63 protein-coding genes, 4 pseudogenes, 1 CRISPR repeat array and 1 riboswitch (1 of these 69 running past the window's edge) are annotated in these 53924 nt (G+C 60.0%); of the genes and pseudogenes, 43 read left to right on the top strand and 24 right to left on the bottom strand.

Going from position 1 to position 53924, the window contains the following annotated elements; genetic code table 11:
• From rplD to NW846_RS03505, 22 genes and pseudogenes are all read left to right on the top strand, one after another.
• A pseudogene (gene rplD / locus NW846_RS03610) lies at nt 1–451 on the top strand (50S ribosomal protein L4); its annotated part reaches 179 nt to the left of the window's first position; the annotation flags it as partial.
• A 343-nt stretch (nt 452–794) separates the two neighbouring features.
• A complete protein-coding gene (locus NW846_RS03605) occupies nt 795–1094 on the top strand; it encodes a 50S ribosomal protein L23 (RefSeq protein ID WP_414347794.1) in 300 nt (99 codons plus the stop codon).
• A 60-nt stretch (nt 1095–1154) separates the two neighbouring features.
• A complete protein-coding gene (rplB, locus tag NW846_RS03600) occupies nt 1155–2039 on the top strand; it encodes a 50S ribosomal protein L2 (RefSeq protein ID WP_011430044.1) in 885 nt (294 codons plus the stop codon).
• Nucleotides 2040–2117: 78 nt separating this feature from the next.
• Nucleotides 2118–2399, top strand: a complete 282-nt coding sequence (rpsS, locus tag NW846_RS03595) for a 30S ribosomal protein S19 (RefSeq protein ID WP_011430043.1) — start codon at nt 2118–2120, stop codon at nt 2397–2399.
• 42 nt (nt 2400–2441) lie between these two features.
• Entirely contained in the window at nt 2442–2813 is a 372-nt protein-coding gene (gene rplV, locus NW846_RS03590) for a 50S ribosomal protein L22 (protein ID WP_011430042.1), read from the top strand.
• Nucleotides 2814–2854: 41 nt separating this feature from the next.
• Nucleotides 2855–3601 (top strand): 30S ribosomal protein S3, encoded by a 747-nt coding sequence (gene rpsC / locus NW846_RS03585; RefSeq protein ID WP_011430041.1) that lies wholly within the window; start codon nt 2855–2857, stop codon nt 3599–3601.
• A 55-nt stretch (nt 3602–3656) separates the two neighbouring features.
• Nucleotides 3657–4133 (top strand): 50S ribosomal protein L16, encoded by a 477-nt coding sequence (gene rplP / locus NW846_RS03580; protein WP_011430040.1) that lies wholly within the window; start codon nt 3657–3659, stop codon nt 4131–4133.
• A 17-nt stretch (nt 4134–4150) separates the two neighbouring features.
• Complete coding sequence (gene rpmC / locus NW846_RS03575; RefSeq protein WP_011430039.1) at nt 4151–4387, top strand: 50S ribosomal protein L29; 237 nt, start codon at nt 4151–4153, stop codon at nt 4385–4387.
• Entirely contained in the window at nt 4387–4638 is a 252-nt protein-coding gene (gene rpsQ, locus NW846_RS03570) for a 30S ribosomal protein S17 (protein WP_011430038.1), read from the top strand. Before rpmC ends, rpsQ begins: the two co-directional genes overlap by 1 nt.
• Complete coding sequence (rplN, locus tag NW846_RS03565) at nt 4635–5003, top strand: 50S ribosomal protein L14 (RefSeq protein ID WP_011430037.1); 369 nt, start codon at nt 4635–4637, stop codon at nt 5001–5003. The genes rpsQ and rplN overlap by 4 nt, the downstream gene beginning before the upstream one ends.
• Nucleotides 5003–5401, top strand: a complete 399-nt coding sequence (gene rplX / locus NW846_RS03560; protein ID WP_011430036.1) for a 50S ribosomal protein L24 — start codon at nt 5003–5005, stop codon at nt 5399–5401. The genes rplN and rplX overlap by 1 nt, the downstream gene beginning before the upstream one ends.
• A 56-nt stretch (nt 5402–5457) precedes the next feature.
• Nucleotides 5458–6000 (top strand): 50S ribosomal protein L5, encoded by a 543-nt coding sequence (rplE, locus tag NW846_RS03555; RefSeq protein WP_011430035.1) that lies wholly within the window; start codon nt 5458–5460, stop codon nt 5998–6000.
• A gap of 60 nt (nt 6001–6060) precedes the next feature.
• Nucleotides 6061–6465: a 30S ribosomal protein S8 gene (gene rpsH / locus NW846_RS03550; protein ID WP_011430034.1), complete on the top strand. Its 405-nt coding sequence runs from the start codon at nt 6061–6063 to the stop codon at nt 6463–6465.
• Between the two features lie 26 nt (nt 6466–6491).
• On the top strand, nt 6492–7037 hold the full coding sequence (gene rplF / locus NW846_RS03545; protein ID WP_011430033.1) for a 50S ribosomal protein L6: 546 nt from the start codon (nt 6492–6494) through the stop codon (nt 7035–7037).
• Between the two features lie 2 nt (nt 7038–7039).
• A complete protein-coding gene (rplR, locus tag NW846_RS03540) occupies nt 7040–7408 on the top strand; it encodes a 50S ribosomal protein L18 (protein WP_011430032.1) in 369 nt (122 codons plus the stop codon).
• 18 nt (nt 7409–7426) lie between these two features.
• Complete coding sequence (gene rpsE / locus NW846_RS03535) at nt 7427–7963, top strand: 30S ribosomal protein S5 (protein ID WP_011430031.1); 537 nt, start codon at nt 7427–7429, stop codon at nt 7961–7963.
• A gap of 23 nt (nt 7964–7986) precedes the next feature.
• Nucleotides 7987–8460, top strand: coding sequence for a 50S ribosomal protein L15 (rplO, locus tag NW846_RS03530; RefSeq protein ID WP_414346897.1), 474 nt, complete (start codon nt 7987–7989; stop codon nt 8458–8460).
• A gap of 108 nt (nt 8461–8568) precedes the next feature.
• Nucleotides 8569–9867, top strand: coding sequence for a preprotein translocase subunit SecY (gene secY, locus NW846_RS03525; RefSeq protein ID WP_099812200.1), 1299 nt, complete (start codon nt 8569–8571; stop codon nt 9865–9867).
• Nucleotides 9867–10448 carry an adenylate kinase gene (locus tag NW846_RS03520; RefSeq protein WP_011430028.1) on the top strand — a complete coding sequence of 194 codons (582 nt, stop codon included), beginning with the start codon at nt 9867–9869 and terminating at the stop codon, nt 10446–10448. Before secY ends, NW846_RS03520 begins: the two co-directional genes overlap by 1 nt.
• Before the next feature lie 38 nt (nt 10449–10486).
• Nucleotides 10487–11260: a type I methionyl aminopeptidase gene (gene map / locus NW846_RS03515; protein WP_414346909.1), complete on the top strand. Its 774-nt coding sequence runs from the start codon at nt 10487–10489 to the stop codon at nt 11258–11260.
• A 130-nt stretch (nt 11261–11390) separates the two neighbouring features.
• On the top strand, nt 11391–11615 hold the full coding sequence (gene infA / locus NW846_RS03510) for a translation initiation factor IF-1 (protein ID WP_011430026.1): 225 nt from the start codon (nt 11391–11393) through the stop codon (nt 11613–11615).
• 29 nt (nt 11616–11644) lie between these two features.
• Entirely contained in the window at nt 11645–12625 is a 981-nt protein-coding gene (locus tag NW846_RS03505) for an alpha/beta fold hydrolase (RefSeq protein WP_414346898.1), read from the top strand.
• A 172-nt stretch (nt 12626–12797) separates the two neighbouring features.
• Here NW846_RS03505 and NW846_RS03500 read toward each other — a convergent pair whose 3' ends face one another.
• The 4 genes from NW846_RS03500 to NW846_RS03485 all read right to left on the bottom strand — a co-directional run bounded on the left by NW846_RS03500 (nt 12798) and on the right by NW846_RS03485 (nt 16332).
• On the bottom strand, nt 12798–13691 hold the full coding sequence (locus NW846_RS03500) for a PRC-barrel domain-containing protein (protein WP_414346899.1): 894 nt from the start codon (nt 13689–13691) through the stop codon (nt 12798–12800).
• Nucleotides 13692–13788: 97 nt separating this feature from the next.
• Nucleotides 13789–14910: a glycosyltransferase family 4 protein gene (locus NW846_RS03495; RefSeq protein ID WP_414346900.1), complete on the bottom strand. Its 1122-nt coding sequence runs from the start codon at nt 14908–14910 to the stop codon at nt 13789–13791.
• Between the two features lie 53 nt (nt 14911–14963).
• On the bottom strand, nt 14964–15419 hold the full coding sequence (locus NW846_RS03490; RefSeq protein ID WP_414346901.1) for a ubiquinol-cytochrome c reductase iron-sulfur subunit: 456 nt from the start codon (nt 15417–15419) through the stop codon (nt 14964–14966).
• Between the two features lie 481 nt (nt 15420–15900).
• Nucleotides 15901–16332, bottom strand: a complete 432-nt coding sequence (locus tag NW846_RS03485) for an SHOCT domain-containing protein (protein ID WP_414346902.1) — start codon at nt 16330–16332, stop codon at nt 15901–15903.
• A 124-nt stretch (nt 16333–16456) separates the two neighbouring features.
• Between NW846_RS03485 and glmU the strand changes: the two are divergent.
• The 6 genes and pseudogenes from glmU to NW846_RS03455 all read left to right on the top strand — a co-directional run.
• Nucleotides 16457–17806, top strand: a pseudogene (glmU, locus tag NW846_RS03480) (bifunctional UDP-N-acetylglucosamine diphosphorylase/glucosamine-1-phosphate N-acetyltransferase GlmU); the annotation flags it as partial.
• Nucleotides 17789–18286, top strand: coding sequence for a PPC domain-containing DNA-binding protein (locus NW846_RS03475; protein WP_414346910.1), 498 nt, complete (start codon nt 17789–17791; stop codon nt 18284–18286). The pseudogene glmU and the gene NW846_RS03475, both read left to right, overlap by 18 nt.
• A 94-nt stretch (nt 18287–18380) precedes the next feature.
• Entirely contained in the window at nt 18381–18857 is a 477-nt protein-coding gene (locus NW846_RS03470; protein WP_414346903.1) for a pentapeptide repeat-containing protein, read from the top strand.
• A gap of 22 nt (nt 18858–18879) precedes the next feature.
• Nucleotides 18880–19155 (top strand): lipopolysaccharide assembly protein LapA domain-containing protein, encoded by a 276-nt coding sequence (locus NW846_RS03465; RefSeq protein ID WP_414346904.1) that lies wholly within the window; start codon nt 18880–18882, stop codon nt 19153–19155.
• A gap of 147 nt (nt 19156–19302) precedes the next feature.
• Nucleotides 19303–20583 (top strand): 4-hydroxy-3-methylbut-2-enyl diphosphate reductase, encoded by a 1281-nt coding sequence (locus tag NW846_RS03460; RefSeq protein WP_414346905.1) that lies wholly within the window; start codon nt 19303–19305, stop codon nt 20581–20583.
• A gap of 5 nt (nt 20584–20588) precedes the next feature.
• Nucleotides 20589–21551 carry an AEC family transporter gene (locus NW846_RS03455; protein WP_414346906.1) on the top strand — a complete coding sequence of 321 codons (963 nt, stop codon included), beginning with the start codon at nt 20589–20591 and terminating at the stop codon, nt 21549–21551.
• Here NW846_RS03455 and NW846_RS03450 read toward each other — a convergent pair.
• On the bottom strand, nt 21548–21742 hold the full coding sequence (locus tag NW846_RS03450) for a hypothetical protein (RefSeq protein WP_099812204.1): 195 nt from the start codon (nt 21740–21742) through the stop codon (nt 21548–21550). The genes NW846_RS03455 and NW846_RS03450 overlap by 4 nt on opposite strands.
• A 130-nt stretch (nt 21743–21872) precedes the next feature.
• Complete coding sequence (locus NW846_RS03445) at nt 21873–23411, bottom strand: hypothetical protein (RefSeq protein ID WP_414346907.1); 1539 nt, start codon at nt 23409–23411, stop codon at nt 21873–21875.
• A gap of 93 nt (nt 23412–23504) precedes the next feature.
• Between NW846_RS03445 and NW846_RS03440 the strand changes: the two genes are divergently transcribed.
• Nucleotides 23505–24506, top strand: a complete 1002-nt coding sequence (locus NW846_RS03440; RefSeq protein WP_414515321.1) for a YgfZ/GcvT domain-containing protein — start codon at nt 23505–23507, stop codon at nt 24504–24506.
• Between the two features lie 64 nt (nt 24507–24570).
• Here NW846_RS03440 and NW846_RS03435 read toward each other — a convergent pair whose 3' ends face one another.
• The 7 genes from NW846_RS03435 to NW846_RS03405 all read right to left on the bottom strand — a co-directional run bounded on the left by NW846_RS03435 (nt 24571) and on the right by NW846_RS03405 (nt 30631).
• Complete coding sequence (locus tag NW846_RS03435; RefSeq protein ID WP_240530472.1) at nt 24571–24780, bottom strand: HNH endonuclease; 210 nt, start codon at nt 24778–24780, stop codon at nt 24571–24573.
• Between the two features lie 47 nt (nt 24781–24827).
• A complete protein-coding gene (locus NW846_RS03430; RefSeq protein ID WP_414515319.1) occupies nt 24828–25244 on the bottom strand; it encodes a KGK domain-containing protein in 417 nt (138 codons plus the stop codon).
• A 323-nt stretch (nt 25245–25567) separates the two neighbouring features.
• On the bottom strand, nt 25568–25978 hold the full coding sequence (locus NW846_RS03425) for a KGK domain-containing protein (protein ID WP_011430011.1): 411 nt from the start codon (nt 25976–25978) through the stop codon (nt 25568–25570).
• Between the two features lie 47 nt (nt 25979–26025).
• On the bottom strand, nt 26026–28560 hold the full coding sequence (locus NW846_RS03420; RefSeq protein ID WP_414515315.1) for a dynamin family protein: 2535 nt from the start codon (nt 28558–28560) through the stop codon (nt 26026–26028).
• Between the two features lie 114 nt (nt 28561–28674).
• Nucleotides 28675–29334: an SDR family oxidoreductase gene (locus tag NW846_RS03415; RefSeq protein ID WP_099812211.1), complete on the bottom strand. Its 660-nt coding sequence runs from the start codon at nt 29332–29334 to the stop codon at nt 28675–28677.
• 244 nt (nt 29335–29578) lie between these two features.
• Nucleotides 29579–30397 (bottom strand): CsgG/HfaB family protein, encoded by an 819-nt coding sequence (locus tag NW846_RS03410; RefSeq protein ID WP_414348049.1) that lies wholly within the window; start codon nt 30395–30397, stop codon nt 29579–29581.
• Nucleotides 30398–30400: 3 nt separating this feature from the next.
• Entirely contained in the window at nt 30401–30631 is a 231-nt protein-coding gene (locus NW846_RS03405; RefSeq protein ID WP_240527684.1) for a hypothetical protein, read from the bottom strand.
• A gap of 329 nt (nt 30632–30960) precedes the next feature.
• Here NW846_RS03405 and NW846_RS03400 point away from each other — a divergent pair, with 329 nt between their 5' ends.
• From NW846_RS03400 to NW846_RS03380, 5 genes are all read left to right on the top strand, one after another.
• On the top strand, nt 30961–31143 hold the full coding sequence (locus NW846_RS03400; protein WP_011430004.1) for a 50S ribosomal protein L32: 183 nt from the start codon (nt 30961–30963) through the stop codon (nt 31141–31143).
• A gap of 94 nt (nt 31144–31237) precedes the next feature.
• Nucleotides 31238–31636, top strand: coding sequence for a J domain-containing protein (locus tag NW846_RS03395; RefSeq protein ID WP_011430003.1), 399 nt, complete (start codon nt 31238–31240; stop codon nt 31634–31636).
• 127 nt (nt 31637–31763) lie between these two features.
• On the top strand, nt 31764–32027 hold the full coding sequence (locus NW846_RS03390) for a DUF3143 domain-containing protein (RefSeq protein ID WP_041438969.1): 264 nt from the start codon (nt 31764–31766) through the stop codon (nt 32025–32027).
• 6 nt (nt 32028–32033) lie between these two features.
• A complete protein-coding gene (gloB, locus tag NW846_RS03385) occupies nt 32034–32792 on the top strand; it encodes a hydroxyacylglutathione hydrolase (RefSeq protein ID WP_011430001.1) in 759 nt (252 codons plus the stop codon).
• Nucleotides 32793–32962: 170 nt separating this feature from the next.
• Nucleotides 32963–34033, top strand: coding sequence for an EAL domain-containing protein (locus tag NW846_RS03380; RefSeq protein ID WP_414348037.1), 1071 nt, complete (start codon nt 32963–32965; stop codon nt 34031–34033).
• Here NW846_RS03380 and NW846_RS03375 read toward each other — a convergent pair.
• Both NW846_RS03375 and NW846_RS03370 read right to left on the bottom strand, forming a co-directional pair.
• Nucleotides 33984–35174: an MFS transporter gene (locus tag NW846_RS03375; protein WP_011429999.1), complete on the bottom strand. Its 1191-nt coding sequence runs from the start codon at nt 35172–35174 to the stop codon at nt 33984–33986. The two genes, NW846_RS03380 and NW846_RS03375, sit on opposite strands and share 50 nt — an antisense overlap.
• Before the next feature lie 41 nt (nt 35175–35215).
• A pseudogene (locus tag NW846_RS03370) lies at nt 35216–35482 on the bottom strand (DUF190 domain-containing protein); the annotation flags it as partial.
• A gap of 97 nt (nt 35483–35579) precedes the next feature.
• On the opposite strand from NW846_RS03370, the pseudogene NW846_RS03365 reads away from it, so the two are divergent.
• A pseudogene (locus NW846_RS03365) lies at nt 35580–36519 on the top strand (IS630-like element ISSoc15 family transposase).
• 694 nt (nt 36520–37213) lie between these two features.
• On the opposite strand, the gene NW846_RS03360 reads toward NW846_RS03365, so the two are convergent.
• The 4 genes from NW846_RS03360 to NW846_RS03345 form a co-directional block, all read right to left on the bottom strand.
• Nucleotides 37214–37558, bottom strand: a complete 345-nt coding sequence (locus tag NW846_RS03360) for an ArsR/SmtB family transcription factor (RefSeq protein ID WP_414348376.1) — start codon at nt 37556–37558, stop codon at nt 37214–37216.
• A 131-nt stretch (nt 37559–37689) separates the two neighbouring features.
• Nucleotides 37690–38001 (bottom strand): antibiotic biosynthesis monooxygenase family protein, encoded by a 312-nt coding sequence (locus tag NW846_RS03355; protein WP_099812213.1) that lies wholly within the window; start codon nt 37999–38001, stop codon nt 37690–37692.
• Nucleotides 38002–38004: 3 nt separating this feature from the next.
• The gene (locus NW846_RS03350; protein ID WP_011429995.1) at nt 38005–38751 is read right to left on the bottom strand and encodes a phosphoadenylyl-sulfate reductase; all 747 of its coding nucleotides are present in this window, start codon (nt 38749–38751) and stop codon (nt 38005–38007) included.
• 75 nt (nt 38752–38826) lie between these two features.
• Complete coding sequence (locus NW846_RS03345) at nt 38827–39750, bottom strand: metallophosphoesterase family protein (RefSeq protein ID WP_011429994.1); 924 nt, start codon at nt 39748–39750, stop codon at nt 38827–38829.
• A gap of 263 nt (nt 39751–40013) precedes the next feature.
• On the opposite strand from NW846_RS03345, the gene NW846_RS03340 reads away from it, so the two are divergent.
• Both NW846_RS03340 and recJ read left to right on the top strand, forming a co-directional pair.
• Nucleotides 40014–40181 carry a hypothetical protein gene (locus tag NW846_RS03340; RefSeq protein WP_083759159.1) on the top strand — a complete coding sequence of 56 codons (168 nt, stop codon included), beginning with the start codon at nt 40014–40016 and terminating at the stop codon, nt 40179–40181.
• Nucleotides 40182–40294: 113 nt separating this feature from the next.
• Nucleotides 40295–42523, top strand: coding sequence for a single-stranded-DNA-specific exonuclease RecJ (gene recJ / locus NW846_RS03335; protein ID WP_414390358.1), 2229 nt, complete (start codon nt 40295–40297; stop codon nt 42521–42523).
• Between the two features lie 22 nt (nt 42524–42545).
• Here recJ and NW846_RS03330 read toward each other — a convergent pair whose 3' ends face one another.
• The gene (locus NW846_RS03330; RefSeq protein ID WP_041438224.1) at nt 42546–42860 is read right to left on the bottom strand and encodes a hypothetical protein; all 315 of its coding nucleotides are present in this window, start codon (nt 42858–42860) and stop codon (nt 42546–42548) included.
• A gap of 512 nt (nt 42861–43372) precedes the next feature.
• Here NW846_RS03330 and NW846_RS03325 point away from each other — a divergent pair.
• Nucleotides 43373–43864, top strand: coding sequence for a cytochrome c oxidase assembly factor Coa1 family protein (locus tag NW846_RS03325; protein ID WP_011429990.1), 492 nt, complete (start codon nt 43373–43375; stop codon nt 43862–43864).
• An 80-nt stretch (nt 43865–43944) separates the two neighbouring features.
• Nucleotides 43945–45465 carry a YcjF family protein gene (locus NW846_RS03320; protein ID WP_414347245.1) on the top strand — a complete coding sequence of 507 codons (1521 nt, stop codon included), beginning with the start codon at nt 43945–43947 and terminating at the stop codon, nt 45463–45465.
• On the opposite strand, the gene NW846_RS03315 is transcribed toward NW846_RS03320, so the two are convergent.
• The gene (locus NW846_RS03315) at nt 45462–45785 is read right to left on the bottom strand and encodes a hypothetical protein (RefSeq protein WP_011429988.1); all 324 of its coding nucleotides are present in this window, start codon (nt 45783–45785) and stop codon (nt 45462–45464) included. The genes NW846_RS03320 and NW846_RS03315 overlap by 4 nt on opposite strands.
• A 144-nt stretch (nt 45786–45929) precedes the next feature.
• Here NW846_RS03315 and rpsN point away from each other — a divergent pair, with 144 nt between their 5' ends.
• Complete coding sequence (rpsN, locus tag NW846_RS03310) at nt 45930–46235, top strand: 30S ribosomal protein S14 (RefSeq protein WP_011429986.1); 306 nt, start codon at nt 45930–45932, stop codon at nt 46233–46235.
• 239 nt (nt 46236–46474) lie between these two features.
• The gene (locus NW846_RS03305; RefSeq protein WP_011429985.1) at nt 46475–47107 is read left to right on the top strand and encodes a ribonuclease D; all 633 of its coding nucleotides are present in this window, start codon (nt 46475–46477) and stop codon (nt 47105–47107) included.
• Between the two features lie 9 nt (nt 47108–47116).
• On the opposite strand, the gene ald is transcribed toward NW846_RS03305, so the two are convergent.
• The 3 genes from ald to NW846_RS03290 form a co-directional block, all read right to left on the bottom strand.
• Nucleotides 47117–48208, bottom strand: a complete 1092-nt coding sequence (ald, locus tag NW846_RS03300) for an alanine dehydrogenase (protein ID WP_414347254.1) — start codon at nt 48206–48208, stop codon at nt 47117–47119.
• A 335-nt stretch (nt 48209–48543) separates the two neighbouring features.
• Nucleotides 48544–49044: direct repeats of the CRISPR family, unit length 37 nt; unit sequence GTTGATCCCTACCTTTTCCCCGCAAGGGGACGGAAAC.
• 58 nt (nt 49045–49102) lie between these two features.
• Entirely contained in the window at nt 49103–50233 is a 1131-nt protein-coding gene (locus NW846_RS03295; RefSeq protein ID WP_414347250.1) for an LptF/LptG family permease, read from the bottom strand.
• A gap of 188 nt (nt 50234–50421) precedes the next feature.
• Nucleotides 50422–51639, bottom strand: coding sequence for a pentapeptide repeat-containing protein (locus NW846_RS03290; RefSeq protein WP_011429982.1), 1218 nt, complete (start codon nt 51637–51639; stop codon nt 50422–50424).
• Nucleotides 51640–51802: 163 nt separating this feature from the next.
• Between NW846_RS03290 and NW846_RS03285 the strand changes: the two genes are divergently transcribed.
• Complete coding sequence (locus NW846_RS03285; protein ID WP_414515311.1) at nt 51803–53221, top strand: DUF1565 domain-containing protein; 1419 nt, start codon at nt 51803–51805, stop codon at nt 53219–53221.
• Nucleotides 53127–53594 carry a hypothetical protein gene (locus NW846_RS03280; RefSeq protein ID WP_414515348.1) on the top strand — a complete coding sequence of 156 codons (468 nt, stop codon included), beginning with the start codon at nt 53127–53129 and terminating at the stop codon, nt 53592–53594. Before NW846_RS03285 ends, NW846_RS03280 begins: the two co-directional genes overlap by 95 nt.
• Before the next feature lie 91 nt (nt 53595–53685).
• Nucleotides 53686–53827, top strand: a riboswitch (cobalamin riboswitch).
• Nucleotides 53828–53924: the final 97 nt, after the last annotated feature.

The following is a 53924-nucleotide window of genomic DNA, read 5'->3' as shown; positions in this document are numbered from 1 at the left end:
CGGCCGCAAGCCCTGGAGGCAAAAAGGCACCGGCCGGGCCCGCGCCGGCTCCATTCGCTCCCCCCTTTGGCGCAAGGGTGGAGTGATCTTCGGCCCCCGCAAGCGGGAGTACAACCTGGCCATGAACCGCAAAGAGCGGCAACTGGCTCTGCGCACTGCCCTGCAAAGCCGGGTGGAAGACCTGATCGTGGTGGAAGATTTCCAGGATCAGCTCAACCCGCCCAAGACTCGCGCCGTGGCCCAAGCTCTGCTGCGCTGGGGGGTGATGGAGGATCAGTCGGCACTGCTTATCGTCGCCGAGCGCTCGGAAGCCGTCGAGCGAGCCGTACGCAACATCGCCCGCGTCAAGCTGATCGGCCTGGATCAGCTCAATGTCTTTGATCTGCTCAACGTCGATTGGGTGCTGATTACCACCTCTGCCCTGGAGAAGCTCAAGGCCCGCTGGGGATCCGGCGCGGCAGCAGCAGCTCCAACCCAAGCCGATCGCCTTGAAGATCAGGCTCAGGCGGCAGAGCGAGAAGCTCGGCCAGTCGAACAAGCAGAAGGTCAAAGCCAGGAGCAGGAAGAGCAAGCAGAAGCTCAAGCCCAGCCAGAGGCTCCCCCGGCGCAGGCTGATCAGGCTAATCAAGTAGCTCTAGCAAACCCACAAGTTCAGGAAACCCAGGAAGAAGAGCTGGCCCAAGCACAAGAGCGAGAAGTTCAGGGACAAGCGGAACTAGCCCAAGAAGCAGAGCCCCTTGCCCAGCCGCCAGCTGGCGAGGAGGCCGAAACAGCCGCAGCAGAGGAGGAAGACAATGACTGAGAGCAAGCGGATCCTGGCCGATGTCCTGTTGCGTCCCGTCATCACCGAAAAGGCAACTGCCCTGATGGAACAGCGCAAATACGTCTTTGAAGTGATGCCCACTGCCACCAAGCCGCTCATCCGAGCTGCCGTCGAGGAGATGTTTGGGGTGCGGGTCACCGCCGTCAACACCCTTAAACTGCCCCGCAAGCAGCGGCGGGTAGGCCGTTCTGTCGGCTATCGCAGCTGTCCCAAGCGAGCCATCGTGACCTTGGCCGAAGGCGACTCCATCACCCTCTTCCCCGACACCTAACCAAACCCCTCTTCCCGCTTCGAGTTTTATTGCCACCCGTCCTTCACCCCCCCTCGAGCCATGGGCATTCGTACCTTCCGACCCTATACCCCCAGCACCCGCCACATGACGGTCTCCAACTTCGAGGAGCTGTCGCGGGACGAAAACGGCAAGCGGCCCAGACCGGAGAAGTCGCTGCTGCAATTCATCCACCGCAAAAAAGGGCGCAACAACCGCGGCGTCATCACCTGCCGCCACCGAGGCGGCGGCCACAAGCGGCTCTACCGCATCATCGACTTCCGCCGCGACAAGCGCGGGATCCCGGCCACCGTCAAGACCATCGAGTACGATCCCAACCGCAGCGCCCGCATCTGCTTGGTGGAATACGAAGATGGCGAGAAGCGATACATCCTCGCTCCCCGCAACCTCGAGGTGGGAGCCACCATTATGGCGGGGCCCGATGCCCCCTTTGAGCTTGGCAACGCCATGCCCCTGGAGCGGATCCCGCTGGGGACGGTGGTTCACAACGTGGAGCTGTATCCCGGCCGCGGTGGGCAAATTGTTCGCGCCGCCGGGGCCGGCGCCCAAGTAGTAGCCAAAGAGGGCAAGTATGTCTCCCTCAAGCTGCCCTCCGGCGAAGTCCGCATGATCCGAGGCGAGTGCTACGCCACCATCGGCCAAGTGGGAAATGTTGACCACAGCAACCTCAGCCTCGGCAAAGCGGGGCGTAGCCGCTGGCTAGGTCGCCGTCCCCACGTGCGCGGCTCGGTGATGAACCCTGTCGATCACCCCCATGGCGGTGGGGAAGGAAAAGCCCCCATCGGCCGCAGCACCCCTGTCACCCCCTGGGGCAAGCCCACCCTGGGATACAAAACCCGCAAACGCAACAAACCCAGCAACAAGTTCATCGTGCGCGGTCGCCGTCGTGGCGGCCGCCGGGACAAGAGCGGGAGGGCCGCTCAATAAGAGTCCGGCCATCTGCTGCGCCCCTGAATTTTCTTTTTCTTTCGACCCTTACCAGCTTGCCAGACTGTTGAGGTTGCTATGGGACGTTCACTCAAAAAAGGCCCTTTTGTCGATGCCAAGCTGCTTCTCAAAATCGAGAAGATGAACGAGCGCAATGAGAAGCACATGATCAAAACCTGGTCGCGAGCCAGCACCATCCTGCCCGTTATGATCGGCCACACCATCGCCGTGCACAACGGCAAGCAGCACGTGCCCATCTACATCACCGATCAGATGGTGGGCCACAAGCTGGGGGAGTTCGTCCCCACCCGTACCTTTCGCGGCCACGCGGGCAGTGACAAAAAAGCTGCCCGCCGTTAAGTCCAGCAACGAACAGAAGAGGCAATAAGCTAGGAGAGCGCCATGGCCGATCCATCCCCTGAAATCAAAGCGGTAGCTCGCTACATCCGCATGTCCCCCTATAAGGTGCGGCGCGTGCTGAACCAGATCCGGGGGCGCACCTATGCCGATGCCCTGATCCTGTTGGAGTTCATGCCCTACGCCGCCTGTGAGCCGGTTCGCAAGGTGCTGCGCTCGGCGGTGGCCAATGCCGAACACAACAACGGCCTGGATCCTCGGGACCTGGTCATCAGCAAGGCCTACGCTGACCAGGGGCCGACGCTGAAGCGATTTCGCCCCCGCGCCCAAGGTCGTGCCTACCCAATCCGCAAGCGCACCTGCCACATTACCATCGCCGTCCGGCCCATAGAACCTGAAGCGGCGACGGCCTCCTAGACGCCTGTACCCCCAGACTTTACCCCTCAACTGACACCACCATGGGACAGAAGATTCACCCCACCGGTTTCCGCCTCGGCGTTATTAAGGAACATCGCAGCCGCTGGTTTGCCGATCCAGCTCGCTACCCAGCCCTGCTGCGAGAGGACGATCTCATCCGCGCCTACCTGACCAAGCAGTTGAGCAGCGCCGGCCTGGCCGACATTCAAATTGAACGCAAAGCGGATCAGATCGACCTCGAGATCCGAGCCGCTCGCCCTGGAGTGGTGGTTGGTCGTGGGGGATCCGGCCTCGACGCCCTGCGCCAGGGCCTGCAGAAAGAGCTGAGCTCACACGGTAGCCCCGAGCGAACCATTCGCATCAATGTAGTAGAGGTCACCCGTGCCGATGCCGAGGCGGTTTTGCTGGCAGAAAACATCGCCCAGCAGTTGGAGCGGCGGATCGCCTTTCGCCGCATCGTGCGCCAGGTCATCCAGCGGGCCCAGCGGGCGGGGGTGCAAGGGATCAAAATTCAAATTGCCGGGCGGCTGAACGGAGCCGAGATCGCCCGCACCGAATGGACCCGGGAAGGGCGGATCCCTTTGCACACCCTGCGGGCAGATATCGACTATGCCGACCACATCGCTCAGACCACCTTTGGTGTCATTGGGGTCAAGGTCTGGGTTTTCAAAGGAGAAGTTCTCCCCGGGCAGGAACGGCCCGAACAAAAAGTTCCCCTGCAACAGCCCAAGCGGCGGCAGCAGCGGCGGCGGCCCACTTTTGAAGACCGCTCAGCAGTGGAGGCCTGAGGGCCAGCACCCGAAAATCCAGGGATCCCCATCGCAGTTGATTTAAGGAACGGCCATGTTAAGCCCCAAACGAACCAAATACCGCAAGCAACAGCGCGGGCGCATGAAAGGCAAAGCGACTCGCGGCAACCGCATCAACTTTGGGGAATACGGCCTTGTGGCTCTAGAACCCGCCTGGATCACCGCGCGGCAGATCGAGGCCAGCCGTCGGGCCATGGCCCGCTACGTCCGGCGGGGAGGCCAAATCTGGATCCGCATCTTTCCCGACAAGCCCGTTACCCAACGGCCTGCCGAAACCCGCATGGGATCCGGCAAAGGCAACCCCGAATACTGGGTTTGCGTCGTCAAGCCGGGCCGTATCCTCTTCGAGATGGGAGGAGTTCCTGAAGCCACGGCCCGAGAGGCGATGCGCCTTGCCGCCCAAAAGCTGCCGATCAAAGTCAAGTTTGTAACCAAGGCTAACTTTGAGGAGCCGGAACCTGTTCAGAAAGCAGCTCCAGAAACAACAGAAGTAGCAGCCAGCGCTATTTGAGGGAGGAGAGTTGAGCCATGCCCATGCCTAAAATTGCCGACGCTCGCGCCCTATCCGACGAAGAATTGAGCCAGGAGATCTACGCCGTCAAGAAAGAGCTGTTCGAGCTGCGTTTGCAGCAGGCCACGCGGCAGTTGAACCAGCCCCATCTCATTCGCCTGCGCAAACACAAGCTGGCCCAACTGCTGACCGTTGAGTCAGAGCGCAAGCGCGGCAAGTCCTTGTCCTCAACTCAGACCCAGAAGGAGGAGTAATGCCTGCTCGCGAAAAGATCGGCGTTGTCGTCAGCAACAAGATGCAAAAGACAGTGGTCGTTGCTGTGGAAAACCGGGTTGCCCACCCCAAATACGGCAAAATCGTCGTCAAAACCAAAAAGTTTAAGGCCCACGACGAAGAGAACCGCTGTCAAGAAGGGGATCTGGTGCGCATTACGGAAACCCGTCCCCTCAGCCGCACCAAGCGTTGGCGAGTGGCCGAAATCATACGGGAGGTCAAGAAACTATGATTCAGCAGCAGACCATGTTAACGGTAGCTGACAACACCGGCGCCCGCAAGCTGATGTGCATCCGCGTCCTGGGCAGCAGTGGCCGTCGCTACGCCAGCCTGGGAGATGTGATCGTTGGCGTCGTCAAAGACGCCCTGCCCAATATGCCGGTCAAAAAATCCGACGTCGTCAAGGCTGTGGTCATCCGCACCGTCGATACGGTACGCCGCCCCGACGGCATGTGCATCCGCTTCGACGACAACGCTGCCGTGATCATCAACGACGACGGCAACCCCCGCGGAACCCGCGTTTTCGGCCCTGTAGCCCGCGAGCTGCGGGAGAAAAACTTCACCAAGATCATCTCCCTTGCCCCGGAGGTTCTGTAATGGTTCGTCCCCTCAAGCCCAGCCAAATTCGACGGCTGATTCGGCAGACCGGCGTTCGCAAGCACCGCAACAGCCTACGCTACAAAATGCGCATCAAGAAGGGAGATACCGTCCAGGTGATCTCCGGCGACGACAAAGGCAAAATCGGCGAGGTGCTGCAGGTTTTTCCCGAACGCAACATGGTCTTGGTGGAAGGGGTAAACATAGTAACCTACCACCGCAAGCCGCAACGGGAAGGCGAAAGTGGTCGCATCGAGACCAAAGAAGCCCCGATCCACGCCTGCAAGGTGATGCTCTATTCCAAGAAGCAGGAAGTGGCCAGCCGTATTGGCTATCAAATCACCGCCGATGGCCGCAAAGTCCGTGTCCTCAAGAAAACCGGCGAGATCCTCGACTAGCCGTCCCTTTTTCGATAGAGCTCTGACCCAGCCCAGAGCCCCCAGGAGAACCGACCATGCCCCAGCGTCTGCAAATCCTCTACAACACCGTCATCGTTCCCAAGCTGCAAAAAGAGTTGGGCTACACCAACATCCATCAGGTGCCGCGTCTGGAAAAGATCGTGATCAATCGCGGCCTGGGAGATGCCTCCCAAAACGCCAAGGCCCTGGAATCCTCCATCGCCGAGATCAGCGCCATCACGGGCCAGCGTCCGGTGATTACCCGCGCCAAAAAGGCGATTGCCAGTTTCAAAATCCGCAAGGGCATGCCGGTTGGCCTGATGGTGACCCTGCGGCGGGAGCGCATGTACGCGTTTTTGGATCGGCTGATCAACATTGCCCTCCCTCGTATCCGCGACTTCCGTGGCGTCAGCCCCAAATCTTTTGATGGGCGGGGCAACTACACCCTTGGTATTCGCGAGCAACTGATCTTCCCCGAAATCAACTACGACTCTGTAGACCAGATCAGAGGTATGGACATCTCCATTGTGACCACCGCCGAAACCGACGAAGAGGGCCGTGCCCTGCTCAAAGAGTTTGGCATGCCCTTTGCCTCTTAAGGTTTGCCCATCTGCAATTGTCTCGACTTGATCGATCTTCCGAGGAGCACCGACCCACCCATGGCCCACACCAACGACACGATCGCCGACATGCTCACCCGCATTCGCAATGCCACCATGGCTCGGCATGAATCGGTGGCGGTCCCGGCCACACGCATGACCCGCAGCATCGCTCGCGTTCTTCATGAGGAAGGTTTTGTGAGCGACTGGAAGGAAGAGGGAGAAGGGATCCACGCTCAGCTTGTGTTGCGGTTGAAGTACAAGGGCAAAGGTCGTAAGCCGATCATCAATGGCCTGAAGCGGGTGAGCCGGCCCGGGCTGCGAGTTTACTGCAACCACAAAGAACTGCCTCGGGTGTTGGGAGGAATTGGGATTGCCATCATCTCCACCTCCAACGGCATCATGACCGACCGGGATGCTCGCAAGCAGGGCATCGGCGGCGAAGTGCTCTGCTACGTCTATTGAGTTGTTCTCTTGCCAGGAGTTGGCCCATGTCTCGCATTGGCAAACGCCCCATCGCCCTTCCTGCCAAGGTAGAGGTTCAGATCGAGGGGCAGCAGATCTCGGTAAAAGGCCCGAAGGGAGAACTGTCTCGCAGTTTGCCCCCCTTGATTGCGGTGCATCAAGAAGCCCAGACGCTCAAGGTCAGCCGGGTCAACGAGTCTCGCCCGGCCCGCCAACTGCACGGCCTCTGCCGCACCTTGGTTGCCAACATGGTGGACGGCGTATCTAGGGGATTTGAGCGCAGGCTGGAATTGGTGGGTGTGGGCTACCGGGCTTCCACCCAGGGCAACAAGTTAATCTTGAACGTTGGCTACAGCCACCCAGTGGAGATCCCTTTCCCGCCAGGGATCCAAATAGCGGTTGAGGGCAACAACGTCATCGTCGTCTCAGGTATCGACAAAGAGCTGGTGGGCAACACGGCGGCGCGGATTCGGGCCGTCCGTCCGCCAGAGCCCTACAAGGGCAAAGGGATTCGCTATGTAGGGGAACAGGTTCGTCGCAAAGCAGGTAAATCCGGGAAGGCCAAGAAGTAGCTATGAAAATCACTCGCAAAGCTGCCACCCAACGTCGCCATCGCCGCATTCGCCGCAAGGTCTTCGGGACGCCCGAGCGGCCCCGTTTGGCCGTGTTTCGCTCCCATCGCCACATCTACGCCCAGGTGATCGACGATGTAGCCCAGCACACTTTAGTCTCTGCCTCCACGCTGGACAGGGAGCTGCGGGAAGCCTTCAAAGACATTGGCACGGCCACCCGAGAGGCTGCCGCCGTGGTGGGTCGCTCCGTCGCCCAACGGGCCTTACAGGCAGGCATTTGTCAAGTGGTGTTCGACCGCGGCGGCAAGCTCTACCACGGGCGTGTCCAGGCCCTGGCGGAAGCCGCCCGCGAAGCAGGCTTACAGTTCTAGGCCCTGAGGAGATGGCATATGGCTGAGCAAAGAGAACGTCGCAGAAGCAAAAAGAGCCGCGAAGAGCAGACTAGCGAGTGGCAGGAGCGGGTCATCCAGATCCGGCGCGTCACCAAAGTAGTTAAGGGCGGCAAAAAGCTGAGCTTCCGGGCCGTGGTGGTGGTGGGCAACGAGCGCGGCCAGGTGGGGGTTGGCGTGGGCAAAGCCAACGACGTCATCGGGGCTGTGCGCAAAGGAGTTGTGGATGGCAAAAAGCACCTAATCGAAGTGCCCCTCACCAAGGGTCTGTCTGTACCCCATCCCATGCGGGGATCAGGCGGTGGGGCCACTGTCCTGGTGATGCCGGCAGCTCCCGGGACAGGGGTCATCGCCGGGGGAGCGGTGCGCACGGTTCTGGAGCTGGCGGGCGTGCGCAACAGTCTGGCTAAGCAACTGGGATCCAGCAACCCCCTCAACAACGCCCGTGCCACCATTGACGCGCTGCGGCGGATGCGCACCTTTGAGCAGGTAGCTGAAGATAGAGGGATCGACGTGCGCCGCCTGTTTGGTAAGTAACAGCAAGTTAGCCGGAGGTCAGTATGCGACTAGAAGACATTCGCCCCCAATCAGGTTCGAGGCGGCGGCGACGACGCCTGGGCCGTGGCATCGCTGCTGGACAGGGAGCCTCCTGTGGCAAGGGAATGCGGGGACAGAAGGCGCGCAAAGGAGGCGGTCCCCGGCCCGGCTTTGAGGGAGGCCAGACCCCCCTCTATCGGCGGCTGCCCAAGCTCAAGCACTTCCCCCGCTACGTGCGGCGCCCCCAGTACACCCTGATCAACCTGCGCGCTTTGGCCAAGTTGCCCGCTGGCAGCGAGGTCAGCTTGGAAAGCTTGATGGATTTGGGGATCGTGACCACCAACGATGGCCCGCTGAAGATCTTGGGAGACGGGGAAGTGGGCGTGCCCCTGACGATCAGAGCGGCTGCCATCACCCCCTCAGCCCGAGCCAAGGTCGAGGCAGCCGGGGGTCGGGTGGAGCTCGTGGGATCCCAGACTGCTTCCGCTGGATCCTAAAATTGGGCTGCAGTTTGCAGCTTCTCTATTTTGCCGACTTTCCCACCGGCAGCGTAGAGTGGTAAATAGCTCACCTTGCCTTTCCCTTCCGCGAGGTTTTCTAGATTTATGGCTGACCCACGAGGCTCCGCTCCCTCCGCCCAAGAGACCTTCATGCAGATGGCCATGGCTTCTGGCCTGCGCAGACGTCTGTTTCTTACCCTAGGCCTGTTGCTGTTGGTGCGGCTGGGCATTTACATTCCCATCCCCAGTATTGACCGAGCTCGCTTTGCCGCCGAAGCCGCCAACAGCCCTGTGTTTGGCTTTCTGGATGTCTTCTCGGGCGGCGGTATCTCCGCTTTGGGGATCTTCGCCCTCGGCATCCTGCCTTTCATCAACGCCTCCATCATCATGCAACTGCTGGTCTCGGCCATTCCGGCCCTGGAGAACCTGCAGAAAAACGAGGGGGAGCAGGGGCGGCGACAGATTTCCCAGTACACCCGCTACGTTACCCTGATTTGGGCCATCATCCAGGGCATCGGCATCTCCTTCTGGGTGCGGGAGTTCGCCAACACCAGCAACGAGTTGGCCTTTGTGGCCTCCACCACCCTGGCCCTGACGGCAGGTTCCATGTTTGTCATGTGGTTGGGGGAGATGATCACGGAGAAGGGGGTGGGCAGTGGGCCGTCGCTGTTGATCTTCGTCAACATTGTCGCCACGCTGCCCCGCGCTCTGGGCCAGACCATCAGCCTAGCCCGTGCTGATAGCAGCACCATCGGCGGCATCTTGGTGTTGATGGCCGTCTTCCTAGCCACCATTGTCGGCATTGTCTTCGTCCAGGAGGGCAGCCGCAAAATCCCTATTGTCTACGCCAAGCGCCAGGTGGGCAACAAGCTATTCCGTGAGCAGAAGAGCTACCTGCCCCTGCGGCTAAACCAGGGGGGCGTGATGCCGATCATCTTCGCCTACTCGGTGATGTCCCTGCCCTTTGCCTTGGCCCAGTACACCCAGAACCTGACTTTGGTGCAGGTGGCCAACCTTTTGGCCCCTACCTCTTGGTTTTACATTCCCTTCTACTTCGTGCTGATCCTCCTCTTCAGCTATTTCTACGCCTCTTTGATCATTAACCCGGTGGATCTGGCGCAGAACCTGAAGAAGATGGGGGCCAGCATTCCGGGAGTCCGCCCGGGCAAGGCCACTGCTGAGTACATCGAAGGGATCCTCAACCGGCTGACCCTGCTGGGGGCCTTGTTCTTGTGTGCGGTGGCCATCATCCCGACGACGGTGGAGCGGGCGACCGGCATCACCACTTTTCAGGGCTTGGGGGCAACTTCGCTGCTGATCCTGGTGGGGGTGGCGATCGAGACCTCCAAACAGATCCAGACCTACGTCATTTCGCAGCGTTACGAAGGGATGGTCAAGCAATAGTGCCGAGGTTAATCTTTTTGGGGCCGCCGGGAGCGGGCAAGGGCACCCAGGCAGAGCGGCTGGCAGCGATCTACCACACGCCCAAAATTTCTACAGGCGACCTGCTGCGGGCAGAGGTGAAAGCCCAAACGCCGCTGGGGTGCCAGGCTAAGGTGTACATGGATGCGGGAGAGCTGGTGCCTGACGAGGTGTTAATTGGGATGGTGAAGGGCCAGTTGCAACACTCGCCAGCGCAGGGCTGGATCCTGGACGGCTTCCCCCGCACCCTGGCGCAGGCGGAGGCTTTAGAAGAGCTGTTGCGGGAGTTGGGGCAAGACTACGACCACGTTCTCAACCTGGAAGTGCCGGACGACGTGGTGGTGGCACGGCTGTTGGCCCGCGGCAAGGAGCAGGGGCGCAGCGACGATGCCGATGAGGCGGTGATCCTCAAACGCTTGCAGGTGTATCGGGAGCAGACGGCTCCGCTGATCGACTTTTACGAGGCCAGGGGTCGTCTGCGACGGATCGATGGCAACCAGCCGATGGAATCGGTACAAGAACATCTGCGGGCTCTCTTGGAAGGCTTCAGGAGGACAGCGTGATCAAGACGGGGGCGGGAAATCTCTCCCCGCGGCGGGGCATGCAGCTCATTGAGATCAAGTCCCGCCGGGAGGTGGAGAAGATGCGGCGGGCCGGGCGGGTGGTGGCCCAGGTGCTGCAGGAAATTGCCGAGTGTCTGGAGCCAGGCTGGACAACGGCAGACATCGATGCCTATGCCGAGCGGCGGGTAGCGGAGTTGAATGCCCTGCCCAGCTTCAAGGGCTACTACGGCTTTCCCGCCTGTGTCTGTGTCAGCGTCAACCATGAGGTGGTACACGGGATCCCCAGCCCCCGCAAAGTGGTGCAGCCGGGGGACATCGTCAAGGTGGATTTTGGCGCCATGGTCGAAGGCTGGCATGCCGACTCTTGCATCACCATTGGCCTGGAGCCCCTCAGCGATGCCGCCCGCGACCTGATCGACACAGCGGCCAAAGCGCTGCAGACGGGCATTGACCACGTGCGCCACGGCGTCTGGCTGCAGGATGTCTCAGGCGCCATCGAGGACTACATCCAGGGGCGGGGCTACTCCGTGGTGAAGCAGTACGTCGGCCACGGCGTGGGGCGCAACTTGCACGAGGAGCCGCAGTTTCCCCACTACCGCACCCGCGACCTTCCCAATCCCAAGCTGCGCTCCGGCATGACGGTGGCAATCGAGCCGATGGTGAATGCAGGGGGAGAGGCCACGCGGGTGCTCTCGGATGGCTGGACGGTGGTGACGGTGGACGGCTCTTGGTCGGCCCAGTTTGAGCACACGGTCTTGATCACGGACTCTGGGGCTGAGATTTTGACGGATCGCACCCCTTTTCAGTCCTAGGGATCCCTTGCTGAAGGGCGGCAACGGCTAGGATAGAAGAGGTGGAGTATTGTTTCGGCTCTTAACTCGCTCTTAACAGGGCGGGTTTCCTATCGATATTTCTGTTGTGTTGTTTTTTAAGGAGGGTTCCTTGTCTAAAGAAGACGCCATTGAAGTGGAAGGGGTGGTTACCGAGTCCTTGCCCAACGCCATGTTCCGGGTGGACCTGGACAACGGCTTTAACGTCCTTGCCCACATCTCCGGCAAGATTCGCCGCAACTACATCAAGATCTTGCCCGGCGACCGGGTCAAGGTAGAGCTCAGCCCCTATGACCTGAACAAAGGGCGCATCACTTACCGCCTCAAGAAAAAGTAGCCGTCTGGCCTTAGCTGGGGCCGCTGAGCATGAAGGAGCTGAGCCAAGTTCTCAAAACCGGCCTCTGGGTTGCGGCCGGCGGGGTAAGTGCCCTGGCCGTGCTCAACGCCTGGATCGCTTCTCGAACCCAGCCTCTGCCCAGCCTCTTGCCGGGGGAGGAGAGGCACTATTTTTGGCGCGGCCACCGTCTGTTTTACAAGGTTGCGGGATCCGGCCAGCCCTTGTTGCTGCTGCACGGCATCGGGGCCGGCTCTTCCAGCTACGAGTTTCGCGCCGTGATGGCGGAGTTGGGCCAGCACTATCAGGTTTACGCTTTGGATTTGTTGGGTTGGGGCAACTCGGAGCGCCCCGATCTGGAGTACACCGGCCACCTATATGTCCGGATGATCGGGGATTTTGTCGGCCAGGTGATCGGGCGCCCCTGCCACGCCATTGCCAATTCTCTCTCGGCAGGGTTTGTGCTGCGCTCGGCCCGGCTGCAGCCTCAGCACTGGCAGAAGCTGCTGCTCATCGCCCCTCTAGGAGACAACAGCCTTGTCCCCGAGGCGCTAGGGATCCCTTTGGCTGAGGCAGTGTATGGTCTTCTCAGCTTGCCGGTTTTGGGGCTGGCCTTTTACAACGTCATCACCACCCCCTGGAGTGTACGTCTATTTACGGAGCAGAGCCTGTTCTCCCCTGGGTACGCTCTGGATGAGGCGGTGGTGGACTACTACTATCAGGCGGCCCACCAGGCGGGGGCCCAATTTGCCCCCCGTTCTTTTTTGACCGGCAAGCTTAACTTGCCCATTCAGGAGGACTTTCGCGTGGTGGACAAGCCGATGGCTCTGGTCTGGGGAGAAAACAACCGCCTTACTGGATCAAAACAGGCGGAGCGGTATCGTGCCTTGCGCCCAGAGGTGCCGATCTATCGACTGCCAGGGGCTGCTTTTCCCCACATCGAAGCGCCGCAAGCTTTTTTATCGGTGGCTTTGCGCTTTTTGGCCGAGGCCGATCCTGCCCTGCCAACCTAGGGGATCCCCGAGCAGGGAAAACTCACGCCTTTGCCGACTTTTTGCGGCGACTGTCCGGTCAGTCTGGTTTTTTCCAATCCAGGAAGAGTTCTCAGGCTCAGGCGCTCCGGCTGACATGGGGTCACCCCTAGGCCGTCACTTTGGGAGAGAGGAGCGAAGCCGGGCTCAGAGCTCAGGTTGGCTCCCCGGTATTCTCCTCCCAGGGGTCCCTATCCAAAGGGGAGCTGGGAGCGGCCGGGGCAGAGTCAGGAGCTGGCTCGGAAGGGGGGGTTTCTGCTTTGACGTACTCTTGCTCCCATTCTGGCTGCTCGGCAGCAGGAGCAGGCTCGGGCCGACGAGGAGGCGCCGCCTCGGCCTGGGGTTCAGGCTCTGCTTCGGGATATTCCTCTTCTTCGCCCTCGTATTCTTCGTCGTATACTTCCTCGTAGTTTTCCTCGACGGCAGGTTCATCAACGGCCCTGGGCAGGGCGGGGGCGGAGCCAGTGTCGACCAGCCAGGAGGGCTTGCCCAGGCCGAGGGTTTCCAAGATCCCTTTGGTCAGTTGGGCTAGGCGGGTTTCGGCGCCATCGGCTACGATGAGGCGATCGCCGCCGATGGAGACGATTTCATCAGCAGAGAGCAGGTAGGTGCTGAGGATAAAGCCGGGCAAAAAGGTCAGGCCGAGGTTGGAGAGGATCAAACCGGTGATTAGGCCGGAGACGGAGTTGAATTCGAAATCTTTGACTTTTCCAAGGCGGATCCCTTCTTCGGTAATCACCTCGCTGCCGACTACCCGGCTGAGACCCTCCAACTCCAAGTCCTCGAAGACTTCATCGCTGGGGACAAGGATAGCGTCTTGCCCTAGGGCTGTGACCTGCTGCAGCTCTAGTAAACGGGGCGATCCAGCAAAGGCTCTTTCCAGCACCCCCAGCACCAGGACCTGCCTAGCTTCCAGATCTGCCCAAACTTCGCTAACCACTCCGAGCCAGGCCCCATTGGCTTGGCTAATCACCTGCGTTCCCAGAACCTGTGACCGCCGACGAACCTCTGGTCGTGCTAGCGCAACAGATCCTTTCTCCGTTGTCATGGTGGTTTCCCCGTCGTAAGTCGAAGTGTTGGCGTGAGTGGGCTGGTCAGCCGGCCCCAGGCATCAAAATCCAATAGTACCACTGCCCGTCTCTTCTCTAGCGGGCTGCCGGGATCGGATCCCGGCCAATTTGCTTGCTCCAGGCTAAAAACCGCTCTGTCATGCCCTGGAGGGAATAGTGCTGTTCTGCGTGGTGTCGGCAGTGGCTGCGGTCGATGCAATCCAAGTGTTCTACGGCCCTTGCTAAGGCCGCCACATCGTCCGGCTCTACCACCCAGCCAGTTTCTCCATCGCTGACAATTTCCGCCGGCCCGCCGCGACGGTAGGTGATCACGGGCACACCGCACGCCAAAGCTTCCACCGCCACCAGGCCAAAGGCTTCCACCCACTTGGGGGTCATGATCAAGGCCGAGCATTGGCCCAAGAGCCGCTGCAGCTGGGAGGTGGGCAAAAACCCCCGGTAGTCCAATTGAGCCCGTGGGTACTGTTCCCGAATCTGCTGCCAGTAGGCCGGGTCTTGCAGGTGGCCCAGGATCAGCACTGGCCTTCCCGTCTTCTCCGCTAGGGCGGCGCAGTCTTCCAGGCCCTTTTCCGGGGCAATGCGGCCAATCCAACACAGGGATCCGTTCCCCTTGGGCACAAACTCGTAGCGGCTGAGGTCGACGCCACAGGGCAAATAGACAAAGGGATCCCGGCCTGCCGACATCTGGGCGCGGGCAAAGGCAAAAGTCTGGGCTTGGGCTCGCGAGTGCACCGCCAGCCGACCTGGGTAGCGGTGGGCAATGTGCTCCAGGACCTGATCCACAGCATCGCTGAGGGATCCCATGCTGAGGATATGGGCCACCGGCGTGCGGAAAAAATCGGTCAGGTAGAACGAGAGCCAGTCGTAGCTCCAGTTCACGATAAGCTCAAACTGCTCCTGCAGTTGGGCAGCTCGCTGCCACAGGTTGGCCACCAGAGAAGGGGTGGAAAAACAGACCGGCTGGTCGCGGCGCTGGCTCTGGGCATAGGGCGGGGGGAGGCCTGGGACGGTCTCGATAACTCCCTCCGGCAAGTCGGCACTGTGGGATCCCTCAGGCGCTAGCACGCGCACTTGGGCCCCTCTCTCAAGCAGGCTACGCGCCAAGTTGACAAGGTTGAGCTCCACCCCGCCGCCCGCCCCCGACCCAAGAGGCCCAACGGGGGTGGAGACAAACAGGAAGCGGTAAAGACGACCCATGCAGCCTTCCGGCCCAACCCCTTGCTGAGCTGGGTTAATCCCTGAGGGGGGGATCAGGTTCTAGACACGAAGATTTCCTCTTTCTCGACCTTAACCTTGTAGGCAGTTAGGTTGGCATAGGCTGGGCCGCGAATACGGCTGCCATCAGCAGCAAAAGCTGCGCCATGGCAGGGGCAGACGAAGTTCTTGCCCCGCCAGTCCACCTCGCAGCCCTCGTGGGGACAGGTTGCGTCCAGAGCCAGTACCGAGTCCGCTTTTTTGGGATTCTTGACCAGCCACAGCGTGGCAGTGTTGTTGCCAAAGGCGTTTTTCACCTTGAGGGGACCTTTCACCAGATCAGCAAGGGTTGCAACCTTCACAAATTTTGGCTCGGCGGCTCTAGAACTAGCAGGGGCGCCCTGCGCAAGGGCCCGGTCGAAACGGCGCCGCGTCAAAGCAGGCAGCAGGCCCACTAGCGCGCCCAAGCCAAGCGCTATCCAGCGCAGAAAACCACGACGGTTGTTGTACATGGCCACTAGATCCTCCAGACAAAGCGAAGCGTCAGCCAGGAACCTTCCCAAGGGGGTGCCAGCACATTGGCCACTTTCCAGTTATAGCTTCAGCCAGCGCAAACCGCACTTTTGCAGGCTCTGCAAATGGCCCCGTGTGCGCGGCCCGCGGTTGTGTCCTGCCTTTGGGGAGGGCATGAGGTCGTTAACCAAAGCGCGAAATTGACATTCTCCCTGCCCTAAAGGACAAGGATTCTTTCTCAGACAGCAGGATGAATCCTGCCGGCTGAGCTACAAAGCGCTCCGCGCCGCCGTAGGCGAAAGAGCATGAGGTTTGAACCTCAGCCCTATGGGGGATGCCATAACCCCAACTACTGGGCCGGAGCCCAGATACGTTTGACTGCACGCTGCACTCTTCTTATGAATGGATGGAGCGACTGTTGCAGTCTAGCAAAAGCCGCCCTAAAGGGCGGGGCTTGTACCCAGTTTTCTTGGTCAACCTCTAGTGGCCTTTGGGATGCCCCCGAAGGTGTTGGCGGCGTTCCTCATATTCTGCGCGGGTGAGCAGGCCCTGCTTCCACTGGATCTCCAACTGCTGCTCGGGATCCCGGACTTCCCGACTTTTCGCACTGGTCCATTCCAGCTCGAGGAGATCCCGGTTGAAGCGGAAATCGAAGTCCTCATTGGTCATGGTGAGCAACCACAGGCCCTCCAGCAAGCAGAGAGCTCGCAGCCCATAGCTGAGGATCTGCAGGGGAAGAGAGGGAACCCACACCATCAGCCCCACCAGCAAGTACACCCACCCCCAGCGCTTGTGGCCCATGTAGAAGCGCTGCAATCCCGGGATCACCACCCCCAGCACTGCCAACCAACCGGCTGCCTCGCGAACCAGCCGCTGGCGTGGCGGTGGGGGCGCCTCTCGGCCCTCGGCCATGCTCTGCCCTACCTACACCTGCCACCAGGCTAGCGCAGTTTCCAAGTCCTTGGCAGAGGGAGAGAGAACCCAAGCTCCAAGCGCCTTCCGCCTATACTTGATGGGGGCAGATGGAAAGCAAAAAATGGCGGAGCGGGAGCTAGCGGTGGCGATCCTGGCAGCGGGCAAGGGCACCCGCATGCGGTCGCAATTGCCCAAGGTGCTGCACAAGCTGGGATCCTTGTCTTTGATCGAGCGGCTGCTGCGCACAGTGCTGGCTCTGGAGCCCCAGCGCTGTCTGGTGATCGTGGGCTACCAACAGGAGCAGGTGCGACAGACTCTGCGAGAGTATCCCGTCGAGTTTGTAGAGCAGGCCCAGCAGTTGGGCACCGGACATGCGGTGCAGCAGCTTTTGCCTGTTCTAGGCGACTTTCAGGGGGATCTGCTGGTGGTCAACGGGGATGTGCCTCTGTTGCGGGTGGAAACCCTGCAGGCCCTGCTAGAACGCCACCGCCAAGTCCAGCCGGATGTGACGTTGCTCTCGGCTCAGGTGGCGGATCCCTATGGCTATGGGCGGGTGTTTTGCGACGCCCAGCAGCGAATCCTGGAGCTGGTGGAAGAGCGCGACTGCACCCCGGCCCAGCGGCAAAATCGCCGCGTCAACAGTGGCGTCTACTGTTTCCATTGGCCGGCCCTGGCACGGGTGCTGCCGAGTTTAGGGCGGAGCAACGCCCAGCAGGAGTACTATCTCACCGACGCAGTTAAACTGCTGGAGAAAGCCATCGCCCTGGACGCTGAGGATCCGCGGGAAATCGTCGGCATCAACGACCGCCGCCAGTTGGCCCAGGCCCACCAGATTCTTCAAGAGCGCCTCAAAGAGGCCTGGATGGAGGCGGGGGTAACTTTCGTGGATCCCGACAGCGTCAGCCTGGAAGAGACGGTGGAATTGGCCCCCGATGTGGTGATCGAACCCCAAACCCATCTGCGAGGACCCTGCCGCATTGGGCCGCGCACCCGTCTGGGGCCGGGCAGTTGGATTGAGTCCAGCACCATCGGCTCCGATTGCCACATCCTCTACTCGGTGGTCAGCCACAGCCAGATCGGCAACCACGTCTGGGTAGGGCCCTACGCCCACATCCGCCCCAACAGCTGCATTGGCGACGGCTGCCGCATCGGCAACTTTGTGGAAGTCAAAAACACCCAGATTGGACCCCGCACCAATGCCGCCCACCTGGCGTATCTAGGTGATGCCAAGCTGGGATCCCAGGTCAACATCGGCGCCGGCACGGTTATTGCCAACTACGACGGCCAGCAGAAGCACTTCACGGAAATCGGCGATCGCAGCAAGACAGGGGCCAACTCGGTACTGGTGGCTCCCCTCAAGATAGGATCCGATGTCACCATCGCCGCCGGTTCCACCATCCCTGCCCGCTACCCTGTGCCCGACGACTGCCTGGTGATCGCCCGCGCTTACCCGGTGGTCAAGCCGGGCTGGCGACCAGGGATCTCCGCTGCTAGCCGCCCCCAGCCTCTACCCCCAGGATCCCTGCGCATCTACCCCTTGCGCCTCTTGCCCGGACAAGACCTGAAGCAGGAGCTGGAGCGCTTTGCCCGCCAACAACCCCTGCAGGCAGGCTTTGTTCTCAGCGCCGTTGGCAGCCTCCGCCAAGCCACCCTGCGCCTGGCCGACCAAACCGAGGATTGCCTGCTGGCCGAGCCCCTGGAGATCCTGTCCCTGAGCGGATCCCTCTGCCCGGACGGCGTCCATCTTCACCTTGCCGTTGCCAATGCCCAGGGCCGAACTTGGGGAGGGCACCTGCGCCCTGGCTGCCTCATCTACACCACCGCCGAAGTTGTCCTCGCCGACAGCCTGGAGTACCGCTTCTCCCGCCAACTGGATCCAGCCACCGGCTACTTGGAGCTGCATATCGAAAAGGTGGCCAAGCAAACGCTCCAGGCAGCGGAAGACACCTAAGCAGCGAGTATATTGGCTAACATAGCCTTAGGTCACGAACACCCCGACTAGCCCTAAGGGTTGCTGGCACAAGCTGAGAAGGGGGGTATTCCCTATGCCCCGAGTGAGCACTGCCGAGGAGCTACTGGCAAGCTACGCTGCTGGCGAGCGCAACTTTCAAGAATCCAACCTGGTGGGCGTAGACTTGGTGCGCGCCATGCTGCAGGGGGCAAACCTGAGAGGGGCCAACCTCTCCTTTAGCAAGCTGAGTGGAATTAACTTGCAGGAAGCCGATTTGCGGGGAGCCGATCTCAGCTCCGCCAACCTCATAGGGGCAAACCTGCGCGGCGCCAACCTCTGGGAAGCCAACTTGATCGGCGCTGACCTTAGCTTTGCCGACCTGCGGGAGGCCAATCTCCATGGAGCCTACCTCTGGGAGGCCAAGCTAACCCGCGCCCAACTGCAGGGATCTGACCTGAGCGCAGCCAAGTTGGGGGGAGCGGTGCTGATTGGCGCTGACCTGAGCGGAGCCATCCTACCCGATGGCACAGTACAGCCCTGGTCTGCTCCCTCGGCAAACAAGGCAGAATAGAACCGGTGCAAGCGGCTTTCCTATGTTTTTGCTATTTAACCTGCTCTTGACTCTGCTGCTGGCTTTGGGAGTGGCAGTCCTGGCCGGACAAAACCCCACCCCCCTGACCGTCCATTTTTTAATTTGGCGCTCGGTGGAGCTGCCCTTGGGATTGCTCATCGCCGTGGCCATCGGCCTGGGCCTGTTGACGGCGGGGCTGGGCTCTTTGCTTTGGCCGGGGCGCAGCTTCTCCCTGACTGCCCGTCAGCTCCAGGAACGGCTGCAGCAACTGGAAAGGCAAGATCAGCCGCTGCCTTAGCCGCCCTGGCTCTTGCCGATCGAGTCTGGGATCCCTTCAGATTTTTGTGGGCTGTCCTGCCGCCGGAGTGACCCACGCACTCAAGACAGGGCGTAAGCTGAGAGAGGATCCCTTTGCTGTTAGCGGTGCACAGCCCGAGTGACAACCATGCCTCATTCCCAACCCTCTTCCCCGGCTAGCTCCCCCCAGGATCCGCGCGCCCTGCGCAAGGCCCTGCGCAGCTCCAGCAACTACTTTGCCAAAGGGTTTGAAGAGCACAAGGATCAGGCCCAACGGGAGCTGCAAACCACCTACAAAAGCCCCCTGGTGGAGCAGATCCGCGCCCAGTCCTACTGCTATCGGCAGGGGGATATCACCATCCATCTGGCCAAGGCCTTTGGCTTCTGCTGGGGGGTGGAACGGGCGGTGGAATATGCCTACGAAGCGCGGCGCCGCTTTCCGGATCGCCAGATCTGGATCACCAACGAGATCATCCACAACCCCCTGGTCAACCGCCACCTGCAGGAGATGGGGATCCGCTTTGTGGAGAAAGGCCCGGACGGCAAGAAAGACTTTTCCCAGATCCGGCCTGAGGACGTGGTGATCTGGCCTGCCTTCGGGGCAAGTGTCTCAGAAATGGAGTTTTTCCGGTCGCAGGGCAACGAGATCGTCGATACCACCTGCCCCTGGGTATCCCGTGTCTGGAACCAGGTGGACAAGCACCGCGCCGCTCAATTCACCTCTGTGATCCACGGCAAGTACAACCACGAAGAAACCGTGGCCACCAGCTCCTTTGCCCAAAAATATCTGGTGGTGCTGAACCTGGAAGAGGCGGAATGGGTCGCCCGCTACATTTTGCACGGCGGAGATGCGGCGGAATTTCGGCGCCGCTTCGGCAAGGCCACATCTCCCGGCTTCGATCCGGATCGGGATCTGGAGCGGATCGGCATCGCCAACCAGACCACGATGCTGGAAGGGGAAACGCGCGCCATTGCCAAGCTGTTTGAGACCACCATGCTGCGCAAATATGGCCCCCAGGAGCTGGACAAGCACTTCATGAGCTTTAACACCATCTGCAACGCCACCCAAGAACGGCAGGACGCCATGTTCGAGCTGCTGGAGCGGCCCTTGGACGTGGTGGTGGTAATCGGCGGGTTTAACTCCTCCAACACCACCCACCTGCAGGAAATTGCCCTCTCGAAAGGGCTGCCCTCTTATCACATTGACGGCCCCGACTGCATCCAACCGCCCAACCGCATCCGCCACAAGCCCCTCCACCAAGACCCAATCGTTACAGAAGGGTGGCTGCCCGACGGGCCAGTACAGATTGGTATTACCTCCGGTGCCTCCACCCCCGACCGCGTCGTGGAGGAGGTGATCCTGCGCATCTTTGCCCTGCGCGAACAGCCGCAGACCCCTCCGCAGGGATCCCTTCCCCTTGGCTTCTAGAAGGCGTGCTCACCACTCTTTTTCAGGTCTACCTCCCCCTGCTGGGCTGGACGCTGCTGGGGTTTGTCCTGCAGAGAGGGCTACCTCCCCCCTGGCGCCATTGGCTAAATCCCCAAGCGCTGGGCCGCTTCATGTTTTGGGTGGGGGTTCCCCTGGGCACCCTTGGGTTTATGCAGACGGCGGACCTCTCTGGCCAGCTCTGGGCGGCCCCTTTGGTCTGCTGGCTGGCCACAGGGCTAGGGTATGCCCTGGCCAGTGCCTGGCTGCAGTGGCAGCACCACACCTGGCAGGGGAAGAAAGAGGGGGATCCCTGGCTTTGGAGCAGGGGGCGGCGAGGGAGTTTCTATCTGACGGCCACCTTGGGAAATACCGGCTATTTGGGCTACCCCATCTGTCTGGCGGTGGGCGGGAGCGCCTACTTTGGCTGGGCTTTGTTTTACGACCTGTTGGGCACCCTCTTGACCGCCTACGGGCTGGGAGTGTGGGTGGGCAGCCGCTACAGCGCTTCCTTCATCCCTCCCCGGCAGGCTATGCTCCGAGTCCTGAGCAGCCCCACTCTCTGGGCTTTCTTTGTCGGCCTGGCCACCGCTCGCTCCCCTCTCCCAGAATGGCTTGATCAAGGGCTAACTGCCTTTGCCTGGAGCACGATTCCCTTGAGTTTGCTCCTCTTGGGCATACGGCTGGCCCAAGTGCCGCACTGGGGATCCTTTCGCCCCGCCGCCGCGGCCCTCTTCATCAAAATTGTTGTCCTGCCCCTTTTGGTGGGCCTGGGGTTAGCCTTGACCCCCTATCCCCCCTTGGCCAAGCTGGTGCTGGTCTTGCAGACCGGCATGCCTCCTGCTATTGCCACCCTGGTGCTGGCGGAGGAATACGACTTGGATCGGGAGCTAACAGCAACAGCCTTGGCCCTAGGCTACGTGGCGGCCCTGCTGACCCTACCTTTCTGGTTGCTGCTGTGGGGAACCTAGTAGGCCAGGTGAGAGAGGGTTTGCTCCAGGTAGCGATGTACCAGACGATCCAGGTCAGCCTCCTGGCTGGGCAGTTCCCGTCCTTGGAGCCATCCGCGGAAGCCCGAGCTTTCCACGATGGCCTGGCGCAACGGCTTCCAAACCGCTTGGGCGCGCCGTTCTGTATCGGGGCTGAGAGCAGGACTGGTCATGGTTTCTGAAGAGGAAGCTGAGAGCAGACTGAACTCAGGATAGCCCGGATCCCTGTTGGCTTTAGCTCTCTAGGATACAAATCTGCCTATCTCTCTCCCTGAGGGAGAGGGGCTGGGGGCAAGGGGATCCCTAAACGAACAATTGGCTGCGCTGCTGGATGCGCAGGGCTGGCCCCAAGGCATTGAGGAGGGCAACGCCATAGCTGCGGGCAACGATGCGGCTATCCAAAATCGCCACCCAGCGGGTGGGCAAGCCGGAGGCTTCACCTGCTTCTGCGCCTTGTCGCAGAGGTGCAACAGCCCGCTGCAATTGGCTGGCCGCCACTGGCAAGAGGTATTGGCGGAACCAGTCCTGTTGGGTGCGCTGCAGATACTGCACCCGTCCGGCCACCCTTGGATCCTCCATCGAGGGAAAGGGCAAGGTGGCAATGGCCAGCAGTTCCGGACAGGGCAGGCTGGCCTTGTGCTGCAGCCAGTAGGGCCAGTCGCAGACCAAAATGCCCTTTTCTCCGGGAAATAGGCTGTTTACCCGCACCCGCGAGCCAAATTCGGCAGCCAAAGCAGCCCCCACCTGTACCTGCAGAGGTTGATCCGACACCAGCACCACCACAAAGCCCTGCACCTGCGGGATCAGGCTCCTTAGCTCCTGCAACAGGTGCTCCCGGAAGAGGGGGCTGTTGGGCAAGGGCAGCCGCGGCAAGTAGAGGGAAAGGCTCGGCAAGGGCTCCCCGCCGGAACGGATCCAATCCTCGCCTGAGCTGAAGCGCAAGGGCGTCAGATCTGGCAAGCCCAGGCGCCAACGATAGGCCTCCGCCTGCCGATCCAGGTCCAGGGCCTCGCCGATGATCACTACCGGCTGAGTGGCCCAGATGGGCGCCAGCCACTCGTGTAGAGCCGCCGGGCTGTGGTAAAGGGTGAGGCGACCGGTCTCGCGGTCAGTTTCCGCCCACCAAACCCAGCGGGAAGCGGGATCCCCCTCGGCGCAGAGCCGCTGGCGGAGCTGATCCCAAGGATCCGGCAGCCAGCCGGCGTAGCTCACCACCAAAGACAGCGCTGCCTCCAGGTGAGCCTGTTCATCTGCCTGCAGGAGGCAGCGAGAAAGCGGTCGCCGCAAAAGCTGCAGGGCTAAATTCACCTGGGCCTGGGAAAGCCGCTCCGCCTCGGCAGGGAAGATCTGCCGCAGTTGCTGCCAGTGACTGGCTTCCAGGGTGACCGTCAGCGCCTGGTAGGCCCACTCTTCCAGGTCTTCGGCTCCGTCCAGGATGAGAGGGATCCCAGTCGGCATCTCTGCTCCCCTCAAGCGAGCCCGCAGCCAGTCCAGGGGATCCACCAGCAGCAACCCCTGAAAATCGGGATCCGGCCAACGGTCTTTTTGCAGGACGGGCTTGTGCAACTGCAGGGTCTGCCGGAGCCAAGGGATCTCTTCTCCCAAGATTTGCGCCTGCACGGACACTGTGGCACAGAGCAACGTGGCACTCGGCCACATCAACGCCGGCAGCAGATAGCTGAGGCGGTGCTGGCCCCCGGCGGGCACCTGAATCAAGGTGCTGCGACCCAACCGCAATCCCCGTGCCACCATGCGGGCCATTGTCAACTGATGGGGCCACACGGCTTCGGGAGACTGCCGCAAAAGCTGTCGCAACTGTTGGTGAACCTCAACCTCGATCACAGTCAGTACGCCAAGGATCTGCCACAGGCGCTAGGGTGAACTAGCCTATTCTAGGGTAGGGAAGAAAACCAAAGAGCACCCCTGGGGTGAGCGATGTCTGCTATTTCTGCTGTTCACACCACCTTGACCGCGCAAGAGCAAGCCGCGCAGAGGGGATCCCTGCTCTTGGATCGCTCCGAGTGGGGCCGCCTGCGCCTGCAGGGATCCCCTGGCTTGGACTACTTGCACAGCCAGAGTACTCAGGATCTCAAGGCTCTCAAGCCCGGCCAGGGGGCAGATACGGTATTTGTCACCCCCACAGCAGGGATCCTAGATCTGGCCACGGTCTACGTGGAAGAGGAGGCCTGCTGGATTTGGACTTCGCCGCAGCGGCGCAGCCTGCTGATGCAGAGCCTGGGGCGTATGTTGCCCTTTGTGCGCGGGGCCCAGCTAGCCGATGTGACCGGGCAGACCTTTGCCTTTGGGCTAATTGGCCCCCAGAGCCAGGCCCTTTTGGAGAAGGGGGTGGCTGCAGAAGGGATCCCGACAAAACTGTATGAGCACCGCCAGGTAGAGATCCAGGGGATCCCCGTCCATTTGGCCTGCGGCAGCGGCCTCGCCCAGCCAGGATTTACCCTCTGGGGGGCTAGCGAACACAAAGCTGCCCTTGTCGACTATCTGATCCAAGCTGGAGCAGAGCTGGCCTCACCTGAACTTTGGGAAGCCCTGCGCCTAGAGGCCGGTCGCCCTGCCGCCGACCGCGAGCTGACCCCCGACTACAACCCTTTGGAAGCCGGCCTGTGGCATGCCATTTCCCTCTCCAAAGGGTGCTACATCGGCCAGGAAGTCTTGGCCAAGCAGGTAACCTACCGGCGCATTCGGCAAACTTTGTGGGGGATCCGCCTTCAAGGAGAGGCTCAGCCCGGCACAGAGATTTTGCGGCAGGGGGAAAAGATTGGTTTACTGACCAGCGCGGGCTTGACTTCGCAAGGGTACCTGGGATTGGGATACGTGCGCACTAAATTCAATCCTGCCGAGGGGCTGGAAGTTGAAGTCGGCTCAGCGCCGGGAGTCCTGACCCGAATGCCGTTTTCCAGCTTCCCGCCTATTGTCTAGCATTATTTTTGCGGCAGAAAGCTCTCCTGCTTTGTAGAGAGAAAATGGGCAAAGGATTAAGAACTTACCAGTCAAAGTGACGGCGAAAGCGGGGATCCCGTCGATCCTTTTTGCGTCGGTTACAGGTTTTGCACAACGTTTGCAGATTGCTGATGTCGTTGCTGCCCCCTTGGGCAATGGGGATGATGTGATCGATCTGAAGCTGAACCTCTGGGGGCGACTTTCCGCAACCGCGACAACGGAAGCCGTCTCTTTGGAAAACATACTCCCGCACGGCTGCTGGAATTAGAATCCTTTCGCCGGATTTTCTTTCTTTCATCGTTATTCATCCATACTGCGAAGATCGTCCAGTGGAGACTTTTCATCTAGAGGTTCTAATATCTCTTGGTCGGGTTCTTTTATCAGAAATTCAGGATTGTCAGGATAAAAGTCAATCGTAACTTCTACTCTTACTTTTACTCTACCGGTCTGCCAACCGTTAGTTTTAGGAGAAAGAATCGAGCATGGAACTCCTTTATGGAAAAAATGAACCTGATCTTCATGAGGAATACCTGTTTGTATCTCAGACGAACTCAAGTGACTGTCTAGTCCTCTTCCCATTTGGTCAAACTTCAGGAAATAAGAATTGATAGAATCGCAAAGCTTGGAAATCATGTAGACTTTCTGCTTATTGTTCTTGTTGATAAAAGTGATAACTCCGTCTCCCAGTTGGCTAAGATTAATGGATGTTTTTGTCATCTTATCGACCTCAAGACATAGAGACAACAATCCACGGTGAGCCAGGACGTAAGAGTTTAGCAGGAATTCCTTTCACGTTAGTTATTCCGTTCAAGTTGCTCCATAGAATCGAGACTCCCTTTTCGCTAAGTTTGCTGGATAAGTAGGATCTGATACTCTCATAAACAATCTCTGAGTACACCTGAGCAAACTCTTGCGAGTAGATTAGGCGTCCTCCTATATCAATGACAGTATTTTGGAAAATATCTAGCTCAACAAAGCACTCCTGAGATTGATCATTACTTGACACTTGCCCAACCCCCTCTATGTCTCTCTGGCTTAGGCTAGCTCTCACTTTCGCGAAGGTCATCCAGAGGGGATCCACTGCTGCTCTCTGAGCCTGTATCCTCTGGCTCAAACTCTACAATGATCCGCAATCTGACTCTGCCTTTTTCCCAATCCTTCTTGCCTGGCACCAAGAGCTGACAAGCAAGTCCCTGCCCAAACCACTTCGCTTCTTGCAACAATTTTTCTTCTGGCTTGGGAGCAAGAAGGCTACTGGCAATGTTGAGCAAGTCTTCCGGCGGCAGGATCCCTGAGGATCTCAAGGCCGCAATGAACAAGCGATGCAGCTCTTCTTTCTTGGTCAAGTCCTCTTGGGCTGCTTTGACCAAGTTGGCAACCTTGAAAGTTTTCTCCCTTACAGAGAGGATCCCTTCTGGGTGCTGCTGTAGAGGTATCGATTTGGATCCCATGACTTTATCTGGATCAAGTGAAAGGCCAAAAACAAAGACAAGCCGCTCTATCTCAAATCATCGAGAATGCTATCCAACTCTGGAAAACTCTCGTCTATGGGTGTAGAACGACCAAGAGCGACTGCTTCGCTTGCACTGCTTTCACCTACTTGCTGTTCAGGAAGACTTGCCAAAATTTGAACTGACTCACCAACAGAGGAAGGTTCAGGACGAGTAATCAAGGGCAGCATCTCGCGATTGAGGCCCAAAGCTTGCAAGCAGAGGTTGATCCCAGAAACAGCTTGGTTGTACTTGTCTATGCTTGCCTCCAGTTCTTTCAGCCGCTGTTGGTTAAGCGCAATTTTCTCTTCAGCCTCTTTTCTGAGAGTTGCTTCCATGAACTGCTTTGCTTCTGGGTACTTTTGCAAAATCTCATCGGCTACTTGCTTGGCAACCGGCAATAGCTGAGTTTTTAGAGTATTGTTGGTCTCTTGTCGGAAGCTAGAACGCACTGTCTGGTTAATTTTCGGCTCGAAGTCAAGCTTAAGTAATTGTCGGATTCCAGGCTCTGCGTCGCGAATAGCAGAGATGTCATAAGATTGGCTGGTTTGCTTTAGGACTTCTCGAAACTGGTAGATCGAGAATGTTCCTTCGTCGTAGAAGCGGGGACTTTCTCTGAGGTAGCGGTCGCACTCTTTTCGGGCACCATTGACAAGAGAACTCAAAGTTACCTCCTTAACCAAAAGAAGCTTTTTCTCCAAGTCCCCATCGGATCCCAGTAGGCGAAACAACTGCCTGTAGTAGCTCGAGCTGCGAACTTCATCAACAAGGCGACGAAAGAAGTTCTCTACAAGCGTGCTGGCTGATTCTACCAGGATGTCCTCTAGATGGTTGGACAAATAATAAAAGGCTTCGACCAATACAGCTAAGAATGGAGCTGTGGAGTTGCGGGGACGAATGCGAACGGCTTGACTGTAAACATTGTCCAACGAAAAAGTATCCAAAAGCTCATCTAGCCTCCGTACCATCCTAGCCTGCAATTTACGGAAATCGTTCTCAAATTCTTTGTTTTCTCCGTTAATAACTTTATTGACTACTGTCTGGATATGCTCGTCAAACTCTCGGCCAATACTGGCTAGCTGCTGATTGATCAGCGTCAGCTCATAGGAAATCATGCTGTCAATCTCTTTGGGCTGGCTATCAATGTCTCGGTAGAGATCTAGATAGGACTTCCTCATCTCGATGCAGAGAGGTTGCAAATCATCGGCCAGCGCGGAAAATAGCTGTGGCCGCTTTTCTTCCGTTAAATAACGAGTGATCCCAGCCCGAAAGTCTTCAATACCGCTATCTTTAATCATATACTCAATCAAAGGTTTTCCCCACTCCCTCAGAATCCGAACGTAGTTATTTATGGGTGTGTCGTACCCATGTACAGAAGGGCGGAACGGGGATCCAACTAGCCTACCCGACGTGCAGTACTTATTAAACTCGCTGACAAACTGGGGCGTTTCTTCCTCACCACCCAATTCTTTGATGCTTTCTGAAAAAATCGTATCCAGTCCAAATCGATCCTCGGGGGTAGTTGCCTTGATCTGGGAACCATAGAAGCCGAGAAGGCCGCTTGTCTTAAATACGCGGAGTTGACGAAACTGCTGGTCGATAATGTTTTCTAGTCTCTGCTTTAGTTGTGCGTTGTACCAAGTCTCGTCAATCCGGTTAAATACATAGAAGACCCGATCCCTGATGCTATCATTACTTTGAATATGCTCAATAAGCTCTGTCTCTTCCTTGGTCAGCTCACCCGTTGCAGCACACTTGAGAACGCAAACAACTGCGGACGTATCCGGATCGGCAATTTTTCGATAAGTACGCTCTGCATCCGCTTTGACTGGAGCATCGATCCCAGGAGTATCGACAATAACGTTTCCATCTTCCAGCAAGGGGTGGTGGCAATAGTATTCCACCTTTCGCAAAACTGCGCTATTGGCGCCGCGCCGGGCAAAACCCGCAGCTTCTCTTAGGTTGCCGAAGTTGAGCTGCTCCATCGAGAAGACTTTGTTCTCGGTAGGGTGAATTTTGTCCCGGTTCTGCTGGAAACCTGTAATCAACAAGCGGAGGGCATCCGCCTGCTTTGCCCGCTCTGACTTGCTTTTACCTCCCTCCTGTTGAATAATAGCCTCAGCACGCTCCTTCAGGGGATTCAGTGCAGTGTCTTCCAGCCTGCTGAGTGACGGAGCCAAGTTTAGGAAAGCGCAGAAGGCGGTCATCTGTTCTTGCACTTCCTGCTCGCTGAGAAAAGTGAGCACCACTCTCTCAGCATTTGGCTCTGCGTAGCCAATGTAGCACTCTGTCCCTGTGGCGTGTCCTTCGGCGCTGTAGAGAAGCTCCCTTTCTAGCAAAGCGTTGATCAACATCGACTTGCCGGCGCTAAAAGCACCGGCGAAGACAATCTCAAAGGTTGGGGAAATAGCCTTGCTCAGCGAAGCTTGAATTCGGGTTGTATCTTGCTTTCCTGAAAGGGTGGGATCCTGCTGCCAGAGGTTTAGAATCGTTTCAACGTGCTCCCGTAAGTTTTCGCACTGAGGCAAGAGTTGCACAGCCATCTCAGGGATCTCCGCTAGGGCTGGGGAGATTATAACGCCCTCAGCCCTAAGGGGAAGGTTCTCATGCTACTTTTCTTCAGATAAGGCACCCTTTGATGGCTAACAGCACAGAACCTAGCTTGCCAGGGCAAAGAGGTCGCTCCACTCGCGGTTGGGAACGCCGGGCTTGGCGATGATCTCGAAGATGCGGTTTTTCGCTGCCGGTTGAAACAAGCTTTCGACAGCTACCTGGGCAACTTTGATGCGAGGGACGCTGCCCTCAAAGAGGGTATCGGCCTTGGAGAGGACAATGCCATCTTCGTTGTCCTGGTTTTTCAGGCCCCCTGGCCGAATGATGGTGTAGGTGAGGCCGCTTTTTTGCAAGTATTCTTCGGCTTGCTTTTTCCACACCAAGATCAGCCAAAACAAGTTGAGAGGATGGAACAACTGAGACACGCACAGAGAAGAAATCAAAACAAAGTGTTGGATCCCTTTGGCCTTGGCTACATCCACTAAGTTCTTGGTGCCTTGGTAGTCCACTCGGTAGGGCAGAAAGGGATCCCAACTGGGCCTAGCGCCAGTAGCGCAGAGCACCACCGTGCATCCTTCCATGCCGGCTTCCAGCGTGGCCGGATCCAGCACATCTCCCACCACCACTTCTGCTTCGGGGGGCAGAACCCGAGCGGCCAACTCGCGGCTGCGCACCAGCGCCCGTACCGGGATGCCGCGGCCCACCAACTCTTGGACAATGCGCCGCCCTGTTTCTCCTGTAGCCCCTGCAACAAAAGCCTTCATCCTCTCCCCCTGCCAAACTGCTTAATGTGACGGTGGCGGTTCCAGGTTCCATGCTGGCCTTGCTAAGACCATTATCTTCCCAAAATCCGCCCAGGCAGGGATCCTGTCCATGCGACAGGGGTAGTCGCGGCAACCGCGGGCGCCAGCTTCGATCCCGGCAGCCGGCCAGCTCCAAAACATCCTCCGCTCCACCGCCGGGTAGACCTGCGGTTCAAAGGGAAGGGATCTTGAAAGTCTTGAAGCTTTATTGAATAGGTTTGGCCACATCCCCCACCTTAAAGCCAGAGCTGCTGAGAATGCGGCCCACACTGGATCCCTGATCCACCTCTGTCAGTTGGATCTGGCCAGCGGGCTCAGTCAATTTGCGCAGGACTGCCCCCCTGGCCGGATCTTTAACCTCGCGAACGACGCGCTCCACAGACAGGATCAATCCCACGCGGTAGCCGTCGCTGCTGCCCTTGTTCAAGATCACCTGGTTACCATAGACATCCGCCACCCAGGCATCGACGGTCGGCAAAGAGCGGGGCTGGGCCGCTAAGCGACTGGCAAAACCGGCCAACTGCTGGGCAATTTGCTCCACCGCCTGTTGGCTGGCCAAAACCAGCAGCTTTTCTTCGTTGCTGGTGGCCGATCCCCCGCCAAAGTCGGCAACCGTGACGGTGCTATCCGACTGGCTGACGTTGCCCCGGCCCTCGACCACGGCCAAGATCTCCGCCGTGCTGGTGCTCACCAGGCGGGCATTGAGCTGCACGTTGGCATCAGCATCCACCACCTCGGCCCCCACCGCCAGCGGGAAGCTGCCGAAGGGGGTCAAGACCCGCGCCTCACCCCCAGAACGGCGCACCGACACATCGAACTGGGTAACACTGCCGAGGATCACAGCATCGACCCCGAGGATCCGGCCCACCTGAGCGGCGGTGTTGGCATCTAAGCGCCCCGATAGCCCCAAGTTCTGCTCGGCCAAGATCGCGTCCAGCCGCGAGGGCTCGATAACCGAAAAGGTGCCATCTCTCACCAGCCGATCCACCAGCAGATCGCTCACCCCCCGGGATGCCTCGCGCAGGCTTTAGGAATTGCTGAGGCTGCTGAAATCAAAATCCAAAACCGCAACGCGCGGGCGAGTGGTGGGTTGAGGCGCTTGTCCTACCTGGCTGGGGGCAGAGAGATTGCAGCGAAGGTCTTGGGGAAACTTCTGGCACAGCTCCGGATTGGTGGATTGGGCAGCCACCGGGATCCCCATCCAACCCAAGCTCAGCAGCGGGATCCCGAACAGCAGAATGGAAGAGAGGCTGCGCATGGTTGAGCGATCTCCTAGATCGAAATCGAAGAGGTGGCCACAGTCCATTCTCAGCTTGCACCCAAAAGCGGGGCGGTGACCGGCATCACCTGGGCGCCTGTTCCCAGAAGATGTCCTATACTCTACCGATTCCAAGGCCATTGGGAGAAGGGATTGAGAAGGTTGGCACAGAGGAGTTGACAGATCTCAACAGTTAAGACTGAGCAGAGATGCTCGCCCTTTGTGAGTTGCCGGAAAAAGCTTGACCCGCTTTATTGGGCCGGGTTTAGATTGGGATCGAGCGTGCAAACTCAGTGTTAGCCTAGTAAAGCTGTGTTTTTGTACAAGCTATGCCTGTTCCTAAGAAGAAAACCTCCAAAGCCCGCAGTCGCAGGCGGTATGCGGTTTGGCTGGGCAAAGCCAAGCTTCAGGCCCAGCGGGCGATGACCATTGGGCGCGCCATCCTCAGCGGTCGCAACACCGGCTTCTACTACCCCAAAGCCAAGTCGGAAGAAGAGGAGGGAGAAGAATAGGGATCCCCATAGCCGGAAGAGTGGTTTACATTGGGGTCAGGCTCTCTTGAGAGCTGTTCTGCTACCTCCCAGTCTTGGCTGTTCAGCGACTTGCATGCGCTCGTTGACCTCTCTTACCTACTACCAGCGGCTGGGCTTGTCTCCAGGGGCCTCTCCTGAGGACATTCGGCGGGCCTACCGGCAGTTGAGCAAACGCTACCATCCCGACACTTCTCCTCTGGCGCCAGAGGTGGCGATTCGTTGCTTCCAAGAACTCCAGGAAGCCTACCTTGTCCTCAGCAACCCGGCAAAACGGGCCATCTACGATGCCAGCCTGCGGGCGGTGACGGCCAACATGGGATCCCCTGGTGCTGATTCTCTGGAGCTGCGCATGGAAACCCGGCCTCTCTCGGCGGGCGAGCTCTGCGCCCTGCTGCTGATGGGCTCCACCTTCGTGGCGTGTTTGGTGTTGGCGGTTGCTTTGGCCTGGCTACGGGAGGGTGGGGTGGGCTGACCAACTCCGGTTGCTTGTGGATGAGGTTAAGACAAAGCGCTCAGGGCTTCCCATTGATAAGGTGCTTGAATGGAATAGGTTGTTAACTTTTGTTTTGTTCGACGGCTTCTCTGCGCGCCATCTCGCCATGCCTTTGCCTCCTGCAACTACGCCTCTCTACAATCACCCGCTCCACGCCATCGAACGCTGGCTGGAGGATCAGGGCTGCACCCGTGACCCGCAGGATGTGGAGCAGTGGTTTTGCGAGCGGCCCGGCTGGAAAGCCTGCCTGCGCCTGGAGGAGACCAGCATTTGGGTGCGCTATACCTATCCTGATGGCAACACCAAAACTCTGTCTTTTCCCTATTCGCTAAGCCGCCAGGATGTAGAGCAGGCCATTTTTGAGGACTAGCCGGCTATGCGCATTCTGCAACTGCCTGCCCTGCGCGACAACTACATCTATCTGCTGCACGATCCCGAGACGGCCACGGCAGCGGTGGTGGATCCGACAGTGGCCGAGCCGGTGCTGGATAAACTGGCTGAGCTAGGGGCGGAGCTGGTGGCCATCTTCAACACCCACCACCACCACGACCATGTGGGGGGCAACCTGCAACTTTTGGCCCGCTACCCCCGTGCCGTCGTCTACGGCAGCCAGGCGGATCGGGGACGGATCCCGGGCCAGACGGTGGAGCTGCAGGCGGGAGAGACGGTGGCATTTGCGGGCCGGCAGGCGAAGGTGCTGTTTGTGCCCGGCCATACGCGGGGACATGTTGCCTACTACTTTCCCGAAAGCGGGGATCTCTTCTGCGGCGATACCCTGTTTGCCGGGGGATGCGGGCGCCTCTTTGAGGGCACCCCGGAGCAGATGCTGGGATCCCTGGATCAACTGCGGCAGTTGCCGGAAGCCACGCGGGTCTGGTGTGCCCACGAATACACCTTGAACAATCTCAAGTTTGCCCTGACGGTGGATGGGGACAACCCCGACTTGCAGGCGCGCTACCAACAGGTGGTGGCCCTGCGCCAGGCGGGATCCCCAACTGTCCCCAGCACCATCGGCGAAGAGCGCCGCACCAATCCTTTTTTGCGCTGGGATCAGCCGGCTTTGCGGGCGGCTACGGGCGCTCAAGATCCGGTGCGGGTTTTTGCCCGGCTGCGGGGTATGAAGGATCAATTCTAAGGCTGGCCGGAACGCGAACGGGGCCGAGTTGTGATTGGGATCCTGTCCTGACGCTGGGGATTCCCAGTTTGCTTTCCGTAAGATTGGCTTCTTTTTTCGGGAAGGCGGGACATACTGCTAAGTAAGATAGGTAACCTCGGTGGGCCTGCATGGCTACTCCCTAAGCCCCCATGTCTTGTCTTGACTGCCCAGCTCTGCCCACCTTTTTGCAGGAGGCAGGGCGTTTGTTTCTCTGGCTGCCCACTCCTCATACCCACCGGAAAATCTGGCAGGCCCTGGAAGCCAAGACAGAGGTTCCCGTTCAACTTTTGGAAGACCTTGGCCTAGTTGTTGCCATTGCCCAGGGGGCCCTCAAGAAGACCCTGGAGACAATGGCCGAGGTTCTCTCCCAAGAAGAGATGCAGGCCAGCCGCGCCTTGTTTTTGCCTGGGGATAGGGATCCCTGCTGGCAAGATTGCGCCCGGGTGGAGTCGTTGCTGCAGTTGTTCCACCGCACCCAAGCCGAGCTGTTGTTGGAATTGTTGAAGGAAAACCGCCTCACCACCTATTTCCAGCCCATTGTCCGGGCGCGGGATCCCGCTTGGGTGGTGGGCCACGAAGCGCTGGTGCGGGGGTTGGACAGAGAGGGCAAGGTCATTGGCCCGGACTTGCTTTTTGCCACGGCCCGCAAAGCCGGGTTGCTCTATCACCTGGACTTGGCTGCCCGCCGCACGGCCATTGCTGCCGCCACCCAGCACCGCCTCGAGGGGGATCTGTTCATCAACTTCAGCCCCACGGCCATTTACGACCCAGCCTTTTGCCTGCGCTCTACTGTCTGGGCCATCAGCCGCGCCGGGATCCCGCCAGAACGGGTGGTGTTTGAGGTCAATGAATCCGACCGCAGCCCCGATTTGGATCATTTGCAGCGGATTTTGCGGTTTTACCGGCAGGCGGGCTTTCGGGTGGCGCTGGATGACCTGGGCGCCGGCTACGGATCCCTAAACCTGTTGCACCGGTTGCAGCCAGATGTCATCAAGCTGGATAGGGAGCTCATTCGCGGCGTAGATGGGGATCCCTACAAGGCGGTGATTGCCCAAAAGGTGCTGGAGCTGGCCCAAGAGCTGGGGATCGTCACCCTGGCCGAAGGGATCGAGACGGCAGAGGAGCTGCAGTGGGTGCGCGACCACGGGGTGGACCTGGTGCAGGGCTTTTTCATCGCCCGGCCCCAGCCTGTTCCCCCAGGATTAGGATCCATAGGATAGCTGCCCCCACGGCTTGAGCGGCTACTGAGAAGATGACCAAAGCTGGGAGGAAGAGATCGTAGAGCACCCCCATCAGGGCGCTGCCCAAAAACCAGGCCAGGCCGTAGAGGCTGGTAAACAGCCCAAAGGCAAAGCCCCTCGCCTGGGGAGCCACCATGCCGGCTACTGCCGCCTTCATGACCGATTCCTGAGCCCCCAAGCCAATCCCCCAGAGCACTATGCCCACCACCGCCAGCCCGTAGCTGCCGGAAAAGGCCAGCGGCGCAAAACCGGCAGACAGGACCACCGCCCCCAGCAGGCTCCCCAGCCGGATGCGGTCAAACAGCCAGCCACAGCCCAAGGCCGCCAAGGCATCCACCCCCATGGCCAGGGCGTAGAGCAAGGGGATCCCTGCCTCCTCGCTCCCCGACTGTCGTTGCAGATGGAAAGCAATGAGGGGAAAGTCGGCAAACCCCACGGCCACACAGGCCGCTGCTATGAGATAGAGCCAAAAGACCCTGGAAAAGCCTTGTGCTGGAGCGGTTTCCGGCTCCGGCTCAAAGTCGCGCGGGGTGGGATAGAGCCATCGGGCCAGCCCCAGCACCCCCAGCCCCAGGGCCGCCGGGATCCCCAAGGCCAAGAATCCACCCCGGAACCCGTAGCCGGCGGCAACCATCCCTGCCACCAGCAGCGGCCCCCCCACCGCCCCGATTTGATCCAAGGTCTCGTGCAGGCCAAACCCAATGCCCTGGCCCACCTGCAGAGCCGCATGGGAGAGCAACACATCCCGCGGCGGGGTGCGGATCCCTTTGCCCAGGCGCTCGGCCAGCAAAAGCAAAGCGGCCCAAGGCCAACTGTCCACCCAGGCCAAAGCGGGGATCGCCGCCGTGTTGACAACATAGCCCAGGGTGGTGAGCTGCCAGTGCCCTCGACTGGGCCGAGAGGGATCCCTACTGAGCCGGTCGCTCCAGTAGCCCACGCCCAGGCGCAGCCCATAGGCCAACAATTCTCCCCCGCCGGCCACCAGCCCCACCACCGTGCCGCTGGCCCCCAGGGATCCCAAAAAAGCTCCGGAGATGCTGCGGGCCCCCTCGTAGGTGGCGTCAGCGCAGAGGCTGACGATCCCGAGGAGGAAGATAAAGCGCCAAGCAGAATCGGACATAGCCAGCTCCTGAGGACGGGCAATCCAACTGGGGATCGGGACTATGGCTGGGGCTGAGGAGCGTGATGGAATACTTGGACGCTGTGGCAAGTAACTAGACCGTCGCGCACCAGGTTTTTGACATCCGGCAGAAAGGCCTTGATTTTCTCCGGCGTGTCGATAAACGTTACCAAAATGGGCAGATCTGTGTAAAGCTCGAGAAGGTTGCTGCTGCGAATGTGACTGTTGTGGCCAAAGCTGGCAATGGCTCTCACCATGGTACCGCCCGCCATGCCCCGCCGACGAGCCAGCTCCAGCAGAGCCAGGTAGAGAAGCTTATTTTGTCAGTGATCCGACTCGCCAATGTAGATACAGCCTTTTAATTTAAAATAGGGTACAGGTATTCAAGAGGAAGGAGAGAAAGGAATGCCGACTCATTCTTTGGATTTGCGGCAAAGAGTTGTAGCAGCCTACCAGGCAGGTAACACCTCCATCCGCCAGGTAGCTAAACGCTTCATGGTGACCAAAAGAACAGTACACCGCTGGGTGCGACAGTACCAACAAACTCAAGATTTAGCCCCTAAGAAAGCAGGCACCAAGCGAGTGGGCATTTTGGAACAACATCGGCAGGAAGTGATGGCAATTATTACAGAACACCCAGACTTCTACCTGTGGCAGTATCAAGAACTGTTGCGCGAGCGCTTAGGAATCAATGTAAGCATCGTCACAATACATAATTTCTTGAAAAAGCAAGGAATGACTCTAAAAAAAAGACCTACCGCAGTGCAAAAGTCAAAGAAGAGGAGGTGCAAAGGGAACGACTAGCTTATAGTCAAGAAGTCAGGAATATTCCAGCGGAGGATTTGATTGCCATCGACCAGACGGGAGTCTGGGAGGGAATGGAGCGGAGAGTATCTCGGAGTTTACGTGGTCATATCATTATCGTCAGAGATACAAGGGTGAAAAGTATACGGTTATTGGAGCTATTTCCTTGAGAGGTGTAGTTGGCTGTCGTGTCATCAAGGGTGGGATGAAGAAAGAGGACTTTTTGGAGTTTTTGAGAAGCGAGTTATGTCCGAAGCTAGATGCGAGGAAGGTTGTGATTATGGACAATTTGAATATCCACAAGAGTCGGGAAGTTGAGGAATTGATTAGGGGGACAGGAGCACGAATCCTATACCTGCCTGTGTATGCGCCGGAGTTGAATCCCATTGAGATGATGTGGTCAGTGTTGAAGCATTTTACTCGGCAGCTTTGCAGAATTGGGAAATATAGCATGGAGCAGATAGTGAAGACTTCTTTACTACTGATCAATCCATCCTCCTTCCGAAGTTGGTTTGCTAAGTGCTGCTATTGTACCCCTTGAGCCCTTAACAGGCTGTACCTGCCTGATAGGCTGCTACAACTCTTTGCCGCAAATCCAAAGAATGAGTCGGCATTCCTTTCTCTCCTTCCTCTTGAATACCTGTACCCTATTTTAAATTAAAAGGCTGTAACCAAAACTTTGTTTTCATTCCAACAGGTCGGTTCAAGGAGCGTATTGCGCAATTATGTCGGCATTATGGCATGGAGTTTATTGAGGTAGAGGAGGCGTACAGCTCGCAGGCAAGCTTCCTAGATGGAGATGAGCTACCTAATTATGGTGAAAAACCCGACGGGTGGAGACCCTCTGGGCTGAGGCGAATGCTGCCGCCAACCTGCTTAAGAAAGTCAGCAGAACCTTGGGGCTTTGCGTTAAGGAACTGTCTAGAGGCGCTTTGACAACGCCGTTGCGGGTTCTTTTGTGGACTGCGTAAGAATCCCCCGCCTTTAGGCGGTGGGAGTGTCAAGGTAGCTGTTCGCCGAGAGTGTCGGCAGACGGCTTCTCAGATGCGGAAACTTCTGGTCAGGTTTCACCAAGACAGGGTGGGGGGTGAATCTGAGGAGGAAGTATCTGCTGAGGCAGTTTGAGATTCCTTCACGTCAGCGGGCCGTAGGCCCTGTAGCGGGGGTTGTGGCGTCCCCCCCCCAGGGCTAGGGCGGCAGGGCAAGCAACCTGCGCCTCAATCGAGGATAAATACCTAGGGATCCTCCGCACAGGGAACGGCAACCTCAGAGGGCGCAGCTTGTCCTAGGCTATCCAAAAAATGCTGCAAGAGCTGAAAGCGAGGTGGGTTGAGGCTGTAGTAGATCCAGCGCCCCTGCTGGCGAGCGTTGACCAACTGCGCATCTCGCAAGGTCTTTAAGTGAAACGAGAGCTTGGATTGGCTTACCTGCAGCTTTTCGCAGAGATCGCAAACGCACAGCTCCTGCCCACGCAACAGTTGCAGCGCGCGCAGGCGAATCGGATCGGAGAGAGCGTGAAATCCCTCCCGTACCTGCTCACACAGCAAATCCTCCTCTACCTTGGCCAACCAAGAAACCATCCTTCGACTAGGGTAGCAAGAGCTTTGCGCTCCCGTCGGCAAGCACTCCCCCCACCCCAGTTGCTCCTGGACTGGGAAGGCCGCCATTGCTTTGCAGCACCAGCGCAACCCTAGGCTCGCGCTGCCTCTGATCAGGTCAACCCCGGCAGCAGTTGGTAATGCAACACCTGCGGTGGCCGAGCAAAGTAGGGCTCGAGGAGGGCGCGCCAGCGGACAAAGTTTTCCGATTGGCGGAAGTTAACCAAATGGGCCTCCAGGGATCCCCAGTGTACCAGCAACAGGTATTGCTGAGGGTGCTCTAAACAGCGCTGCAGTTGGTGCTGCCGATAGCCATCGGTCTGTTGTAGGTAGACAAAGGCTTGCGCGATGGCAGCCTCAAAAGCGGCTTCAGAGCCGGGGCTGACTTCAAACTGAGCCACCTCTAGGACAGGCGAAGGGTTCATAGGCTAGGTGTGCAGGCCGCACTCGGTTTTGGCTGTGCCCTTCCAGCGGCCAGAGCGGGGATCCGCTCCCGGCTCCACCGGCGCCGTGCAGTGGATGCAGCCGATGCTGGGATAGTTGCGGTCGTGGAGGGGGTTGTAAGGGATCCCGTGGTCGAGGATGTACTTCCAGACTTGGCCGTTTGTCCAGTCGGCGAGCGGGTTGAGCTTGAGGCGGTTGCGCTTGCCATCCCACTGCACCTTGCCGATATCGGCGCGGGTGGGGGATTGCTCGCGGCGCATCCCCGTAATCCAGGTGGTGCAGTTGGCCAGGGCGCGATTCAGGGGCTCTACCTTGCGGAGGCTGCAGCAGAGGTCAGGGTTGGTGCGGTACAGCTCCGGCTCATATTGCGCCGCCTGCTCTTCGGGGGTGAGCAGCGGTTTGAAGATCTCCAGCTGCAAATGGGGGTAACGGGCCAACACCTGCTGCTGCAGTTGCAGGGTTTCCGGGAAGTGAAAATCGGTATCCAGGAAAAAGGCGCGCACCTGGGGGCGAATGGCCGTGAGCAGATCGATGAGAACCAGATCTTCCGGTCCAAAGCTGCAGGCCAGCACCAGCCCGTCCCCAAACTCCGCAACGGCCCAGGCCAGCAGGTCGCTCGCCGACAAAGGCTCAAATCGCTCGCTCAGAGAAGCTACCTGCGGCTGATACTGCTCTCGTAACGCCTGAGCCGCCAGCTCCCAGTGGCCGGAGGAAGAAAGGGTTGCAGTCATAGGGGGAAGACATCGAATCCAAGGCTCTTTGCCTTTTTAATCTACACTAATTCGGTCAAGGTTTAGGATTTTTGGCTACTGGGCAACGGCGGGCAGGGATCGAGATCCTTTGGCCCGCAGGGGGATTTGTCCCCAGCGATCCCGCCGAACTCCCATGACCAGGCCATGCCAGAGAGGTCTGGGATCCGGCTCCGGCAGGTGAACCCAGTGGTAGCGCAACACCCCTCGCCGTGGGTTGACGTCCAACTCAAACACGCGCAGAGCGGAGACCGGCCCCACCAGAGGCGGCGCTGTCAGGTAGGGGATTCCGTCCTGCACATAGACCTTCGGCACGTGCAGATGTCCACTCAACACTGCCACCACCCGCCCGTGGTCGGCCAAGAGGGTATGCAGAGCTACAGCTTGCTCGCTGCGAAGCCGGTACTTGCGGAACAAAACCGCATCCATTTGGGTGGGGGAGATAAAGGGAGGCTGATGGATGAGCAGGATCAGCCATTCCTCCGGCACCGCTTGTAGATGTTCGCCTAGCCAGCGCAGTTGCGCGGGGCGCAGCACGCCCTGGGGCAGAGGGAACTGGCCCAGGCTGGCATCGAGGGCAATCAAGCGGATCCCAGGCAGGGGGGAAAGGCTGTAATCGACATAGCCTGTGGGGGCAAGGGGCAACGGAAATTGACGTTGGCACCAGCGGATAAATTGCTCCCGGTTGAAGCGCCCCTCCCTCCCCAAGGTGTCGATATCGTGGTTGCCGAGGCTGAGGTAGTAGGGCACCCGCAGTTGGGCGAGGATCTCCTGGAACACCTCAAAGCTCTCCGGATCGGCTTGATCCACCAAATCGCCGGTGAACACCACAAAGTCCAGATCCGGCACTTGGTTGAGATGGGCAACGGCAGCTTCCAACTGGCGGCGGGGGGAATCGGACATCCACCAGCAGCGGCACCCTGTCTCCGGCATTAGGTGAACATCTGAGACTTGGGCAAAGCAAATCCTTTGGGTGGCCATCACCTAGGTACTTATTCACACCTCACGCCCGCATCATAGTCAATAACCGGCTAGAGGGCTATGGGCTTCTCTTAACCTCAGCCAGGATACCCTCACCCCCAGCCCCTCTCCCTTTGGGAGAGGGGAGTTGTGGTTGCTGCGATTTGGAATCGTCACAAATGAGTCTGATTCTTGTTCCGGCGCCGCTGCCGAGCAACTGCTAGGGTATAGCAACACGGATCTTCGACAAGAGGATCCCTCAGTTCAAGCAAGGAGAAAAAATCATGTCTGCTACCACCCTTGTTCGTTGCGCCTGTGACCACTGCAACTGCAGCTTCGAAAGCAGCCAAGGCTATCGCTACGAAGGCCAACTCTACTGCAGCCAAGCCTGTGCCACCCATGACCACGCCCACCCCTCCCCTTGCTGCGTGGCCTCTCACTGCTGTCAATAGCAGGTTGGCAGGGATCGCTCACCCCGGCTTTTGCTTTCCGGGATCCCAAGCTGCTTTTCTCCCTGAGCAGTTTTTGATAGGCTCCCAGGGAGTTTTATTCCTGTCGAGCTTGCATGGAATACCGCTGGGATCTGCTGCCCACCCCGCCTCAATTTGATCCGGAGCTGAGCCGAGAGTACGGCAAGTATGCGGCCAAGGTGCTGGCTCTGCGGGGGTTGCACAGCCGAGAACAGGCGCGGGCTTTTGTCGATCCTAATCAGTATTCTCCCACGCCAGCGGGATCCCTGCCGGATCTGGAGCGGGCGGTGGCGCGGCTGTTGCAGGCAAGAAAAAGAGGAGAAACCCTCTGCATTTGGGGAGACTTCGACTGCGATGGCGTTACCGCCACCAGCCTCTTGCTCTCGGCGCTACAAACCTTGGGCTTCCGAGTCCAGTTCACTCTACCGCTGCGCAGCACCGAAGGGCATGGCTTGAACCCTCAGCGGCTGCAGCAGGTGCTGGATCAAGGCTGCCAGGTGCTCCTGACGGTGGATTGCGGCATAGGCAATGCTGCCGAGATTGCTCTGGCCCAAGCCCAAGGGGTGGACGTGATCGTGACGGATCACCACGCCCTGCCGGATCCCTTGCCCCCTGCCTATGCGGTGGTCAACCCGCTGCGCCTGCCAGAGGAACACCCGCTGCGCTTTCTGCCGGGGGTGGGGGTGGCCTACAAGCTGGCGGAGGCCCTCTACCAAGCGCTGGGGATCCCTGGTGTAGAAGAGTACCTGGATCTGGTGGCGGTGGGGATCGTGGCCGATGTGGCGGTGTTGCAGCGGGAGTGCCGCTACCTGGTGCAGCGGGGCCTGCCCGTGCTGGCCAACACCCAGCGTCCGGGGCTGCGGGCTCTTTTGGATTGGGTGAGCAACAGCCAATCCTCAGGAACGCCGACAGCCCAGGACATCGCCTTTCGCCTTGCCCCCAAGCTGAACGCCATTGGTCGCTGGGACGATGCCAGCCTAGCGGTGGAGCTGTTGACCACCTCGGATCCGCAGCGGGCCCAGACGCTGGTGGAGCATTTTGTTGCCCTCAATGAGGAGTGTCGGCAACTCACCCAACAGGTTCTGCAAGAGGCCAGCCAACAGGTGGAGAGCTTGGATCTGGCGCGGGAGCGGGCAATTGTTTTGGCCGGAAGCGGCTGGAATCCGGGGGTTTTGGGGATCGCCGCGGCGCGCTTGGCGGAGCAGTACGGTTGCCCGACGGTGTTGATTGCCAAAGACGAGAGGACGGGACGGGGCTATGGTTCGGGCCGCTCGATTCCGGGGGTGAACCTGGTGGAGGCCATCGAGGCTGTGCGTCCCCTCTTGCTGGGGGGAGGCGGCCACCCCATGGCCGCTGGGATCCAAGTGGATCTGTCCTGCCTGGCCGCCGTACAACTGGCTTTGCGGCGGGAGCTGGCCGCGCGGGTCGGCCCGGATCGCCAAGCTCGCGCCTTGGCGGTGGAGATTGTTATCGATTGGGAGCGGTTGGCCTCTCAGGGCCGGGATGGGGTGGCAGAGCTGGACGAGGTGTATCGGCAGTTGCAGCTTCTGCAGCCCTTTGGCCACGGCAACCCCAACCCTGTCGTAGCCTTGATGAACGTTCGCCGCGGCAGCGTCAGGCTGAGGGCTTCCCAGAATGGCCGCCACCTGAAGTTTGAGCTGGGATCCCGTGCCCTCTGGTTTTGGGAAGCCGGCGAAGAGCTGGAGCGGTGGCAAGCATGCCAGGCCTTGGACATCGCCCTGCAGTTGGAAGCCGAGCAGCCCTGGCAGGGCAAAGTGCTGGCGGTGCGCCCCTCTGGCGACTGGCAGGCGCCCACCGTTTCCGCCCCCAGCCTTCGGATCCAGGATTACCGGCAACGCCCCCTGCCGGATTCCCTCCAAGAAGTCTTCCGCTACGATGGGCAGGCCCTTCCTCTCGAGCAAGACTTCCTCCCGTCGGCAAAAACAGCTCTGCTGCTGGCCCGCTGGCCCTGGCTGCCGGCAAATCTAGCCCAACTGCTGCAGCAGGTGCAGCCGCAAACGCTGATCCTGGCCGCTTCTGGTCATCACTGGAAGCGCCTCCCCCACCAAATCGCCCGACTCCAGGAATTGGGGCGGACGGGACAATGGGATCCCCATGTCCTGGCGGCGACAACCGGCTTGCCCTGGCAGTGGCTGGCGGAATTGGAGGGGCCGGAGCAGATCCCAACACGGCTGCTGGGCCGCATTCAAGAATCCCAAGCTTTTCACCGCTGGCTGGACGAAGCCAGCCCCACCCAGATCGCCCAGCTCTGTCAGCGGCTGCTGCGACCGGATCCCCTGCCGGCAGTTGTTTCTCCGAAGTAGAAGACGCCCCCCGGCACCACCATCAGCCAACTTTGGGATTGCGCACTACGCTTAGCCCTGCCGGCTGGAGTTGTGCCTCTTCGGCTCTGTCGGGCAGCGGGCGCAAGGGAGGGCCAAAGCGGCCAACGGCTATAGTGTTGTGCAAAGCCGGGATCCGGCGGATGGATCCCTGGCGTAGGCAGCGGTGCAGGCGGCGCAGCAGGAAGAGGTCAGCCTCGGAGCAATCCTCTTGGAAGACTTTGACGTTAAGTTCGTGTTCCTGAGCAGCGGTAAGCAGACCGGTCATCATGGCAGTTTGAATAATTTGCTGCACAATCGTGCTTTTGATCTCGCTCATGGTGGGGATGCTCTTGGATTGAGACCTTTCGCTGGTTTCATTCTCGGCAAGACCCTCTGAAATGGACTCCGCCGAATGGCGGATTGGATATACGCACTTTGCCGGCTTTTTCGCTGCCCAAGATCCCGGGCCTTTCACGGGTTTATAAGCTTCGACTTTGCTCAGATCCCATGCGGAGAGAAACCTAGGATCGGCGATGCGTTAGACTTTCACGTCTAACTCGAAGCCGGAGCAGCAATTGGATACTTAGGGATCCCATTGATGGGGCAGTGCAAAATTAAACTTGCAAATGGCTTGTCTGAACTTGCTTAACTTGGCCGACATCCTATTTTTTCGAGCCACTGTCTGTAGTAATACGGAAACGAAGAGGCCTTGCAACTACCGACAAATGGCGTAGGCCTGTCCAGACTTTACTTTCTGCAATCCCTGCCAAGGGAGAGCTGGCTCCCCCCTCAGGGGGCAGCGCAGCCGTTCTGTGTTAGTTTGGGGGCGTCCTACTTCTGCGATTGGCTGTGTCGGAAAGCCCCCAAAAAGTCGGCTGTGCCGCCCCTTTGGGCTGCTGTGGATGCGGCTGTCTGGGCCTGCTGGCGGTGCTGGGCTTGGGGCTGGCGGGGGCAGGGATCCTGGTCTGGAATGGGATCCGGGCTTCAGGCGCCTATCGCACCTACCAGTTGGCGGTGGAGCGGCTCGAACAGACTGCGGTGGTGGTGGAGCGGCTGGGGGATCCCCTGCGTCCGGGCTGGCCCTCGCGGCTGCGCTTTCAAGAGGATGAGCAAGCCGGCTGGGCCTGTCTGTCCTTTTTGATCACGGGATCCCGGCGCACCGGCGAGGTGGCTGTGGAGTCGGAGCGGGGGGTGGCCGGCTCAGCCTGGCAGTTGCGCCATCTGCAGGTGAAAGTGGATGGGGATCCACAGGCCATACAGATCCTGAAAGGGGAGGGGGGATCCCGCTGTGAACAAGAGGAGCCGGCTGCAGGGGCAGTGCTGCCGACAGGCGAGATCTGAGTAGTTGGACATGCTTAGCCGCGGGTAAAGTCAAAAGGACTCCGTCCCGCTGACGCGAACGGTTGTGGCCCTGGATCCCTATGCGAACAGTTCCCTATCTGCGCTTGCTGCTGCTGTTGGCGCTGTTGGCCTCGTTCGCGGGCCTGATCGTCTGGCTGATCCAATCGTTTTTGGATCTGTACTACGCCACCCGCTACCACCCGATTTTGGGGGGGCTGTTGATCGGGGTGCTGGTGTTGCTGCTGCTGGTGTTTTTGGCCGCTTCCATCTACTACTTGTTTCTGTTCCGCCCCGCCCCTAAAACCGAGAGGCTTCCCAGGCCAGCTCCCCCGGCAACTCCTGCCGAGAAGTGGGAGGCAGCCCGGCGCAACCTGGCGCAACTAGAAGCTCAGATGGCGCAGATCCAGGATCAGGTGGCGCGGGCGGCGCTGGCGGAACGGTCGGCCCGGCTGGCCCAACAGTTGGCCCAGCCGCAACTGAAGGTGGTGGTTTTCGGCACCGGATCGGCGGGCAAAACCTCGCTGGTGAACGCGCTGCTGGGGCGGCGGGTGGGGGCGGTGGGGGCAACGCTGGGCACCACGCAGGCGGTGGCGGTTTACGATTGGGACCTGCCCGGGATCCCCCACCCGGTGCAGATCGTGGACTGTCCGGGCATTTTGGAGATCGGGCCGGCAGGGGCGATGCGGGAAGAGGAGGCGCAGGCCCAGGCCCAAGCTGCCGATCTGCTGCTGGTGGTGGTGGACGGGGATCTGCGCCGGTCGGAGGTGGATCCCTTGCGTCGGTTGATCGCCCTGGGCAAGCGGGCTCTGCTGGTGCTCAACAAAATCGACCGTTACACCCCCGAAGAACGGCGGCTCCTGCTGCAACGGCTGCGGGAACGGGTTTACCCCTTGATCCAACCGGAAGATGTGCTGCCGGCCGCCGCTGCTCCAGCCCCTGTACAGGTGGGATCCCAAACCTGGCAGCCGGAACCGGAGGTGGCGGCGGTGCGGGATCGCGTCCAGGCGGTGCTCTACGCCGAGGGGGGATCCCTGGCGTTGGACAATGCCCTGCTGCAATCCCAGCAACTGGGCGAAGAGGCCAAGCGGATCATCCAGGCGCAGTTGCGCCGCCAGGCGGAGGAGGTGATCGACCGCTTTCAGTGGATTGTGACCGGCGTGGTCTTTGCCAACCCCATCCCGGCGCTGGATCTGCTGGCCATTGCCGCCATCAACGCCCAGATGGTGGTGGAGCTGGGATCCCTCTACGGCTGCAAGATGAACCTGCAGCAGGGGCGGGAGCTGGCCCTGTCGCTGGCCAAGACCCTGGCCAGCCTGGGGCTGGTGGAGGGGGCGCTCCAACTGACCACCGGGCTCCTGGCCACCGTGGCTGAGGTGAGCGTGGTTGGCTTTTTGGCGACAGCCCCCATCCAGGCGGCCAGCGCCGGCTATCTCACCCGCATTGCCGGCAAAAGCTTCATCGAGTATTTCCAGCGCAACCAAAGCTGGGGGGAAGGGGGGATGCAGGCAGTGGTCAAGGCCCAGGTGGAGAGCGCCCAAAAATCGGGCTGGCTCAAGGAGTTTGTCCGCCAGGCCTCAGAACGGGTTTTTCGCCTGCGCTAGTCCTTGTTGGTGGCCTCGACAGCAATGTCCGTCGGCATGAAGGCCAGCTCCATCTGCGCCACGTAGTCGGCGTAGCTGAGGGCGGGCACATCGTCCCATTCCGCCAGGCCGTGCATCCGCTTCGACCACTCGATAAAGGGGGCAGGGTAGGCGTAGGTCAAGCTGGGATCCGCCAGCACCTCTTTGGGCAGCGGCGGAACCGACTTGAGCACGGCCAGCAACGCCGGCGGTCTGTAAATGACCACGCGGGCGGCTTCGATCTGCTCCGGGGAAACCTTGAACTTGGCAGCGATGAACGAAATTACTTTGGAAAGGGCCATCCCCCACCCTCAACTTGGCCTGTACAGCTAGATCGCCGCAAGGGCAAGCAGTCGACCACGGGAATCCCACCGGGGATCCCTTGCTGCAGATTGTTGTTGCCCGCTATCCTAGTAAAGCCGAAAAATTGGGGAAACAGGTGAGCCGTGGCTAAAAAAAGCATGATCGAGCGGGAGAAAAAGCGCCAACGCTTGGTCGAAAAATACCGGGAGAAGCGCCAACAACTCAAGGCGGCCATGGCCGATCCCAACATCGACCAGGCCACCCGCATGGAGCTGCACGCCCAACTGCAAAAACTCCCTCGGGCCAGCTCGCCCACCCGCCTGCGCAACCGCTGCTGGAAAACCGGGCGTCCCCGCGGCTATTTCCGGGATTTCGGCCTCTGCCGCAACAGCCTGCGGGAAATGGCCCACCGCGGCCTGCTGCCGGGCGTGGTCAAGGCAAGCTGGTAGAGCCAAGCTTGCCAGCCGCTGGTTACAACCCCGCCCGCAGGAGCGGAGCGTTGCGAGCGAAAACCAGGCTGCTGGCCGTCTCAGTCGAGGGGAGGGCATCTCCTGTCTCCGAGGGGGGTGGAGTTTGCTCAGGGCTGGTCGGCCAGCGGCGCTGGTTGAGATGTCAAAAACTTTTGTCTTCAGGCGAGGGAAGTATCTCAGCCGGGCGGCTGCTCTCGCCAAGTTAGCGAGGGATCCCTGTGGCCCTAGAGCCTTTCCAGATCTGCGACGAAGATCTCACCCCCGAAGTGGCAGAGGCGCTGGCCGGGGAAACCCTCTTGGCTGTGGACACCGAAACAATGGGGCTGATCCCACAGCGGGACAGGCTCTGTGTGGTGCAAATAGCCAACGCTGCCGGCGAGGTGGTGCTGCTGCGGCTGAGCCGCGGCGTGAAGCAGGCCCCCCATTTGGCGCGGCTGCTGACGGATCCCAACATCGAAAAGATCTTCCATTACGCCCGTTTTGACCTGGCCATGCTGCGCTACCACTTGGGGATCCAGGCCTGGCCGGTCTTCTGCACCAAAATTGCCAGCAAGCTGGCCCGCACCTACACCAGCAAGCACAGCCTGAAGGACGTGGTGGGCGAGCTGTGCGGGGTGGAGCTGAATAAAACTGCCCAGAGCTCCGACTGGGGAAACGTCCAGGCCCTCTCGCCGGAGCAGTTGGAGTACGCGGCCAACGATGTTCGTTACTTGATCCCGGTGCGCCACAAGTTGGCCCAAATGCTGCAGCGGGAAGAGCGCTGGGAGCTGGCACAGCGCTGTTTTCAACACCTCCCCACCCTGGTGGAGCTGGATCTGCTGGGATATGGCAACGTCTTCGAGCACCAGTAGCGAAGGCCCTCAGTTGGCCAAGTCGGGGAAGGTGGCCCGCACCGCCGGGTGGATGAGCTTGCCGCCGCAGAGGTTGAGCCCCTTGGCCAGGGCCGGGTCCTGCTCCAAGGCGGCGCTCAAGCCGAGGTTGGCCAACTTGAAGATGTAAGGGAGGGTGGCGTTGACCAGCGCCTGGGTCGAGGTCCAGGGGACGGCCCCCGGCATGTTGGGAACCCCGTAGTGCAAGACTCCATAGGCTTCGTAAACCGGCTGGGCATGGGTGGTGGCCTTGGTGGTGGCGATGCACCCCCCCTGATCCACGGCCACATCCACGATCAAAGAGCGGGGCCGCATCTGGGCCACCAGCTCTTCCTTCACCAAAACCGGGGCGCGTCTGCCCGGCACCAACACCGCTCCCACCACCAGGTCGGCCTCGCGGACACATTCCTCGATGCTTTGGGCGGTGCTGTAGAGCAGCTCCACCCGCGAGCCGAAGATCAGCTCCAGCTCGTTGAGGCGCTGCAGGTTGATGTCCAAAATCTGCACCCGCGCCCCCAGGCCAACGGCCATCTTGGCCGCCTCGGTGCCCACCGTGCCCCCGCCCAGGATCACCACCCGCCCCGGCGGCACGCCTGGGATCCCGCCCAGCAGCACGCCTCGCCCCCCCTGCTGGCGAGTCAGGTAGTGGGCGCCCAATTGCACCGACAGCCGCCCGGCAATCATGCTCATGGGCATCAAGAGGGGCAGGGATCCATCGGCCAGCTCCACCGTCTCGTAGGCCAGGCAGGTGGCCCCCGAACGCAGCAGGGCCTGAGTCAGCTCGCGGCTGGCCGCCAGGTGCAAATAGGTAAACAGGATCAGATCCGGGTGGAGCAGGGGATACTCGGCGGGCAGGGGCTCTTTGACCTTCACCACCAACTGCTGCTGGTAGATCTCCTCAGGGGTGGCGGCCAGCTTGGCCCCCGCTTTTTGGTAGTCTTCGTCGCTAAAGCCCGCCCCCTGGCCAGCTTGGGTCTCCACCCACACCTGGTGCCCCTGCTCCGTCAGAGCCCGCACCGCCGCCGGCGTCAGGCCAACGCGAAACTCCTGCTCCTTGATCTCTTTGGGCACACCAATGCGCATAGGGATCCCCATAGGGCTGTCTTCCAGTCTAGACAGACCAGCGCTGGGATGGGATCCCTGGCCGACGGGGGGCGGCAGGAATTGTAAAGTTTTGTGCGCAATCTGTCGGGGCGAGCCGTTGTTAGCTTTCCCCTGGCAACACCAGGCTTTAAGAGGAATCTAGAACTGCTTGCCCAAATTGACCCAAAAACGTGACATAATGCCCTCAAAACAGCGAATTTCCCGACTTGCGCTTATCCGGCGAAGCAGTGTTAATATCTGTTTCGGGAAGTCTCCGTACTCCCTCGCAAACGCACCTTGAAAACCTTATGGATTCAGCCTTTTCCGGGGGTAGGGTTGATCCCTACCTTTTCCCCGCAAGGGGACGGAAACATTACATATTAGAGATACGGGCAGCGCTTAGTCATGCGCTGTTGATCCCTACCTTTTCCCCGCAAGGGGACGGAAACCTGTTTGTTACAAGACGTGCCCTCACGAATCTGAGGGCATCACGTTGATCCCTACCTTTTCCCCGCAAGGGGACGGAAACGACAGGGTATGAAATACCCTGCGTAGTAGATCTGAAGGGCCAGTTGATCCCTACCTTTTCCCCGCAAGGGGACGGAAACTTACAGAGACGTGCATAAGTTGGATAGATTGTGTTCAGGAGTTGATCCCTACCTTTTCCCCGCAAGGGGACGGAAACCTATAATACCTGAAGATAGCGTAGTACCGCTCGACACGACGTTGATCCCTACCTTTTCCCCGCAAGGGGACGGAAACGCGATTTCACGCCGAGTCGCACGTGTAAAGCACCCTGGTTGATCCCTACCTTTTCCCCGCAAGGGGACGGAAACTATAGGGATCCGGTGGATCCCTGGTTAGGTCGGGGGTTGCTCTGCCCAGAAGGGATCCCTAGCGCAGGAAGCGGGCCAACAGCAGCAGGCCGAGGCCGCCGAAGAGGATGTTGAAGCTCCAGGCTGCCGCCCAGGGGGGAAGGGCTCCTGCTTCGCCCAGGCTGCGAGACACACTCAGCACCACGTAGTAGGCAAACACCAACAGGATCCCGAAGACGACACCCCCATAGCGGCCCACCCGCCGCGCAGTGGTGGATCCCAGGGGAAGGGAGATCAAGACGGCAAAAAAGCTGGCCAAGGGCAGGGAAAAGCGCATGTGGAACTCGGTGCGCAGGGGCTGGGTATTGAGGTTGGAGCGGGCCAGGCGGGAGATGCGCTCCGCCAGCTCCGGCAGGCTCAGCTCGTTGGGCGGAACCGGCGGCTGCATCAGGGCGGCCAGATCTTGGGAGACCTCTAGCGGCTTGCGGTCGAAGGGCTCTTCGGCCAGGCTGAGGCCGTCAGGGCCGTAGCGGTGGGTCACCCCTTCGCTGAGGGTCCAGTCCAGGCCATTCCACACCGCCTGGGCCGCCAGGGTCACCTCTGCCAACTGGTACTTGCCCCCCGGCAAGGGATCCACCTGCAAGATGGTGACATCCTGCATGGTGTTCAGCCGCGGATCCACCTGGCGGATGAAAAACCAGAGGTTGTCTTCCGTCCCGCCAACGCGGGCGGTTCTGAAAAAGACGTCGTATTGCACCGGGGTGGTGGCCCGGGCCAGGAGCGCCTGCTGGTCGATCTGGCGGATTTCTCGTTTGCTGGCCGGCAGGAGCACGTTGCTGATCCAAAAAGCGCTCAGGCTCATGAGCAGCCCCACCAGCAACAGGGGACGAAAAATGCGCGTAAACGGGATCCCGGCTGCCCGCATGGCGGTAATCTCGCTGTTGCCGCTCAGCTTGCCCAAGGTGAGCATGGTGGCAAAAAAAGCGGCGATGGGCATGCCCAGCAGCACCATCTCCGGCAGATCCAAAATGAGAAGGCGCAACACCGTCAGGGGCGGCAGGGATCCCTCGACCAGCCGCTCGGCCAAGGTAAAGAGCCGGCCTGCCAAAAGCAGCAGGGTTCCCCCAGCTATACCGGCCAGCACCGGCGTGAGCATCTGCCCAAACAGGTAGCGCTCCAGCAGCCAGAACTTGGTGAGCAAGCGGGCCATGTCCAACAATTGAGGGATTGGGGCTATTTCAGGCTAGCTTGAACGGTTCTCCGGCAGGCCCTCACCCCCAGCCCCTCTCCCAGAGGGAGAGGGGAGCTGGGATCAACTCACAAGCTGTTTCATGGCTGTTTGCCATGACCATGGCAGCGCTGGCGTTGAACCCAGGTTTGCCGGCCATTGGCTCTGGATCAAGGCCTCCGGGAGGCCGGCGGCTCGGCAGGAGGGGGTAAGGGCTCGGTTTCGCCGCCGGGATCCAAACGGCTGGCCGAGGAGTTGAGGGGAAGCGGGGGCTCAGGATCCAGCTTGGCTCCCCAGGCGGCCAGGTAGGCTCTTTGTTCGGGGGAAAGGCGACGCACCCGGCGAAAGTCCGCGCCGGCCACGATGGCGCCGGCGTAGGCCCCGCTTTTAAAATCGGGCTTTTTTCCTGGCTGAGCCGGAGAAGCCGTCTGCAGGGATCCCACAAACAAGAGGGCGCGGTAGAGATCGGCGCCGCGCAGGTCGGCATTGCGCAGGTTGGCCCCGCAGAGGTTGGTGTGGCTGAGGTCGCAATCCCGCAGGTTGGCTCTTTCCAGGCTGGCCTCGCTGAAGTCCACCCCCCGCAGCAGGGTGCCATGCAGGTCGGCCCCTTCCAGCATGGTGCCCAGATTCACCACCCGGATCCCGTTGAGGCGATCCCGCTGGTAGCCGCCTTTGCCGTCCAGGATGGGCCGGCCCAGGTGTTCGTCGCGGCGCAGGGGGCTAAGCAAGTTAGCGGTGGAGAGGAAGCGCAGGATCTTGGCTTTGCCAAAGCGATCCACGCCGTTGAGGAGCGCCGCCGTGCGCCCGGCCGCAATGGCCCGCTCCAGGGGCCAGTCGTCCAACTGCCCGTCAGGGGAGAGAACCAGGTTGGAGATGCCCTCGAAGTAGGCGTCGATGGTCTGCTGCTGGGTGATGATGTTCTGCTGGATGGTGAGGTCGCGGGAGATGACGTACTGCCGCCAGGCGATGTAGGCGGCCAGGAGGGCGATCAGGATCTGACCTGTAGCCCCGAACACCTCGCCCAAAGCCCCGATGGCCTCCCAGCTCAGGGATCCCAGGGCCGAGAAGGCTCCACTCCAGACCAATCCTCCCATCACCGCCAAGCCGAGAGCTGCTGCCGCCCACCCCAGGCTGGGCCAGGTGGTCAGCCACTGCCAGAGGTCGCGCCCGATCTGCACCCAGAGCGGCTGCCCCCACCAGCCGGCCAGGCCCAGCCAAGCCAGCACCGCCCCCCAGCCCAGGGCCGGCTGCCCTGCCCACTGGCCCAGCAGCAGCAGCAGGGCTGGGATCCCCAACAACAGCAGGTTGAGCAGGGGGCGCCCAGACGAGAGGGAAGCCAGCGGCAACTCTTGGGAGGAGCCTTCGCGGGCAAGGGCTTCGTCGGTCATGGCAAGGGTATACTCTAGGGGTAGCGTTGGATCTACAAAAAGAAGCCTGCGTCAGTCCGTATTTGGAGTTGGGGAAGAGGGCAGGGTCCTGCCTGTCAGGTTTGGTAGGATAGCCTCGACCCTCCTTCCTTCTCTGGCCCAGCCTGGTGTGGGGATGACTCCTATGATCTCTTCCTTATCGTTCATCCGTCTGCAGAAATCCGGCGAACACCAATTTACAGCAGTCCTGCCTGACTTGCGGTTGCAGCGTCACGGCTCCGCGACGCTGACGCGACTGGCCACCTCTTTGCTGTTGAGCACCAGCTTACTGCTGGCGGCAGGAAGGGATCCCAGTTGGGCGCAAACTTCCCTGGACACCGGCCTTTTGGAGAAGCAGGCCCTGCCCCAAGCGCCGCCGCTGCCGGACGACCGCCCTGCCATTTTTGTGGATGCCGCCAATGGCAGCGATACCCAAGGGGATGGATCCCGCAACAACCCCTTCAAGACCATCACCCATGCCATCAGCCGGGCGCCAGCCGGCAGCATCATCCAGCTTCTGCCGGGGGTGTACAGCGCAGAAAGCGGCGAAGTCTTCCCCATCCGCCTCAAGGCCGGCCTTATCTTGCGCGGGGACGAGTCCACCTTGGGAGAGGGCTACCTGATCGATGGCGGCGGCACCTACATGAGCCCGACCTTGGCCCGGCAAAACGTTGCCCTGCTGGCAGAGACCGGCTCAGAGGTGCGGGGGGTTACCCTGCGCAACCAGGGTCGGCGCGGCTACGCCCTCTGGGTAGAATCGGCTTCCCCGCGGATTCTCAACAACAGCTTTGTGGGCAGCATCCACGACGGCATTTTCATCGCCGGCGCCTCCAACCCCTGGATAGAAGGCAACCGCTTCTACAAAAACGGGGCCAACGGCATCTCCGTCTTGGGCACCTCCCAGCCCACCATTGTCAACAACCTCTTCCAAGAGACCGGCTTTGGCCTCACCATCGACCAGCGCTCGGCGCCGATTGTGCGCAACAACCGCATCCTGCAAAACCGCACCGGCATTGTGGTCGGCGGCAGCGCCCGTCCCATCCTGCGCAACAATCTCATTGCCCGCAACCTGGAGACTGGCCTGACAGCTATCACCACCGCCCAGCCAGATTTGGGCACGGCTTCGGATCCCGGCAACAACATCTTTGAGGGGAACGGCCAGTACGACATCCACAATGCCACCCGCGGCCTGCGCCTCAACGCCAATGGCAACCAACTGGCCGGCAAAACCAAAGGGGAGCTGGATCTGGCCGGCCAGACCACGGTGGCTGCGCTGCCCAGCAACGCCCCGCCACCCATTGCGGCAGGCGGCTTGACGCTGCCCACAACTCCGCAGGCCGAGCCTCCGGCTCCCAGCAGGGATCCCCAGCCGGCGGCGGCCTCTCCCACCTTGCCGGTGGTGACGGTGCCCCAATCGACTGCCCCCGTTCCCCCTCCTGCAGCGGGATCGGGAGGGCGCATTTTGCCCAGTGCGCGCCCCTCAGCCGGCAGGCGCTCAACCCCAGGAGTTTGTTGCCGTCCCCTTCACCCCCGATGGCTCCACCACGCCTGCCCAACCGGTTGAGCCTGCTCCTGCCACTCCCGTCCGCCAGCAATCTGTGGCTCCTCTCACGGATATTACTACCCTCCTGCCACCCCCGGCTCGCCGACAAGCGGGCAGCAGCCCAACAACCCCCCCTGTTCCCGTTGCCGCGGCTCCAGAACCGGCGGTAGCCCCAGCAGAGTCGGCCACCCGCTTTCGTGTGCTGGTGACCCCCAAGGGCAGCGACGATTTGCAGCGGCTGCGGCAGCTCGTCCCCGAAGCGGTGGAGACCGTGTTCAACGGCAGGAGGGTGCTGCAGGCCGGCCTCTACGACAGCCGCAGCCAGGCCCAGTCAGTCTTGGATCGGCTGTTGGACGCCGGCTTTGACGCGGTGGCGGAGATGATCTTCCGTTGACCTCACTGCCCAGGGATCCCCCCCGGCAGGATAGGAACTCCCCAGCAGGGAATGTATGATGCCTAGCACGGCTTTTTCCAGAGCAATGGGGAGGAAAGCCGTGCCGTCAGGTTGTCCTGGGGATCAGCCAGGGCAAGCAATGGGGAAAGTCCGGTGCAAATCCGGCGCTGTGCCGCAACTGTGATGGGCTAAGGCCCTCAGTCAGGATGCCCGCCTGCGGCTTTGGCTCAAAGCTTAGCCCTTCCGCGTCGCACGGAAGCAGGAGCAACCGGATGAAAGTACAGCCTTTTAATTTAAAATAGGGTACAGGTATTCAAGAGGAAGGAGAGA

Origin of the sequence: Synechococcus sp. W60.3 (assembly GCF_047502615.1) — a bacterium.
Classification (GTDB): Bacteria; Cyanobacteriota; Cyanobacteriia; order Thermostichales; family Thermostichaceae; genus Thermostichus.
Note: the sequence above shows the minus strand (reverse complement) of the source record. Positions and strands in the feature narration are given on the sequence as shown.

What these genes read in the sequence shown, in the direction of transcription:
- recJ (WP_414390358.1), top strand. Translation starts at nt 40,295, where the DNA reads ATGGAATACCGCTGGGATCTGCTGCCCACCCCGCCTCAATTTGATCCG.
- rplF (WP_011430033.1), top strand. Translation starts at nt 6,492, where the DNA reads ATGTCTCGCATTGGCAAACGCCCCATCGCCCTTCCTGCCAAGGTAGAG.
- NW846_RS03360 (WP_414348376.1), bottom strand. Translation starts at nt 37,558, where the DNA reads ATGGTTTCTTGGTTGGCCAAGGTAGAGGAGGATTTGCTGTGTGAGCAG.
- NW846_RS03420 (WP_414515315.1), bottom strand. Translation starts at nt 28,560, where the DNA reads ATGGCTGTGCAACTCTTGCCTCAGTGCGAAAACTTACGGGAGCACGTT.
- NW846_RS03315 (WP_011429988.1), bottom strand. Translation starts at nt 45,785, where the DNA reads ATGGCCCTTTCCAAAGTAATTTCGTTCATCGCTGCCAAGTTCAAGGTT.
- rplX (WP_011430036.1), top strand. Translation starts at nt 5,003, where the DNA reads ATGGTTCGTCCCCTCAAGCCCAGCCAAATTCGACGGCTGATTCGGCAG.
- NW846_RS03320 (WP_414347245.1), top strand. Translation starts at nt 43,945, where the DNA reads ATGCGAACAGTTCCCTATCTGCGCTTGCTGCTGCTGTTGGCGCTGTTG.
- NW846_RS03500 (WP_414346899.1), bottom strand. Translation starts at nt 13,691, where the DNA reads ATGACAACGGAGAAAGGATCTGTTGCGCTAGCACGACCAGAGGTTCGT.
- ald (WP_414347254.1), bottom strand. Translation starts at nt 48,208, where the DNA reads ATGCGCATTGGTGTGCCCAAAGAGATCAAGGAGCAGGAGTTTCGCGTT.
- NW846_RS03380 (WP_414348037.1), top strand. Translation starts at nt 32,963, where the DNA reads ATGTCTTGTCTTGACTGCCCAGCTCTGCCCACCTTTTTGCAGGAGGCA.
- NW846_RS03425 (WP_011430011.1), bottom strand. Translation starts at nt 25,978, where the DNA reads ATGGGATCCAAATCGATACCTCTACAGCAGCACCCAGAAGGGATCCTC.
- NW846_RS03355 (WP_099812213.1), bottom strand. Translation starts at nt 38,001, where the DNA reads ATGAACCCTTCGCCTGTCCTAGAGGTGGCTCAGTTTGAAGTCAGCCCC.
- NW846_RS03470 (WP_414346903.1), top strand. Translation starts at nt 18,381, where the DNA reads ATGCCCCGAGTGAGCACTGCCGAGGAGCTACTGGCAAGCTACGCTGCT.
- NW846_RS03345 (WP_011429994.1), bottom strand. Translation starts at nt 39,750, where the DNA reads ATGGCCACCCAAAGGATTTGCTTTGCCCAAGTCTCAGATGTTCACCTA.
- NW846_RS03430 (WP_414515319.1), bottom strand. Translation starts at nt 25,244, where the DNA reads ATGACAAAAACATCCATTAATCTTAGCCAACTGGGAGACGGAGTTATC.
- secY (WP_099812200.1), top strand. Translation starts at nt 8,569, where the DNA reads ATGGCTGACCCACGAGGCTCCGCTCCCTCCGCCCAAGAGACCTTCATG.
- NW846_RS03285 (WP_414515311.1), top strand. Translation starts at nt 51,803, where the DNA reads ATGATCTCTTCCTTATCGTTCATCCGTCTGCAGAAATCCGGCGAACAC.
- rpsE (WP_011430031.1), top strand. Translation starts at nt 7,427, where the DNA reads ATGGCTGAGCAAAGAGAACGTCGCAGAAGCAAAAAGAGCCGCGAAGAG.
- NW846_RS03605 (WP_414347794.1), top strand. Translation starts at nt 795, where the DNA reads ATGACTGAGAGCAAGCGGATCCTGGCCGATGTCCTGTTGCGTCCCGTC.
- rpmC (WP_011430039.1), top strand. Translation starts at nt 4,151, where the DNA reads ATGCCCATGCCTAAAATTGCCGACGCTCGCGCCCTATCCGACGAAGAA.
- map (WP_414346909.1), top strand. Translation starts at nt 10,487, where the DNA reads ATGCAGCTCATTGAGATCAAGTCCCGCCGGGAGGTGGAGAAGATGCGG.
- NW846_RS03390 (WP_041438969.1), top strand. Translation starts at nt 31,764, where the DNA reads ATGCCTTTGCCTCCTGCAACTACGCCTCTCTACAATCACCCGCTCCAC.
- rpsH (WP_011430034.1), top strand. Translation starts at nt 6,061, where the DNA reads ATGGCCCACACCAACGACACGATCGCCGACATGCTCACCCGCATTCGC.
- NW846_RS03465 (WP_414346904.1), top strand. Translation starts at nt 18,880, where the DNA reads ATGTTTTTGCTATTTAACCTGCTCTTGACTCTGCTGCTGGCTTTGGGA.
- rplP (WP_011430040.1), top strand. Translation starts at nt 3,657, where the DNA reads ATGTTAAGCCCCAAACGAACCAAATACCGCAAGCAACAGCGCGGGCGC.
- NW846_RS03340 (WP_083759159.1), top strand. Translation starts at nt 40,014, where the DNA reads ATGTCTGCTACCACCCTTGTTCGTTGCGCCTGTGACCACTGCAACTGC.
- NW846_RS03505 (WP_414346898.1), top strand. Translation starts at nt 11,645, where the DNA reads ATGAAGGAGCTGAGCCAAGTTCTCAAAACCGGCCTCTGGGTTGCGGCC.
- NW846_RS03415 (WP_099812211.1), bottom strand. Translation starts at nt 29,334, where the DNA reads ATGAAGGCTTTTGTTGCAGGGGCTACAGGAGAAACAGGGCGGCGCATT.
- NW846_RS03495 (WP_414346900.1), bottom strand. Translation starts at nt 14,910, where the DNA reads ATGGGTCGTCTTTACCGCTTCCTGTTTGTCTCCACCCCCGTTGGGCCT.
- NW846_RS03485 (WP_414346902.1), bottom strand. Translation starts at nt 16,332, where the DNA reads ATGGCCGAGGGCCGAGAGGCGCCCCCACCGCCACGCCAGCGGCTGGTT.
- NW846_RS03490 (WP_414346901.1), bottom strand. Translation starts at nt 15,419, where the DNA reads ATGTACAACAACCGTCGTGGTTTTCTGCGCTGGATAGCGCTTGGCTTG.
- NW846_RS03460 (WP_414346905.1), top strand. Translation starts at nt 19,303, where the DNA reads ATGCCTCATTCCCAACCCTCTTCCCCGGCTAGCTCCCCCCAGGATCCG.
- NW846_RS03395 (WP_011430003.1), top strand. Translation starts at nt 31,238, where the DNA reads ATGCGCTCGTTGACCTCTCTTACCTACTACCAGCGGCTGGGCTTGTCT.
- NW846_RS03405 (WP_240527684.1), bottom strand. Translation starts at nt 30,631, where the DNA reads ATGCGCAGCCTCTCTTCCATTCTGCTGTTCGGGATCCCGCTGCTGAGC.
- NW846_RS03450 (WP_099812204.1), bottom strand. Translation starts at nt 21,742, where the DNA reads ATGACCAGTCCTGCTCTCAGCCCCGATACAGAACGGCGCGCCCAAGCG.
- rplR (WP_011430032.1), top strand. Translation starts at nt 7,040, where the DNA reads ATGAAAATCACTCGCAAAGCTGCCACCCAACGTCGCCATCGCCGCATT.
- NW846_RS03290 (WP_011429982.1), bottom strand. Translation starts at nt 51,639, where the DNA reads ATGACCGACGAAGCCCTTGCCCGCGAAGGCTCCTCCCAAGAGTTGCCG.
- NW846_RS03440 (WP_414515321.1), top strand. Translation starts at nt 23,505, where the DNA reads ATGTCTGCTATTTCTGCTGTTCACACCACCTTGACCGCGCAAGAGCAA.
- rpsQ (WP_011430038.1), top strand. Translation starts at nt 4,387, where the DNA reads ATGCCTGCTCGCGAAAAGATCGGCGTTGTCGTCAGCAACAAGATGCAA.
- NW846_RS03375 (WP_011429999.1), bottom strand. Translation starts at nt 35,174, where the DNA reads ATGTCCGATTCTGCTTGGCGCTTTATCTTCCTCCTCGGGATCGTCAGC.
- gloB (WP_011430001.1), top strand. Translation starts at nt 32,034, where the DNA reads ATGCGCATTCTGCAACTGCCTGCCCTGCGCGACAACTACATCTATCTG.
- rplN (WP_011430037.1), top strand. Translation starts at nt 4,635, where the DNA reads ATGATTCAGCAGCAGACCATGTTAACGGTAGCTGACAACACCGGCGCC.
- NW846_RS03350 (WP_011429995.1), bottom strand. Translation starts at nt 38,751, where the DNA reads ATGACTGCAACCCTTTCTTCCTCCGGCCACTGGGAGCTGGCGGCTCAG.
- rplB (WP_011430044.1), top strand. Translation starts at nt 1,155, where the DNA reads ATGGGCATTCGTACCTTCCGACCCTATACCCCCAGCACCCGCCACATG.
- rpsS (WP_011430043.1), top strand. Translation starts at nt 2,118, where the DNA reads ATGGGACGTTCACTCAAAAAAGGCCCTTTTGTCGATGCCAAGCTGCTT.
- NW846_RS03295 (WP_414347250.1), bottom strand. Translation starts at nt 50,233, where the DNA reads ATGGCCCGCTTGCTCACCAAGTTCTGGCTGCTGGAGCGCTACCTGTTT.
- rplE (WP_011430035.1), top strand. Translation starts at nt 5,458, where the DNA reads ATGCCCCAGCGTCTGCAAATCCTCTACAACACCGTCATCGTTCCCAAG.
- rpsC (WP_011430041.1), top strand. Translation starts at nt 2,855, where the DNA reads ATGGGACAGAAGATTCACCCCACCGGTTTCCGCCTCGGCGTTATTAAG.
- NW846_RS03330 (WP_041438224.1), bottom strand. Translation starts at nt 42,860, where the DNA reads ATGAGCGAGATCAAAAGCACGATTGTGCAGCAAATTATTCAAACTGCC.
- NW846_RS03400 (WP_011430004.1), top strand. Translation starts at nt 30,961, where the DNA reads ATGCCTGTTCCTAAGAAGAAAACCTCCAAAGCCCGCAGTCGCAGGCGG.
- rplV (WP_011430042.1), top strand. Translation starts at nt 2,442, where the DNA reads ATGGCCGATCCATCCCCTGAAATCAAAGCGGTAGCTCGCTACATCCGC.
- rplO (WP_414346897.1), top strand. Translation starts at nt 7,987, where the DNA reads ATGCGACTAGAAGACATTCGCCCCCAATCAGGTTCGAGGCGGCGGCGA.